Below are 57,671 nucleotides of genomic sequence, written 5' to 3' on the forward strand. Positions count from 1 at the left end.
GCCGCCTATCTGACAGATGAATGGACCGTAAGCGATAAGTTTAAAATGGTCTATGGATTACGATTGAGCGGCTTCGCTGTAATGGGGCCGGGTAATTTCAAAACCTATGATGCTGATGGTAATATCACACAAACTCATGCCTATAGCGCTGGTCAGTCTGTTAAAAATTACCTCAACCTGGAGCCCCGGTTTTCGGCCAGTTATAAACTAAACAGCAACAGCTCCATTAAAGCTGCTTATACCCGGAATACACAGAATATCCACTTGATGTCTAACTCTACGTCGACCTCTCCAACAGATTTATACATAATGAACAGCAATAATGTAAGGCCGGAAATCGCAGATCAGGTCTCTACAGGCTACTTCAGAAATTTCAACGATAATCAATATGAATTCTCTGCAGAAATCTATTATAAATCAATGCAGCATCAAATCGAATACCGGAGTGGGGCAGACTTGCGTGAAAAAGACAATGTAGAAGCGGATTTGCTTTATGGCGATGGCAGAGCTTATGGTGTAGAATTGTTTTTCAAGAAAAGGTCCGGCAAATTCAACGGTTGGATAGGCTACACCTATTCTAAAACCGAAAGACAATTTGATGCGCTGAATGACGGCCGGTGGTTTAATGCCAAACAAGACCGGACACATGATGTTTCTTTGGTCGGCATTTACAAAGCCAGTCCCCGCTGGACATTTTCTACCGTATTTGTGTACAATACAGGGAATGCAGTGACTTATCCGAGCGGTAAATATCAGGTTAATGGCAGAACCGCTTTTTATTATGCGGATAAAAACGGTTACCGTACCCCAGCTTATCACCGCCTTGATGTTTCAGCGACGCTGGAGGGTAAACCGGGTAAAGAATACCAATCCAGCTGGACTTTTGGTATTTATAACCTCTACAATAGACAGAACGCTTTTGCAATCAATTTTAAGGATGATCCGGATAATGCTGCTAAAACACAGGTCGTGAGAACAACCTTGTTTGGAGTTATCCCTTCCGTAACCTGGAACTTTAAATTCTAGTATCATGATGTATTCAAAGAACAACAGAAAAATTAAGCCAGGAACAGGATTCCTGATCGGGATATTATTGCTGGGCATATTTTCAAGCTGCGAGAAAGCAATTGACCTGAACCTGGATAATGCAAAGCCAATCATCGTGATTGATGGTGGCGTAAATGACCTTAATGAAGTTCAGGTAGTCAGGATTTCTACTACCTATTCATTTACCGAAGCAAATAAATTTAACGGGCTTGCCGGAGCAAAAGTTGTACTGACCGGCAGCGATGGTACAACTGTTAATTATACGGAGAAAACTACCGGGATCTATAACAGTCCTAAATTCAAAGGGAAACCTGGGACTACGTATAAGCTAACTGTCAATGTACAGGGGCAAACTTATACCGCAATTTCTACCATGCCGCAAAAAGTAATTTTGAACCTGCTGACTTTTAAAGAGTTTACAGTGGTCGATAAAACGAGGAAATATGTGGCTGTTATTTATGATGATCCGCCTGCTGTAGACAACTGGTACCACTCCATTGTCCGGTTCAAAGGAAAAGTGAAATTCGATGTCGCGACGGACGATCGTTTCAACAACGGCAATAAAGTTAATGATGTGATCTTTTATGATCTCAGCAAGGACATGGTTCCTGGCGATACTGTGGCCGTAGAGTTTCAATGTGTCGATAGAGCAGTCCACAGGTACTTTTTTAGCCTGGGTCAGAATTTATCCGAAACCCAGCCTGTTTCACCAGCTAACCCACCTTCAAACTTTGATAACAACGCCCTGGGTGTCTTCAGTGCTTATACTACAAGCTCGCGCAAAGCACTGTTCAGGTAAAGTAATGGGAGAATAAAGCAGGCCCTTCTATTGGAAGGGCCTGCTTTTATTAACATATCGGCGATATTGGAGAATCATTTAATAACATTAAAAGATCGCTTAGCCAATATCAAGAAGGTTACTTCTTTAATAGCTGAATTTACTTATTGATACCAAAAGCTTCCCAGCCTGAAATCGTTGTCCGGTTACAAGTCATTGCCTGCGTACCGTTTTCGCTTGAAATGTATTTTCCATTATTTCCTCTGAAAGATACTGTTCCATCTGCATTGGTTACCCAGTCAAATTTCTCCCAATCACCAGCCGTAGTACGGCTGCAGGTAATAGCCTGCGTTCCGTTTTCAGAAGAAACATATTTGCCTTTACTTCTTAACGAGATTTTACCACCTCCAGCATCAACTACCGTAAAAGTCTCTACAGGTGATGCCGCAGTGCGGTTACAAATCATTGCTGTAGCGCCATCTTCACCACTTACATAACGGCCATTGATCCCTTTTAGCGTTACTGTACTTCCGATTGGAATAGATCCACCTGGATTGCCCGCTCTGGAAACTACCACCTGGTTAATTGCAGACAGCAGCGAGTTTGCGCCAGTAGCATCTTGCGATAACTCCCAGATCATAATACCACCAGCCTGGTCAAAAGCAAGATTAGTTTTGCTTTTAATGGTAGGGATGCCATTGTATCCGATTCCCGCATAAGAATCTGAATTTGGACTTCCGCCTCTTGATAAAATGGTTTTATAATCTACATACTCATTAGAAGAACGGCCATAAAATGGAACTCCTAAATTAGCTTTGCTTGCAGGAAGACCTCTGCCTACCCAGTAGTTTAAAGACTGAACTGCAAGTGCATAGGTAGAGTGATTAGCTCCGCCTTCGTCATAAGCCATGATGTTTAAGAAATCTACTGCAGCGAATACCGCATTTTGAACACCAGGGCCATTGTAAGAAACTACAGCTGCGGTTAATAATTTTCCTTTGTTGTGCATCGCAGTACTTAACTGCTGCATTAAAGCAGTATAATTATTGCCTGAATTTCCTGCGTCAGGATATTCCCAGTCAATATCAATCCCATCCAGATTATACTGATTCACCAAATTGATTACGTTGTTGGTAAATGTGGTCCTGCCAGATGCGCTTGATGCGAAAGACTCAAATGCACTGTCATCCCCATTATTCCATCCGCCAACTGAGACTAATACTTTTACATTGTTAGCATGTGCTGTAGCAACCAGGCTTTGAAGTTTGGAAGGGTTTTCTAAAGGCTGGAAACCACCTGAAGCGGTAGGAAGAATAAAAGCATAATTGATATGCGTTAACTTGCTGTACTGGATTTGATTAACTTCGCCTGCCCAGGAAGGTACATAGCCAATTACTTTAAAGTTAGCTGCAGAAACGGCATTGACCGATGTGTTATTTGCATTCATCTGGTTGTCAGGAATTGCAGACTCTGCCTCTTGCTTTTTACAGGATGCCATTGCTAATAATAGCAATGCAGGCATTAACATTAATCTTAAATGTTTTTTTGTTTTCATGATAGTTGGTTTAGGTTATTGATTTAACATAAAACTAACATCATAAATTGTATAAAACAAAATATTATTTAATTAAAATTAAATAATTAATATTTAAAGATAATTAGTGATACGCTTTAAATACAGTGAGTTTTGGCTTTTAAGGACGTTTTTTATCCTGAGAATCATCTTTATATGAAAATTAGTGAAAATTTATGATTCGGAATAAAACCAATAAAATATTAAACTAATAAATAGTCAAAAATGCAGCTATGCCTGATAAAAGGTATACTTTTATAGAATGAACCCGGCAGGTTTAAAATAAATATTAAAACTGCATGGCAATATTTATGTTAATCATCAAAGGTTCCTGTTAATCATCAAAGGCTCCATTTAACAAAAAACAACAATAAATAAATAAAATGAAATCAATTATTCCATTATTATCTGCTGCAGTTATGGTGTTTTCATCCTGTAGCCATCAGACGTCAACCTCTTCAGCCAGGAAGATCAAAGAAGATGCGGCAACCAACAAGGCATGGAAAAGACCGGTTGGCAAAAGTATTTATGCTGTGCTGCAAGTTAAAAGTACCATTAAAGTTGGTGACTCCGTGAAACTGAAATTTACTGTTTACAACCCTACAGACAGTGTACAGCAGTTTTGTAAATGGCACACTCCATTTGAACCTTTAATGAGTAAATACCTTGACGTTAAAGAAGCGAATGGTGAAGAAGCAAATTACCAGGGCGCAATGGCTAAAAGAATGATGCCGCCACCTGCCAGCAGTTATCAAAAAGTAAACCCAGGAGACAGTCTTTCAATCGAAGTTGACTTGCTTAAAGGTTATGCGGTTAAAAAACCAGGAAAGTACGCGATTACCTATACCGGAGAAGGAATGAGTGGACTTGCGGTTAAAGACAGTGTTGTTTTTAATTACGTTAAACCATAATAAGTTCAGAAATCTTCCACAGCCTGCCCTGATGAACTGATTTGTATTTTTTGGACTACTACCATAGTCCATCAATTCGACATTAGTCCATCATTGAACACTATTCCATCCATCCAACACTGCAATTTTCTTCGCTGCAACACAATTTTCCCTCCTTCCTGCAGCATTAACTTCGTAAAGAATACATTATAATAGGAAATAAGGTTTATTTGAAATTAAATAAATCCTATCTTATCCTGCCAAATCAGTAAACCATTATAATGCTATGAATATGTATCGAAAATTTCTTGTTTTAAGTTTAAGCAGTTTGCTCACTTTAGCGGCGGCTGATACTTTGTATGCAGCAGACCATTCCCCGGCAATTCACCTTAAAAATGCAGCAACTGCAAAAGAATTAATAGGACGCTGGGACATCACTATGGACGAAAATGGTAAAACTGTTCCGTCCTGGCTAGAAGTTAAACTTTCGGGCAACAGCACACTGACCGGCTATTTCGTTGGTGTTTCGGGAAGTGCGCGTCCAATCGCCAAAGTCACTTTTAAGGATGGTAAATTCAGTTTCACTATTCCACCACAATGGGAAAAAGGAGATCAGGACTTTGTGATAGAAGGAGAACTGACAGGAGATGAAATTCATGGGACTTTGGTCACCAGCGAAGGGAAAAAACACAATTGGAAAGGTGTGAAAGCCCCTTACCTGTACAGAACTGCTCCGGTAGCCTGGGCTAAACCTATTGCTTTGTTTAACGGAAAAGATCTGACCGGATGGAAAGCTTTGGGCGAGAATCAGTGGGTTGTTAAAAATGGGGTATTAACCAGTCCGCACTCAGGTGCTAATCTGATCTCAGACCAGAAATTTACAGACTTTAAATTACATGTAGAATTTAAGTATCAAAAAGGTAGTAACAGTGGCGTGTATTTAAGAGGACGCTACGAAGTGCAGATTGAAGATAGTCCTAAAGATGCACATCCTTCAAGCGTGTTGTTTAGTGGAGTTTATGGTTTCCTGCCACCCAATCAGATTGCTGCTTTAGGGCCAGACCAATGGCAGACCTATGATATCACACTAATCGGACGTATGGTTACTGTGGTCGCGAACGGAAAAACAGTCATCAGTAACCAGGAAATTCCAGGAATTACAGGTGGTGCCCTTGACAGTAAAGAAGGGGAGCCTGGGCCAATTTATTTTCAGGGAGACCATGGGCCGATTGAATTCAGAAAAATTATAATTACCCCAATCAAATAGGAATTATAGTTTCCAATGGGAATTATAGTTTCAGATAGGCTTTACAGCTGTAAATAAGAGTTATAGTTTCGGATTGAAATTATAGTTTCAGATTGGCTTTACAGCTGTAAATAAGAATTATTGCTAAAAAAGAATTATAACGAATGGTTAACGGGGTTTTCACTAATCCCGTTGACCATTTTTAATTGTCTTTTGTAATCAGAAGGATTAACCTTCATCGTCTTTTTGAAGATCTTTGAAAAATGGTGGCGATCAGAAAATCCACATTCATAAGAAATCTCATCCAGCGACTTATTGCTATGGTGCATCAAATGGCAACTTGCCTCTACTCTTAATTTCAGGATATAATGCTGTGTGGTAATCTTCGTACTCATCTTAAACAGCCGGGCAAAGGAATTGATGGCCATATTTGAGGCATCAGCCAGCTGCTCATTCGTTATTTTTCTCCTGAAATTTCCCTCAATGAATTTAATCGACTTTAAGATTCTGTGGTCAATGTTTCCTGAATCCCAGATTTCATCTGGCAAATTCAATAAACAAGCTGCAATTAGCTGTTTAACACGTAAAGATTCTTTCATACTGGTAATCAGGTCGGTCATGCAGGCCTTTTTGATCTCCGTTAACAAATGGCTGATCGATTCGTTAAGTTTGCTTAGATAAATGCTGTTATTGACAAAATCCAAAGGGTAGCCGAGTGAGAAATGAATGAAAAAATGATCCACTTTTCCGTTCGATTTCAGGGTAGTAAGACTGTCAGTCTCTATGAACTTCCGGCCGATAATAGACTCATCCTGAAAGTTGAAATTTCTTTTTAATTGTGATGAAAATGAAGTGTTGGGAGGGATGATCAGTATATTTTCGTTATTCAATGGAATAGTGCCGTCCTTAAATCTGATGGTTGAACCCGCAATGGAATTATGATAAATCCGCCAAAAAGGAACTTTGAGATCATCACATTCCCATTCTTCTAAAATCCAGTAACGGCAGCAAAACAATTTTATGCTTAGCTCTTTAAAGTTTTGATGTACCGCAGAAGGGTCTATTTTAATTTCCTCACTTAACTTCCTTGTCATTCAATGTTTGTTTTATACATAATTTTGAGCAAATCATACAACAGGATTGGAAATAGTTTTCCCAACTTTAGAAACCGAATATAAACAAAATTAAAATTTGACTCGCTTGACGTATCGCCAGGCAGTGTAATTCTGAAAAGTTTTTTCAAAATTCTTTTCAGTCAGCACTGATTTCTGCAGCAGATGGCTGGTCCTTTGAATCATCAAGATTAATTTTAGAGCGTATGAAACCACAACTGCTGAAAATCTCAAAAAGCCCTGCACAATCATTCACTGTGCGCCATGACCTGAAGCCTGGGATGAATAATAAATTTCACTATCATCCTGAGGCAGAACTTATCTATTTTATCAAAGGAAAGGGAGCACAATTTATTGGGGACAGTATCAGTGAATTTAAACCTGGTGATCTGGTTCTTGTCGGTGCAAACCTGCCACATTACTGGCGGTTTGATGAAGATTTTACGACCATTGATCCAGAGAATTACGCTGACTTTAAGGTTGTCCATTTCTCTGAGAAATTTTTGGGAGAATACTTCCTCAATATGCCTGAAAATAAACTGATCAAAGATATCCTGGACAAAGCTAAACGCGGTATCAGGATTGAAGGCGCGAACAAAAAGAAAGTAACCCAGATGTTGGATTACATGCTGGAAACAGAGGGAACTGACCGCATTATTTATATGATCCAGGCATTACAGGAAATCGCTAAATGTGATCAATCCGAGTTTTTGTCTTCGATTGGGTATTCCCCGGCCAAAGAAGAAATGAACAACGACCGCATTCAGGATATTTATGACTATACATTTGCTAATTTCAGGAATAGAATTGAACTGAAGGAAATTGCAGATGTAGCGCGGATCAGCCCTAATTCTTTCTGCAGATATTTTAAATCTTTCACCCAAAAAACATACTCACAATTCCTGACAGAAATTAAAGTAGGGCAGGCTTGTAAGTTATTAATTGATAACAGGTTAAATATAAAGCAGATCTGTTATGAGAGTGGATTCAATAACTTCACCAGTTTTCATAAATGTTTTAAAGGCATTACCGGGAAGAGTCCCTTAAGTTATCAAAGGGAATTTATGACTTCTTAAACCTGAATGCTAAAAAAGTTGAATCATATGCTAAACGGCTGGTTATAATCAAACGTTTTTATAGCTTACTTGCTGTTACAATCAACAGCAAAAGAGAATGAAGCGTTTTTTATTAAAACTGCCAGTTTTATGTTCCATCCTGCTATTCACTGCCCGGACATTTGCACAAACGGCAGGAGATGAGGATAAAGATATGTTCAATAAAGCCCAGGCCAGAGATCAAAAAGCAATTGATAAAGCTGTCAATGGCTGGTGGAAAACTGCGATGACCACTCACGACCAGCGCATTCAGTGGTGGCGTGAGGCAAAATTCGGCATGTTTGTACATTGGGGCGTTTATTCGCAGGCTGCAGGAGAATGGAAAGGAAAAAACGTTGAAGGCTATTCTGAGCATTTAATGCGGAAAGAGAAAGTTTCCAAAGCTGATTACCTGGAACTTGCCAAAACTTTTAATCCGGTGTCTTTTGATGCCACGGCCTGGATTACCGCTGCTAAAAATGCGGGGATGAACTATTTTATCATCACCGCCAAACATCATGATGGTTTTGCGATGTATCCATCGGTTGTATCTGATTTTAACCTGACTGCCCAAACTCCTTTTAAAAGAGACCCATTAGCTGAGCTCGCTGCTGCGGCAAAAAAGCAAGATATGAAGTTTGGCTTCTATTATTCTCATGCTTTCGATTGGGAAGACCCTGATGCACCTGGGAATGACTGGGAATATAAGAACCCAGGGGGTGATCAATTGATAGGCGGGACAAACTGGTATGATCAGCACCCCGGCTGGCTTCCTAAAGCCGTGAAGTATGTGGATGAAAAAGCAATCCCTCAAATTCTGGAACTGATCAAAAAATACCATCCTGATATCTTATGGTTTGATACCCCGCATAAAATGCCATTTTCTGAGAATCTTCGTATCCTGGAAACGATACGAAATGCAGACCCGGATGTCGTTGTTAATGGCAGGCTGGCCAGAAACGGAAATACAAATTTCGGAGACTATCAGAACACAGGAGACAGGCCCGCAGAATTTGCACCTGTTTCTGGCGATTGGGAGGCGATTCCCACAACCAATGAATCTTATGGCTATTCTAAACACGACCATAGCCATAAATCTGTTGAATTTTTTGTGCAGTTACTCGCTAAAGCAGTTTCCCGCGGAGGGAACCTTTTGTTAAATATCGGCCCAGATGGTCATGGTAATTTTGATATAAAAGATCAGGCTATCCTGGACGGAATTGCAACCTGGATAAAGAAAAATGGAGAAAGCATTGCGCAGGCTTCTAAAACTCCTTTACCACTGCAAAGCTGGGGAGTGACCACAATGGGAAAAGACAAAATTTATCTGCATGTTTTCAACTGGCCTTCCAATCACCTTTTATCATTAGGAGGTTTAAGCGGGCAAACAGGGACACCTTACTTCCTCCAGGATAAATCAAAAACAGCGATCCCAATCACACAACCGGGCGCTGAAATTGTCTTTAGTCTGCCAGCTCAAATGCCTGATAGCCTGAATACCGTTATTGTTTTACCCATTAAGAGAACGCCCCGGATTGATCCGGTCAGGCTTATTGCGGCTGCAGGCTTAACAACCAGGCTGCTTGCTTTTGATGCGGATTATAAAGATCCTGATTTCAAGTACGGAGACGGTAAAACAAATAAATATGACATTAGTAACTGGAAGTCAACCCATCAAAAGATAGGCTGGAAATTCCGCACCACGGCTACTGCTAATTTTACCATACGAATCAAATATATAGCTGCGGGAACTATTGGGGGGCAATATACATTGACACTCGCGGATCAGGTATTTACAAAAAACACCGCTGCTGGATCCAATAATCCTGTCAATGAAGAAATAGGAACCATCCGGCTTAATCCGGGAATACATAACCTGCTGCTTACTCCGCTGAAAATCCCTCAAACCGAACTGATGAAATTGCTGGAAGTTCAACTTGTGCCTGTTAACTAAACCAAATATCTAACCAACTATAATATGAAAAAGAGCTGTTCTATACTATTGATTCTGCTTGCCTGTAGTCAGCTGGTTGCTGCACAAGCTCAGGCACAACCCAAAGATGAAAGAATGAAATGGTGGCGTGAAGCCCGGTTCGGTATGTTTATTCACTGGGGTGTTTACGCACAATGGGCAGGAGTTTATCACGGTCATGAACAAGGCAGGGGTGGTGCAGAATGGATTATGAACCGCTCTAAAATTCCTGTAGCTGAATATCAGGCTAAAGCCAGAGAATTTAATCCGCAAAGCTATGATCCGGACTCCTGGGTGAAAATGGCTAAAGACGCAGGTATGAAATATATCGTCATTACAGCTAAACATCATGATGGCTTTGCACTTTTCAAATCTAAAGCCAGCAAATGGAACATTGCTGATGCAACTCCCTATGGTAAAGATTTATTAAAACCACTGGCCGCTGCCTGTAAGAAATATGGCATAAAGCTGGGCTTTTACTATTCACATGCACAAGACTGGAATAATCCGGGCGGTTCAGCAGCGAGAAAGCTGATGAGAGAAGGTTGGGCGAATCCGGACTCTACTCAAATTGATGCCTATACTTTAGCGCATAACGGACATTGGGATCCTGCACAGGAAACGGCAACATTTGATCAGTATATGGATAAAGTTGCTGTACCTCAGGTTAAAGAACTGTTGACCAATTATGGGGATGTCGCCGTGCTATGGTGGGATACACCAACTAATATGACAGACAAAGCTGCTTTAAAATTACAAGAATTGTTAAAATTACAACCGAACATCATTACCAATGACCGCTTAAAGAGACCCAACTTCCCGGGGGATACTAAAACCCCAGAACAGAAAATACCAGACCGTAAAGAATTGGATGGCAAAGACTGGGAAACCTGTATGACGATGAATGGGACCTGGGGGTACAGAACAAAAGATACCAATTGGAAAAGTACGGCCGTATTGATAAAAAATCTGGTGGATATCGCTTCCAAAGGTGGAAACTATCTGCTGAATGTAGGGCCAAAACCTGATGGGACATTTCCTCAGGAAAGTATTCAACGGCTGGATGAAATAGGGAAATGGATGAAAATTAACGGCGAAGCTATTTATGCTACACAGGCAAATCCACTGGAAGAGGTGAATTGGGGAAGAATTACGGCGAAAGAAAATGGAACGGAAACTATTTTATATCTTACGGTACTAGACTGGCCGGCAGGTGGTAAAATAGAAATTACAGGGTTGACTAACCAGATAAAATCGGCAGTTTTACTAGCAAGTGGCCGTTCACTGAAATTTACGGATAATGTAATTATACTTCCTGCTTCGGCACCAGATTCAATTGCATCCGTCATTAAAGTTAAAATTAAAGGAAAAATTGTGCGCAAAGCTCTCAAAAAAGGGAATATGAAATCTGGTGCACTCGACTAAATATAGCACATGAACATAAAATATCTGATCAGTACACTAGTCATTTTAATCATTGCGCAGACTTCCTTCTGCCAATCCAAAAATATATACCATAAAGGATGGGTGGATTTTAATAAAAATGGGAAGATGGATCTTTTCGAAGATCCATCCCAACCTGTTGAAACCAGGGTAAATGACTTATTAAGTCAAATGAACCTGAACGAAAAAACGAATCAGACCGCCACTTTATATGGCTATGGCCGTGTATTAAAAGATGAAATGCCCACCGCTGGATGGAAATCTGAAATCTGGAAAGATGGTATTGCCAATATTGATGAAGAGTTAAACGGCCTGGCTTACAATAAAAAAGCGCAAACTCAATATTCCTTTCCTTTCAGCAAACATGCTTCCGCAATTAACACCGTACAAAAATGGTTTGTGGAAGAAACCCGGTTAGGGATACCCGTAGACTTTACAAATGAGGCCATTCACGGTCTTTGTCATGACCGGGCGACTCCGCTTCCAGCGCCGGTCAATATCGGAAGTACCTGGAACAAGCATTTAGTTTATCAGGCTGGAAGTATGGTTGGCACAGAAGCCAGGGCCTTAGGGTATACTAATGTTTACGCCCCTATTTTAGATGTCGCGCGCGATCAAAGATGGGGCAGGGTAGTAGAATGTTATGGAGAAGATCCATTTTTAATCGCAGAGCTGGGCAAGCAAATGACCCTGGGTATACAAGATCATGGCGCTGCGGCTACCCTGAAACACTATGCAGTTTACAGTGTTCCTAAAGGCGGGCGCGATGGAAATGCAAGAACAGACCCGCATGTCGCCCCGCGCGAAATGCATCAGCTGTTTTTATATCCTTTCAGAAGAGTTATACAGGAAGCTCACCCTATGGGAATTATGAGCAGCTATAATGATTGGGATGGCGTACCGGTTTCAGCGAGCCATTATTTCCTGACAGATTTACTCCGTAAACAATTCGGATTTACCGGTTATGTTGTTTCTGACAGTGAAGCTATTGAGTTTATTTTTAGCAAACACCATGTGGCCGAAAATATGAAGGGAGCCGTAAAACAGGCTATAGAAGCAGGTCTGAATGTATATACCAATTTCAATATGCCAGATAAATACATCTTGCCTCTGCGTGAACTTGTTAACGAAGGAGCCGTTCCTATGGAAACACTAAATCAGCGGGTAGCCGACGTGTTGCGGGTGAAATTTAAACTCGGTTTGTTTGATCAGCCTTACGTAAAAGATCCTGCTGCAGCCGATCGGGTTGTCCATACCAAAGCAGCTGAAGAATTGTCAAGACAAATCAACAGAGAATCCCTGGTTTTGCTAAAAAATGCAAACCATACTTTACCATTGGATAAAAGTAAATTAAAGAACATTTTGGTTACCGGGCCGCTGGCTACTGAGGTCAACTATACTACAAGCAGATACGGCCCATCTAACAACCCTGTAACGACTATATTAGAAGGTATCAAAGCATATGTATCAAATAATATTAAAACCAGCATAAAACCTGAAGTTAACTATGTAAAAGGTTGTGAGGTTATCGATGAAACCTGGCCGGAAAGTGAAATTATTCCAACCGCATTAACTCCCGCAGAACAAGCGTCCATAGCGCAGGCGGTTGCTGCTGCCCGAAATTCAGATGTGGTGATAGCTGTTGTTGGTGAAACAGATGCACAGGTTGGAGAAAGCAAGTCCAGAACAGGTCTTGGATTGCCCGGCAGACAATTGCAGTTGTTACAAGCACTTTATGCAACCGGTAAACCAGTAGTTATGGTGATGGTCAATGGCAGGCCTTTAACGATCAACTGGGAAAACAGGTATTTATCTGCAATCCTTCAGGCCGGATTTTTGGGGCCGTCTGCAGGTAACACCGTTGCAGAGACTTTGTTTGGCGATTATAATCCGGGCGGGAAACTAACCATGACCTATCCTAAATCAATTGGTCAGATCGAATTTAACTTTCCCTTTAAACCAGCTTCACAAGCAGGACAAAGCAGTAAAGAAGATCCAAATGGCTACGGAAAAACCACAGTTCTGGGCGCATTATATCCGTTTGGTTATGGACTGAGTTATACCACTTTTGAATTCTCAGATTTAGTAGTTACCCCAGATCAGCTGACAGCTCAGGGAGATGTACAGGTAAGTGTCAAGGTGAAAAACACAGGCGGGCGTAAAGGAGATCAGGTAGTGCAATTATATCTGAAGGATGAAGAAAGCAGTGTAACTACTTATGAATCTGTATTAAGAGGGTTTGAACGCGTATCACTTCAGCCTGGAGAAACTAAAACTGTTCAGTTTGTGTTGCATCCTGATGATTTGGCTTTACTGGATAAGGATATGAAATGGACGGTAGAACCTGGTAAGTTCCAGGTTATGATCGGAAACTCATCAGAGGATATCAAGCTGAGCAAGGAATTTATCGTGGTTGATTAGTTCCGATCAATAAATGTTTAATTGTTATTCCGCAACAGAAGTACCATAAGTAGTGGCCTGCATTGTAATAATTTGCCAGCGCTCATTGTGCCATCCTGCATAAAACAGAATGCCTTGCTGCCCATCGGCACTGTCTATCATTGCATCAATTTTGATGATGATTTTTCCCGCCGACCAGATTTCATGATCAAAATTAGTAATGCTATACTCAACTGTCCGGACTTTTTTTGTCGTGAAATCAACGGTACCAATATATTCCGTTAACTTTTCGATAGGATCAGTCACATAATCCTTGTACAAGGCCGCCGGATTTTCCTTCATCATGGTCTGCATTTTATTCAATTCTTTGCGGTCTGATGCCGACATAGAACCAGCAGTCTTTGCAGCCTGATTCACAAGGGCTGCTAAATCTGGTTGGTAAATCTGCTTAAAATCTGGCTTTGAAATCAAGTTGGAGAATTTTTCTGCAGGTTGTTTAGCTGCTAAGTCTTCCAATACTTTAGTCACAAATGGTTTCGGATCTGCTAAACATATTCCGCTGTTCTGCCAGCCATTGGCATTTGCTGAAGAAGACCGGGCAAATGCAATTTTGGGAATCTTAGTTAAAGTATTCCACCCTTTAGCACGAAATGCACTTTTTCCACCAGGATTTTTCCCGCCTGCTTTTTCAACATAGCTATAAAAATCATTGTCTATATTAATCAGCAACCATTTTTGATCGCGCCACAATACATCGAATTTCACTGCAATATTTCCAGTAGCTTGTTTCAGCAGTACATATATACTATAATGCGGAGTTTTTACCTGTTCCACTGGAAAATCTTGCTCAGCAAAATAAATCCTCACAAATTTAGCAGTAGCCGCATTGATATTTTTAACTTTTGCCAATTGCAATAACTCCTGCCATGACGCTTTAAGCTGATTAAAAGAGGCATTATCTTCTTCAGATCCCACAGTAACTGCAGTTGGATTACTGGATATTTCCATTTTATTCACCACATCCATTTCTTGTGAATTTGGAAATATAGGTGTTTTGCTGATATCTTCTTTGTTCAGGAATGTGGTTGCAAAAGCTTTACCCAGAGAGTCAGGTGCAAGAATACACGTTTTCTGAGCCCTGGCAGGAATACAATAAAACAGGAAGAGAAAGATGAAATATTTCATGAGAAGAGGTTTGTCGGTTTTCTTGTTTAAATATATGAAACAAAAGTTAACAAACTTCTTCTTGTTGGTTAAGAACTAGTTCTACTAAAGCGGACTGTTAGAAGTTCTTCTCCGTATAAGTCTTAAAATTATCCAGAATTGACTGCCAGCCCGCCTGCTGCATGTCAACCGGATGCGTACTTTCAGGATCAAAAGTTTCAGTGACTTTAGTTTGATCGCCATCGCTGCTAAAAGAGATTTTTACTTTTCTGCCATCTCCCATGGTATATTCGATAAGCTCATGCTCTTTTACATCAGTATATACGCCTTCGAAATCAAAGCTTACACTGCCATCTTTAGCGGCCATAGTAGTTCTGAAACTGCCATCCTTACGCAGATCATTGTCTGCATAAGGGGAATGCCAGTCGGGTGATGCATTAGTCCATTTGGTAATATGTGCAGGTTGGCTCCATGATTCCCATACCTTGGCTACGGGTAAATTAACTGTGGTTTCTACGGTAATAGGGGGGTGATTTGCAGTTTCCATAATCAGGTGTTGATTTATAAATTAATTATTGCTTTTATTTTTTGAGCACCTCGTGCTTAATTGGTCAGTGTTTTGTTTTTTGCACTTTGGTAATAAAAATAAATTATAGTTGCGATAATCGCTGAAATTGTACAGCCAACTACCAAAAAGCCTATTTGATTGAATAAGAACTTCTGATTAAAGAGCATGGAGATCGTTGCTCCGCCATTTAAATTGACGTATTCTATATAAAAGAATAACATACCTAAAGTAACCGTCAAAAAAAAGACAGGCCAGTTGAACAATACAGCAGTTTTGAAGATTTCATTTTTCACTAAAGGCGGTTTGATCTGGTATAAGTACCAAATACAGGAAGAAGTCACGATGCACCAGAAGACCACACTTTGACCGGTATAGAATGTTTTAAGCACTCCCGACTGATAATCGATCACTTGAGAACTAATCAGATAATTGATAGCTCTTTTACAAAGCGTGGAGAAAACCATGAGGATAATTACTGTTTTAAAGATTAAAACCAGCTTCAGTTTATTTCCCTGTGCAATTTTTGAGCGGTATTGCAGGAGTAAAAAGAAAATCAGTAATATGACTAAAAGATAGGCATCAAACCAGCCGAACTCCCTGGAAACGCCAAAATGTGCAAAGGCCAGGTAGAGCACAAGAGATAACCCACCACAAATCCAGGCAATGATTTCTGGTACAGTCTTTTTAGAATAGAAAACAACAATAGAAAGCAGCAAGCCCAAAAGCAGTATTGCAGCCGCCACTGCACCTGCTAGCATAATTATAAAATAGTCTCCTGATAGATACATAGCTTGATCAATTAATAAATGAGCTCCAATTTATTGATTAAATCCGGGATAATTGCTGTCTTGGCCTGCAACAATGAGTAGTATCTGAAATTTTTTATTGTGGCCATTATACTGATCAGGGTTAAACACTGTAATTAACAGGTTGTAAAACAACTGTGTATGCCTGGTTTCATTTTACAAACTTTAACAAAGTGTAACTTTGCTTAACACTACTATGCCAGATCTTTATATAAATTAATAGATCAGCATCATGAAAAAACACTTTTTAAGTCTGGCTGTATTAGCCATGGTTTCCATTACAGTATACGGGCAAGAATTGAGGCGTACTGAACCGATTCTTGCAAATTCTCCAGGTTTTGCACTGAATGAAGGAGTTGAAATCCTTGCAACTACAGGCAGGTACCATATTCTGGATCTCAGAAAGATTGACCTGGTTAAGGGGGTAAATCTGAACAAGGTTAAAATAAAGAGTGCTCCTGGTGATCCTGTTTTCAGAAATAAACTGGCATCGGACGAAAACCTGCATGAGTTTATTTTTGTCAGTAAAGATCCTGCGCAGCAGAAATTGATTCTGCTGCTCCCAAAAAGCATGATTCTGGCTGGAGCATATACAGAAAGGCTTCCGGCTATTGTGCCCAGGATCCCTTCAGGCGATCCAGAAGCTTTTTCCAAAACTAAAATTTATGATAGGAGTGCTCCTGTAGAAACCATTCCGGCAACAAAAGTCAGGGAATAAACTATAAACAGGGGAGGAAAACGTTTTGCTTATTCTCCCCCGTTTTTAGCGCATTTTCTATAATGTGTATAACCCCATTTCTCCACCCCGGAAATTATGTCCTTTTTTTGCTCATTATTCAAAAACCAAAGCGGCAAATTCAAAAAACCGGATTTTTAAAAGTTATTAACAAGGCTGGTCTTCCCCTCAGATTTTACCCTAACTGGTTGATAGTTATTAGTTTTTTGCATGCTACGTCCAGTGGTTAATAACCTGGTCAAGTTGTTAACACGTCTTTAGTTAACAACACCTGTTGGTAACCCACACTTATCAACATTATGGCCAAAAAAAAAGAGCTAAATAATTGCTTTTTAGTCGCTTACTACTGGGTATAAGTTTATGTTTTTTTGTTGGTAATTTTCTTGATCTTCGCAATCCCAAAAAGGAAGTAAGCTTTTTTCAGGGCTGATAACATTACCAATAACAATAAAAAAACTATGCAGAATACTTGTACAACAGTGTGGAATAACTCGCTTCAAACTATTAAAGCTAACATCCCGAATCAAAGCTATAAGACTTGGTTCGAACCGATCTCGGCCTTAAAATTAGAGGGTAACGTTTTAACTGTACAAGTACCAAGTTTGTTCTTCTATGAGTGGTTAGAAGAGCATTACGTTGGCCTTTTACGCAAAACAGTAAAGCAGGAACTAGGAGACGACGGCCGTTTGGAATACAACATTGTTGTAGACAATAAACCATCAAAAAGCAATACGCCGTATATTGCTGCAAGCTCACCAGCAAACACCAATACTATTGCTTCGAAAGCACTGCCAACACCAGCACCGATCAGCAAGGACTTAAGAAATCCTTTTGTGATCCCTGGTTTGAAGAAACTGAATGTTGATCCACAACTGAATTCTAATTACACTTTAGAGAATTACATTGAGGGAGATTGCAACCGTCTGGCACGCTCTGCGGGCTTCGCTGTTGCTGCTAAACCTGGCGCAACATCATTCAATCCATTAATGATTTATGGTGCAGTAGGATTGGGTAAAACGCATTTGGCTCAGGCCATCGGTAACGAGATCAAACGTACTTATCCAGACAAATTGGTAATCTTTGTATCCTGCGAAAAATTCTGTCAGCAATTTGTTGAATCTTTGAAAAATAACACGATCAATGACTTCGTCAACTTCTACCAGGCTATGGATGTGATCATCATGGACGATATTCACAACTTTGCAGGAAAAGAGAAAACACAAGATATCTTCTTCCATATTTTTAATCATTTACATCAATCAGGTAAACAAATCATCATTACCTCAGATAAAGCTCCAAAAGACTTGTCTGGTTTAGAAGAACGTTTACTAAGTCGTTTCAAATGGGGCTTATCAGCAGATTTGCAAATTCCTGATTTAGAGACAAGGATTGCAATTCTGAGAAAGAAAATGGCAAGTGACGGAATCGACTTACCAGCAGAGGTTGTTGAATATGTTGCACACAATATCGATAACAATGTCCGTGAACTGGAAGGCGCAATGGTTTCCTTACTTGCACAGGCAACTTTAAATAAAAAAGAGATCGACCTGGCCCTTGCTAAATCGATGTTGAAAAATTTCATTAAGAATACGTCCAAAGAAATCTCAATGGAATATATCCAGAAATTAGTTTGTGAATATTTTGAAGTTGCGGTCGATCTTGTCAAATCACCAACCCGTAAACGTGAGGTGGTACAAGCCAGACAAATCTCTATGTATTTGTCTAAAAGTCTGACTAAATCTTCTTTGAAGAGTATTGGCGCATTTTATGGAGGCAGAGATCACTCTACCGTAATTTATGCCTGCCAGACTGTAGAAGACCTGATTGACAGCGATAAAAAATTCAAAGGATATGTAACCGATATCCAGAAGAAATTAAAGATGAGTTAATTCGAACCCACAAAAAAACTATGAACTTAAATGCGACTACGATAGCAATTCTACTGGTTGTTATACTTGCGATCCCTTACCTGGTCCATGTGATCAGGAAAGTACAAAACTATAGTATCCCTTTGATCAAAGCATTGAATCCTTTTTACACAAAGGAAATGCACGAAGCAGATCAGCTGAAGTTGAGTTTATCTCCAATCCTTAAAGAAATGGAGACGCAGGATGTGGCTAAATTCATTCAACACTGGACAGCCAAATTTGAAAACGGCGGTTTTTCTGAGCAGGATGTAATAGACCTGAATGCGAGAATTGCAGATGGAAGAGCAGATCAGGTGAATGGCATTCTGGCTTTACACCCCGCAGCCAGAACTCAGTTTCAGGAGATCAATGAACAATTGAGATTGAAGGAAGCTGCAGTTGAAAAAGAAACTGAATCGGAAGTCTTAGTCTAAAAAAAATATCAAATGACAAAGCTTAATTCTGTGATCAGGATTAAGCTTTGTCATTTAATATTTTTGCGATATTCTGGATAGAGTTATCCAGATTTTCGGCGGAATCAAAAAGTGCCTGTTCAAACTCCAAGTAAGTTTCCTTCCTGTCTTCGCTCATTTTGATCACCATAATGATACCCAGGATATTACTCAGATAACCGCGTATCTCATGAGAATTGATAAATGAAATCTCGCTGTTTAACTTATTGAACATCAACTCATCATATTTTTTCTTCATTTTCAGGGAGCGGTACAGGAAAATGAAAGTCAATATAATCATACTCGCTACTACCATACACAGCATAAAGTAGTTTTGTCTCACCTGCAAGTCTTCCTGGGCAACCACATATTTTTTTTTGATCTCATCATATTTCAGGTAATTCAGAATACTACCGGTTTCCATTGTTTTCACGGTATTCACCGCAGCCTGATCTGTTGCTTTTTTATAGTATTGTGCAGCTAATGCAAACTTTTTTTCTTTTGCGTAGGTATCGCCTACAATGTTGAATAATTTACCTCTCATATACCCCAGGCTCTTCAGGTCGGCTGAAGACAAAAGTTTAAGGGCTATTTTTCTGGCCTTTTCTGTTTGATCAAATAGGAGATAAGCACGTGCGAAATGAAGATAGGTATATAGTTTTTCGGGATCGTTTGCATTGTCTACCAGCACCTTGATTTCATCAATTGATCTTTTATCTTTTTTTAACAATAAGATCATGTATTTCAGGCGGTGCACATTGCCGGCATTCACAAATCTGATACGACTTACTTTAGCTGCGTAATAGTTTAAGGAGTCCAGGTTATTTAAATGAAAGTATGCCGTGGCTTTATTTTCATAAACCAAAAGCTGCATCTGTTCTCTTCCTTGTTGAACAGCCAGATGATGTGCGGTGTCTAAAGCCTCGATAGCTTCTTTGTAAAGGCTGCTTTTAATATACAGGTCTGCAATATTGGCGTAGTTCAGGATGAGCTTACTGGTGTCCTGCTGGCTTTGTAATTGCTTCTCTATGATCAGGTAACTTTCCATGGCCCGCATGTAATTCTCCAGGTCAGTATCAATAAAAGCCAGTATTCTCAACAGCTTGATAAACCGTGGACTTTCTTGCGGAGTTTCATCCAGGGCACTGAGGATATAACGCTTCGCCTGGTCAAACTTTAAAAGCCTTTTCGCATATAAAGCTTCTATTTCAAATCTGAATGCTTTTTTATCCGGAAGATCACTTTTTGTAATTACAGCTAATAATATTTCTCTGTTGCTGCTTAGTTTTTCTTCCTTCGCTAACCATATATAAGAGGTGATTAGCTTTTCAATCTGTTTTTCTGCAGCAGACGGAGAAGATTTTACTGCTGTTTGTATTTTATCCTGTAAACTGTTATCAGCATAAAGGGAAATAGAAGAAAGGAAAAATATTAACGTTGAAATGACAGCCGTTTTGAGGATTGTCTTCATTTATACTTATTTAAATTGCTTTACAATAGGCTGATTTAAAAATAGCGAAGGAGAAGCAATCTTCCTTAAGATTTTTTACTTTAATAGTCGAAAATTAACAAGGTTATATTTTTTATTACATATATATGTTGTTTTGTTAACATAAATAGTGTTTTTCTGAAAAATTCAATACTGTAAAAAGCAACCCACCCTTAATCACACAGCAGGTGAACCAAATCATATTTTTAGCTAATTTTCTTCAGAATTCTATGAGTTTAGAAAATTCAGGTTGCATTTTAGCTAGGCATTCAGCACCCATCTGGCTTTGAAGAGAGATAACTATCAAATGATATTTCTTTTTATTGATTCCTGAACTTGATGAATTGATTTATTCAAATTGAGTGGTATAAACATAATGGACAAGTTAATTCTGCAAGTTCTGATGACTATGGTAAGTTTCGGATAGCGTTCTGAAATTTTATGATCCAGATCATATCAATTGTAATTACTTCATAACTAACTTGCTAAGGTATATCGCTTATTTAATGTGATCAGCTGGGTTTTTAACTCAAAGCAATAAAAATTAAGCTTGAATTTAAATTACTAAACTTTGTAAGGAACAGTTTAGGTACAGGTTTTTTATAGCCTATATAGTTTAATCATTGGCTAATAAAGTAAAATGTGGATGTCCGATTATTTCATTATTTTATCCTGACCAAATAAAGCTATATATCAAATGAAGAAAAATCTCCTTTTTTTTGCCGGCCTTCTGTTGACTGTAATTCAAACCTCTGCACAGCAGAATAACCATAAACTTATTTATACTAAACCTGCCACCCAGTTTGAAGAAGCATTGCCATTAGGAAATGGCAGACTGGGAGTTATGGTTTACGGTGGCATACAATCCGAACGCTTTTCTTTAAATGAGGCCACATTGTGGGCAGGCGGTCCTGTTAATCCGGACATGAACCCTCAGGCAAAGACCTATCTTAAGCCTGTAAGAGATGCTTTATTCTCTGAGAACTATAAAAAAGCAGATTCATTGGTACGTTTTATGCAGGGCAAATTCTCGGAATCCTACGCGCCGCTAGGAAACTTATTTTTTGATTTTAAGCAACAAGGAGAGCCTGCAGATTATAAAAGAGAACTTGATATTCAAAATGCAATTAGTAAAGTAAGCTATACGCTCAATGGAACAACTTATACCAGGGAAACTTTTGTTTCTCATCCAGATCAGCTGGTTGTAGTCAGGTTTACCGCCAGTGGAAAAGATAAACTTGATTTCACCTGCCGTTTAAACAGTCTGTTGCAACATAAAGTTTCTTCAAATGGGAAAGTCCTGTCGATGAACGGACATTCACCCGTACATGTTTCTCCACTTAATCACGGGAACGAAGTGATTTGGGATGAAGTGAATGGAATGCGTTTTACTGCGCAGGTCAAAGTGCTTAAAACAGACGGTAAATTTAATGCGAAAGATAGTACGCTGCATATTTCGGGCGCGCGTGAGGCAGTTATTGTGCTTTCCATGGCAACAAGTTATAACGGATTTGATGTCAATCCGGGTACCCGTGGAAAAAATGAGTTGAAAATAGCTGCGGCTTATTTGCAAAAAGCAGCCCCTTATGCAGTCCTTTTAAAAAATCACACCCAGGATTTCAGAAAATATTATGATCGTGTACAACTTACTTTGGGTGATGAAGACCGCGCAGAGTTAAATACTGTGGACCGGTTAAATGCCTTTGCTGCTGGTAAAAATGATAATGCATTAGTTGCTTTATATTATCAATATAGCAGATATCTATTAATAAGTTCATCAAGACCAGGCGGGCAGTCTACTAATTTACAGGGAATCTGGAATGAGAAGGTTCAGCCGCCATGGAGTAGTAATTATACAACTAATATCAATGCGGAAATGAATTACTGGGGAGTAGAAACTGCAAACTTGCCAGAGATGCACCAGCCTTTACTTGATTTTATTGGTCGCCTGGCTAAAAACGGAGCGGTTACTGCCAGGAATTATTACGGGGCAAATGGTTGGGTTTTGCACCATAATAGTGACATCTGGGCGATTACCAATCCAGTTGGCGATTTCGGGAAAGGCTCTCCAGCCTGGGCAAACTGGCCAATGGGCGGTAACTGGATGGCCACCCATCTATGGGAACATTATGCTTTTACACAAGACGCAGTTTATTTGAGAGAACAGGCTTATCCGCTAATGAAAGGCGCAGTACAATTTTGTCTGGACTTTTTAGTCGCAGACAAAAAAGGGCGCTTAGTTACTGCCCCCTCTACTTCGCCGGAAAATAATTATATCACACCATCCGGATACGTTGGCTCGTTGTTATATGGTGGTACGGCCGATCTGGCTATTATCAGAGAGTTATTCAATGATTATGTGAAAGCAAGTGAATTATTAAATGCAGATCCTGATGTGCGTAATCAAGTTAAGACCGCTTTAAATAAGATGTTGCCCTATCAGGTTGGCAAAGCGGGAAATTTGCAGGAATGGTATCATGACTGGAAGGATGAGGATCCCAAACACAGGCATCTTTCTCATCTTTTTGGCGCCTATCCGGGTTATTCAATTACCTCATCTGCAAATCCTGAGCTGTCTGATGCAGTCAGGAAATCTTTGACTGTCCGTACCAATGAGGGGACTGGTTGGGCAATTACCTGGAGGATCAATTTATGGGCAAGAATGCAGAATGGCGAGCGGGCTTATGATGCCTTAAAGAAATTATTGCGTTTTGTCGGTAATGGGGCAGAAGTGAAAATGAATGGTGGTGGTACTTATGCGAATCTATTCTGTGCACATCCGCCATTCCAGATTGATGGAAACTTTGGTGGGGGAGCGGGGATTGCAGAAATGCTGCTGCAAAGTCACCAGGGATATATTGAGCTTTTGCCAGCTATTCCTGTAGAATGGAAAAAAGGCCAGGTTAAGGGCTTAATTGCCAGAGGTGGATATCGTATTGATATGCAATGGGAAAATGGTAAACTCATCTCGGCACAATTAAAAGCTAAAAAATCGGGGGACTGTCAGGTTAAGTACAGAAATAAATCGATCAACTTGTCTGTAGCCGCTGGAAATGCTTATAACCTGAATGAGTTGCTGTAATCAGCAACTCAAATTCAATTTTCCTCAAAAAATAATCCTGTGCTATTCACCTAAGGCAATCGCCGATTGGTGTAATAATAAATAGATTTAATTTTTTATAATTTAACTTTAAGGCATCTCTTAGTAATTAGAGTTAATACGCATTTACTGGATGGTTATAAAAAAAATAAATATTCTGTAAGTAGTTGATTCTGTTTGTGCTGATGAGTGTAAAGTTGAACAATTAATTGATAATAAAGGGTTTATTGCCTGTTAAGAGGGAATAGAGGTTTTTCTGTGGAATTGCAGAGAAGATTATAGGGCAGCGACCGTGAAATTACAATCAGGTTGCACTTTGTGTTACTTTATTTGTCTGTTTTTTGTTCCTGCTGATATATTTTGTTAATGATAATAAGTTATTCAATTAATAATGTATTAATGTATGTTGCTTTACTTTATAAAATATATTAATAGATTCAATTGTTTAATAATATGGCAGGATTAAAGGGACGTGACTTAAAATATAGCTGGAAATCTTTTATAAAATCAAAAGGTGAAGATGATTTTTATACTATATATTCTCATTATCACCATTATCTAAGCTTTATAGGGCATAAAAGATACTTTTCGGCAGATGTGGTGAAAGATTCAATTAATGATGTATTCCTGTACTTATGGGAGAACAGATCGTCTTTGGGAAAAGTAAGTGACTTCCATACTTATATTATTACTTGCTTTTTAAGAAAGTTATATAAAAAAAGACTGATCAGTCCTAATGAATTATACAGTGTCCAGGATGTACAAGATGAACAGTTATCTCCCTCAGTAGAAGAAGAATATATTCAGCATGGTGTGGATGGTACTGTGCAGCGGATCGTTAAAGACCATGTTGGTCAGCTGGCCGTAAAGCAGCGCCGCATGGTTTATCAGAAATATTACCTTGGTTTATCTTATAAGGAAATAGCAGCCAATAACAATGTTTCTATCCATACGGTTTACAATACGATATATAAAGCGATTGATAAAATCAAATCGGCCATCACCAAAGAGCAGGAAGTTTACCTGTTACTCTCCAGAGGAACAATGGTCTTATTTGTTTTATTTTTTCAATTTCAGTAGTGAAAAGGCAAACTTTTATACTCTATTAAGAAAAATAATTAAGCGGATAAAATAGTACCATAACTATGAACCATTATAACAAATTATAAATTATTCTATCTCTCATCTTTAGCTCACCTACCCATGTTAAACGAACTAGGAAAACTCGCTGCCTTTATAGGCAATACACCCCTTATTGAACTCAAAAATAACGAAGCCAATCTCTTTGCAAAGTTAGAATACAATAACTTCTCCGGGTCTTCAAAAGACCGCGCTGCATTTAACATTATTTATAATGGTATTAAATCAGGAAAGATTACGGAACATACGACTATTATTGCGTCCAGTTCCGGTAATCTTGCGATAGCGGTCGCTTCTATCTGCAAAAGACTTAAGCTAAGATTTATCCCGGTAATCGATCCTAATATTAATTCCTCTTATGAGACTTTATTGAACCTGATGTCTCATCAGGTCGTAAAAGTTACCGAAAGAGATCATACCGGAGGGTACTTGCTGACCAGGATCAATGTCGTGAATGAATTACAGGAAAGAACACCGGATTCTTTTATCGCCGATCAGTATAGTGACCCTAATAACTATAAGGGATACTATGGTCTGGGAGAAGAAATACTCTCCTCTTTTGATCGTCTGGACTATATTTTCGTTGCGGTAAGTTCCAGCGGAGCAATTACCGGCATTTCTGATTATATCAAAAGGAGAAGACCAGAAGTGAAAATTGTAGGAGTAGACGTAGAAGGTTCAGTTATTTTCAGTGACAAACCTGTTAAACGTTATATCTCGGGAATAGGCGCAAGTCAGGTGCCTCCGATTATGGAAAACGCAATTATTGATGATGTAGTCATTGTTTCTCAAATGAGTATTATCAGAGGTTGTAATGAACTGCTGAATGAACAGGCAATTTTTGCAGGTGCTTCTTCAGGCGCTGTTTATCTGGCTGCCAAAAACTATTTCAGGTTCAATGATAGCGATACCAAGGCCACTTCTCTGTTAATTTTCCCGGATAAAGGCCATACTTATTTAGATACAATTTATAACCAGGAGTGGGGTACACAACTGGCTGCCAAGTTAAACGAAGAAGTCCTTTCCATCAATTTTTAAGCTGTAAAATAGAAATCATGTTATATCTGAATGCCAATAATATTAAAGAGATCGGTTTTAATTGGGAACAATTAACCTCAGTAATTAAAGACGCAGTAGTGCAGCTGCATGCCAACGACTATTCACAGCCAATTAAACCCTATTTAAGATTCGGAGACCCTAAAAACAGAATTATTGCTATGCCAGCTTACATCGGTGGAGAGAATCCATGGGCAGGTATCAAATGGATTGCAAGTTTCCCTGATAATATTTACAAAGATAAATTAAGAGCAAATTCCGTTACCATTTTGAATGAACATGATTCGGGAATTCCGCGCTGTATTATTAACACGGCGACAATCAGTGCAATCAGAACAGCTGCCGTATCCGGGTTAGTGGTAAAAGAGTTCATGAATAGTCTTAACAGTGACCGTAAATTAATTGTTGGCATCAATGGTTTTGGCCCGATTGGTCAGATGCACCTGCGAATGATCACTTCAATTCTGGACGCTGATATTGATAAGGTACTGATCCATGACCTGAATCCGATTGATGTCAATTATATTGACGATGAAATTGCAGCACAAACATTTATCGTGTCAAGCTGGGAAGAATGTTATCAGGATGCTGATATATTTATTACCTGCACTGTATCTGATGCACCTTATATTAATCTTTCTCCTAAAAAAGGTTCTTTACAGCTTAATGTGTCTCTGAGGGATTATACAGTAGCTATGAAAGACTTTATGGATATCATTATCGTGGATAACTGGGAAGAGGTTTGCAGACAGAACACCGATATTGAAAATATGCACAAGCAAAAAGGACTTTTGGAAAACGATACCTTTTCAATTGCGGAAATCGTGAACAAAAGTATTTTAGATAAAAGAGAGGCAACTGATGTTGTCATGTTCAACCCAATGGGGATGGCCATTTTTGATATTGCAGTAGGAGGGTACTATTACCGGGAAGCATTGCATAAAAACATGGGTTTCGCATTGCCGGACTAATCACCAATCGTTTATGAATTTTATAGTTATAGCCCGCCGTAATGCGGGCTATAACTGCGTAATTTAAATACAAAGCTCTCTAAATGCAAAATCCGACAATTGTTAAAGTTAAAAGTGTCAAGAATAACTCTCTTAAACCGTTATTGCGGTTATTTCATTATGTAAAGCCGTACTGGCTGGAATTTAGTTTGGGACTTTTTCTGCTGATGGTTGCCAGTGTATCTGGCCTGGCGCTGCCAAAATTACTCGGACAATTGATTGATGGCGGAAAACAGGGAATTGAGTCGGGCAAAACTACCTATATTGGCTGGCTGCTGATCGTTATTCTTGTTTTACAGGCTATCTTTTCTTTTTTCAGAGTAGTCTTATTTGTGAATGTTACTGAAAAAACACTGGCTGCATTACGCCAGACTGTATATAGCCACCTGATTAAAATGCCTATGCATGTTTTCCTGCACAAAAGAGTAGGAGAAATGAGCAGCAGAATTTCGGCTGATATTACACTGTTACAGGAAATATTCAATACTACATTAGCTGAACTGGTGAGGCAGTCGGTCATTATTATTGGCGGATTGGTTTTATTGATGCTCACTTCGTTTGAACTGACTATTTTCATGCTGCTGTTATTACCAGTGATGATGATTGTTGGAGAATTATTCGGACAATTCCTGAATAAATATGCAATGCAGGTACAGGATAAAGTTGCACTATCCAATACTGTTGTCGAAGAAACCTTACAGGGGATTTTCAGTGTGAAGGCTTTCGTTAGTGAATTTTTTGAAATTGGCCGCTATCGTGCACATACAAACGAAATGGCCAGATTAGGGATGAAAGGCGGTAAATACAAAGGTTTATTTAATTCTTTTGTGATCATCGGTATGTTTGGAACTCTGGTCGCTGTAATCTGGCGCGGAGTAACTACAGGAGTTGCTTCTGGTGAACTTATTTCATTCTTATTGTATTCTATATTCATTGCTACTTCAATTTCGGGTTTGGCGGAGGTATATACTTCATTGCAGAAAAGCATCGGGGCCACTACCCATCTTTTTGAGTTATTGGAAGAACCGGTGGAGGAACTGACCGATTTCAAGAGTATTGCTCCTGAAAATCAGCTTCATGGAACGATTGCCTTCCGTGATATTCATTTTCATTATCCTACAAGGGAAGATATTAATGTGTTGCAAGGGGTATCTTTTGAGGCCTCAGCGAATCAGAAAGTTGCTATTGTAGGTTCAAGTGGTGCCGGTAAGAGTACGATTGTATCCTTATTACTGAGGTTATATAATCCTTCGAAGGGCGGTGTATTCTTCGATGGAAGGGACAGTGCGGATATTCCTTTATCCGAATTGAGAGCGCAAATTGCAGTTGTTCCGCAAGACGTTTTCCTTTTTGGCGGTACCATTGGAGATAACATTGGCTATGGCAGAAAAGGTGCTTCCCAGGATGAAATTATTGCTGCTGCAGAAAAGGCAAATGCCTGGGAATTTATTCAAAGATTTCCATTAGGACTGGATACTGTTGTAGGGGAACGGGGCATACAGCTTTCCGGCGGACAGCGTCAGCGTATTGCGATTGCGCGTGCAGTACTCAAAGCCCCGCGTATTTTAATACTCGATGAAGCAACATCGGCGCTGGATTCAGAATCCGAAAGACTAGTGCAGGATGCACTGGATAAATTAATGGAAGGACGTACATCTATTGTGATTGCACATCGTCTGGCCACGGTAAGGCAAGCCGATAAGATTATAGTGCTTCACCAGGGGCAAATTGTAGAGGAAGGCACGCACCATGAACTGATTGATGTGAGTGGTGGGCTGTACAGAAACCTGAGTGAAATGCAGTTTACGAACTAAATAAAAGGATGTTATGGAAGTGAAACTTTTCCGCGTTGCTGAAGGGAAAATGAAAAATCAATGTTACTTGATTCATGAGGGCAAAACAGGCGTATTGGTTGATCCGGCATGGGATTACCAGGTAATTAATGATTTTTTGACAGCGCATCAGATTGTATTAAAGGGAGTGCTTTTAACACATTCTCATCAGGATCATGTAGACCTGGCTTCCACTTTTGCAATCAGGCATGAGGTTCCGGTATATATGTCCGCAACCGAAATCAGGGATTATAATTTTAGCTGTCCGAATTTGCAGCCGGTATATCATTTGGAAGAGCTGGTTATAGCTAATTTAACGATTATTCCGGTACTGACACCCGGACATACTTCAGGAAGTACCTGTTATCAAATTGGTCTGCATTGTTTTACCGGTGATACTGTTTTCATTGAAGGTGTAGGGGAGTGCGGGATCGATGATATTGATGCGCTTTATAATTCAGTCCAGTTTTTTAAGAATTATTTTCCCAGAAATACAATGATCTGGCCCGGACATTCTTTTGGGATAACTTCGGGTAAGGAACTGGATTTTCTGATGTCCAACAATCTGTATTTCATGATTGATGAAAAGAATATGTTTGCTGATTTCAGAATGCGAAAAAACAGGCCTGATCCTTTGGCATTTAAATAAAAAAGAGGCTTTATTGAGAATAACATAAACTCCTGACAGTTAGACACTATTTAGGGGTAGTGTGTCTCAATACGGCCTCTTTTTTAGAATCCTGCCGATATTCTGAATCCTGTTGTACTTTGATTCTCTTTTGAAGCACTCACATTATCATAATTAAAAGCTTTAACAAAGTTCAGTCTTAACCCGAATCGCTGCACACCTATATAAACTTCTGTATAATTTTTGATCACGTCGGAAGTCAGGTAATTTACACCGGCAACTTCCTGTAATTTTAATTGCTTAAACAATGGGATCTTACTCAGGAAAAGGCCGCCAAAATTATGTTCAAAATGTCCTTCCAGGAATTCTTTCCCTGTACTGAATTCATAAGGGCTAAGCAGCATGAAGCCATCGGTAAACTGCGTGTAGACTACGATATTACTACCCGCAAAATGCTTGAAATCCATATAATACATTTTGTCTCTGTTGAGGAATTTACCGGCTGCTACACTGTATTTGAAAGTACCAATCATGCCTAACCTCTTGTTGGTATCATAGACACGGGCGCCTGCATAGTCATAGTCTATAGCTGAGTTCAACAGGCCTTTTATTCCTTTACGGTAATCCAGTTGTAGTTTCGGATAGACAGAACCCTGTCTGATCTTGAAATCCGGCCGTTCAATGTAGCTTTGAGCAAAGGTAATATTCAGGGTTAAACCCAGGGTGAGTGCTTTGTTTGTTACAAAAGCGTAATCATTACCATAAGTAGGGTATGGGTTATTTGCGGTGAACTCTTTATCCGGAAAGTTTTTAATTGTTCTGAAAGAGGTGTTCAGCAAAGGAGTTCTGTTGGCATATTCCAGGCTACCAGAAAGATATAATCCATTACTCAGTTCCCTGCCCGAACTGATATTCACAAAATCTTTTTTGTACAACTTTAAGATGTTGTTTTTATCAAATAAGGTACTGATTGTATTAAACAGAGCAGGGATCGCGTCGTAGTTTGTATTAAAATCTGCATAGCTTGTTCCCCCGCGAATTCCAGCGTAAGCATTGCGTTTAGGATCATATCTGTAAGTCAGATTAGCATTTGCTGTTAGTTTCTTATTCTCAAAGCCATAACGTGGAATCAGTTGTGTCACTAAAGATGTACTGTCTTTCAACGTTTTCCTATAGGTTATCTTCGGATTATAGACCCAGCCCTCTACAGTATTATAATTGATATTAAAAAGTGGTCCGCTTATTCCCCAGTGTTCCTTTTCTCTGGTATTTTGATGGTTATAGCCTAAAAACAACGCTTTTAAGGGCTTAAATTTATTCTCTTTTCTATCAATTGAATCCCGGTATTTATCAGAATTCCGAACCAATTTGATACTGTCTTTTTTTACATAATCCCGGCGTTCATCCGGAGTCAGCAACATTGGTCGCACACCTGCCCAATAGGTGGAATCTTTTTTATTAGCGTCGGCATTGACTTTCATAACCCTGTTAGTGAAAAACCTGGGCGGGAAATTGGGTTCAATATTATAATTGTTGAAAACGCCTGTATAGGTGCCCATAAATTTGAAGCCCAGCAGACCGCCTGTGTAATCGTAACGCTGACTGGCCAGCATCCATTTATCTTGATGAACAGGAATAAATTGTTGTTTAATATGCAGGGTGTCAATACCTTCAATAATTGAATTATTAGTGATAGCGAGGTCTGTGCTATGAATGCGCCAGCTGTCGTCAATGATATAAATATATCCATTGAATACCTGATCGTATTTACGGCGGGATATTACCTGTATCTTATTGATCCAGTTGTTTCCTTCTCTAAACGTTCCTATAAATTTATAGCGGTAGAATAGCATAGCGTTATCGGCTATAGGCGATACAAAACCCACGTTGCTCAATTCTTTGATATCAACAGTGTTTTTATAAAAGCTAATCAAAAAATCTGTAGCCTGGTTAAAACTGAACCCATTACTGTTCCCACTCACTTTTGAAGAAATCATTTCTTCATTGATTTTACCTGGCTGCTGAAAGTTGAATTTAGAAACTGACTCAGAAAGATAAAGTATCCCTCTTTTACCTGAGTCCAATCCTATGTTTTAAGATCTTCCTGTACGTTTCTGCCCATAAATTTCTTAGGTGCATTTCTAAGTTTAGTTACGCCTTTGATATAAGTGTCACAAGAAAACGCTTGAACTTCAGTGAGATGCTGCTTCCTTTTTTTTATTGCATTTCTGATAATTTCATAGGCAGGATCTTCTGAATTCGCTTTGATCACCACGTCCTTAAGCTGGTATACTTCAGCGTCCATGATAATCTGAAGGTTCATATCTGCGCTGATGTCTATTTGTTTGATCAGCTGGTTATAACCTACTGCTTTAAAGACTAAAGTGTAATGTCCTTTTTCCAGTTTAAGCTGATATTCCCCGTTGGTATTGGCAGAAGTACCTTTAGTTGTGCCCTGGATATAAATGCTGGTAAAAGGAAGCGTGTTGTTTTGCTTGTCGGAGGTGACGCCCTTAAGAATAAATTGTTGCCCAAAGACCAGGTTTGCTCCAAGCAGGAACACTAAGGAAAATAATAGTTTCTTCATATATATAATAACTTATCACTAAGTTGGGTGTATTATTTTATAATATTATATAACAATAAGTTAAAAGAAGTTAAATTAAACTAAAACAGGCAGGCGTTTTCTATGCCTGCCTGTTTTAGTTTAATAAGTATCGTTAGTGAATTGATTTTGCGATGTAGCAGCACAAACTATTTTGAACTGGTATCCAGCCATGCTCTTCTTAATTCTTTTTGTGCAGCTGTCAATTCTGGAAATTCTTTCAGCACATTGTATTTCTTTTCTTCCCGGACTTCTACAGGCTGGCTTAGGGTAACTTCGTTGGCTTTGCCAGTCGCATCTTTCCTTGAAACTACAATGGTAAGCTGATCACCTACCTTTAAGTTTTCACGTAAATTATTCAGGAACTCGTTAACTTCAGAAGCATCAGGTAAGTTTTTTCCATTGATGCTTACCAGTTCATCACCTTTCTGATAACCCATCCTTTTACCGAAATCATCCATTTTGGTGATATCAGCTACGAAAAAGTTTTTGCCGTTATAACCCACACCCATTTTACCCAGGTCAGCTTTTTTAATAGTAATAACTGGTTCGAAATCTACACCTATCGCGGCGAAAACCTCTTTGTAAGGAAGTTTCGCTGAGCCGGAAACGTAAGTGTTTAAGAACTCACCGATTTCAGGATAGGTCAGTTTGGTAATTGTTGCAAATAACTCATCATCATTAAAGGATTTTGTTTTACCATATGTTTTTGATAAGTCGGCCATCAGGTTTTGTGTGCCGTATTTTCCATTTGACAACTGTCTGAGTTTAATGTCAAGGCACAGGCCTATCAACGCTCCCTTTTCATAAACGTTTCCATACTGACTTTCATAAGTATCTAAAACACCTTTGGACATTTTAGTGAATGCCAATGTATCATTATAACGCATTGCATGATCTAACTTATCATTCTGAACTTTAAGATATTGTTTGAAGTCTATCAATCCATATTTTACTTGCATATGATGTGCAGCGTATTCTGTGAGTCCTTCGTACATCCATAGATGCGCAGACATTTTGGGATGATCGTAATCAAATTCTCCGACTTCATGGCTATGGATACTCAGCGGGGTTACGATATGAAAAAATTCATGAGATCCTGCATTTTTGATATTCTCCGCCAATTTAGCCGCAGTAAAGTATTCTGGAAGGAAATACAGCGAAGAATAAGAATGCTCTAAAGCACCATAACTTCTTATTTTTGTATTGTCTGTTAAAGCAATGATGAAAGCATATTTGTCAACTGGTAATTTTCCGCCAAGGTAGGCCATCTGAGCTTCTAATGTTGGCTTAAGTCCTTTGGCCAGGTCTGCTGAATTCGCCTTATTGTTAGGCGAATAAAGAGATACTAAAATTTCGGCACCTCCTATATTTAATGAAGTTGTATCTGGCTTGTTGTACATCATCGGTGCATCTGCCAGGCTGTAATAATCAGGAACATCATATTTATCAGTAGTTGCATTGATATGATTCGCTTTCAAAGAAGTTGAACCATAAAAGTCTGCTGGTTTAGTGATCGTAATCTCGAAAGGTATACTTTTCTGATCATCAAAATAGCCAAAGAATCCGAAGTTATTAATCACGAATAATTTATCTTTATCTATGTTCGTTCCTGCAGGCTGAAATATTTCTGCTCCTTTAATTTCCGGGCTATCCCAGCTGTCATCTACCAGATAAGTGATTTTTGTTAGCTTCTCTGCATTAGAGATTTTCCAGGAGTTTGAATCTGTCCGGTCCGTTTTTAAAGTATTACCTTTTTGATCAAAGGCTTTCAGTTCTGAAATATAACGTCCATAATCAGCAATTGCATAGGTGCCGGGAACCATTTTGGGAAGGTGGAAGACGGTTTCGCTGCTTTTTAATTTTGGCGTAATCAGCGTTACCTGCAACCTGTCGTCGGTCACATTGTTTAAATTAAGGCTGTACCGGTAGTTAGAGCCACTTTTCTGTGCAAAAGCTGAACCAGCAGTCGCAAAGATTAGAAATTGAATAAAATACCTTTTCATTGATTGTCTTTGTGCTATTTAAGGATGCGGATTAATTGGGCGTTCCTTCCATAAGAGTAAATAAACTGGAATTAGTTACAGCAACGTAGTCATGACACTGTTTTTTATTTTTAATAAAGAGGCATCATAAAGGAATGCCCCTTTATATTTAAGGAGTGGTATGCTATTCAAGATTAGCCATTCAAGAATTAACTATTCGAGATTAACCATTCAAGAATTAACTATTCAAGAATTAACCATTTAAAAATTAACCATTCAAGAACTACCATTTTTTTACAGTGAAGCAGCTCCTGGATTTAGCTGGGCCCTATAGGCAATAACCTGATCGAAAAGTTCTCCTGCGTTGATATCAAGTACCGAAGCAGTCATGTAAATTTGCAAATCCTGATCTTTATCCAAAGCCATTGCACTCAGTTTTTTTCGAATATTAGCAGCATACGGTTCAGGATTATTAATAAGTAGTGTAACCAGTGTATCCCCTCCAACTTTGTGAAGCTGTATGTCAGCGATATCTTTCCAAAAGATTAAACCTGCGGCTTTGCTCACTGCGGTAACCTTAGCGGTGATCCCTTCTGGACTCAGCACAATTAAAGGAGACTTATCTTTTAAAGAGATCAGCGTTTTAATAATGATAATGGCCAGTATTAAACTGCCGATAGAAGAAAAAGCAACACCTTTGGCAATAATTATGTCAGAAATCAGTCCACTGCTATAGAGCAGTATGAGCAGCAAGACAACCAGTATGCCTGATAATATCAATAATAAATTAATTGATTTCTTTCTGTTCCTGTAAAATTCCACTACCATTTCACGTTCAGGTTATTTTCTTCTGCGAATGCTTTACCATTTTCTAATAAAATGGAGTACTTCTTCTCAAATTCAGTGTTGTATTTTTCTTCGATAGCCTTAATCAGCTTATCTTTTTGTTCCTGCGGACCCTTTACATCACATAATTTAGCATAAGCAGTATATTCATTTTTATAAACTGGCAGTACGTATTCATACAATGCAATTGCCTGATCCTGAATTACTTTTCTTTCACCGCTTGCGCTTAGGGCTTTGATGTCCTTCAGACATTTCTCTATATATAGTATTTGATAGTTAACAGAGGTAACAGCTTCATCACCTTTTTTCTTCGAAGAAGGGATATCCGGATATTCAATGGTCTGCCCATTGATTTCTTTCGCCATTGCCGGGGTTGCAAATCTGGATATGAAATTTGTGTTTAACACCGCAATACCAAAAAACTTGTCTGCGGTTTCACTACAGGATTGTAGCAATAAAATAAGGGTGGCGGCAATAGCTAATTTGGCTGCGGAATGTTTAAGAATGTGTATCATTAAATTATTGATTGATTAAATTTATTTTCGCCACTTCAATAATCAAGCCGATCATTACCTTAAATCCAGAATATTCCTGCTGCTCAGACTAAAAATCTGTTGCCTGAGAAAGCATGAATATATATTGTGAATGTTATTCCGCACTGTGACAACGCATTGAGTTATTTTACCAAAACAGGTTGAAATACTTTTGCGAAGCAATTGAAAGTTTCATTGGCTACTTCAACCGCTCTTTTTTCATCGTCGTCATTTTTGCCAGTCTGATCTAAAGCCTGTACAAATTTCCCCCACATGCTGCCAGTTTCTTCACCATAGCCTGAAAAGAAAGATACTCCTTTAGTAACCCCGCCTTTAGCCAGCATTTGTACGATAATTTTACCACCCATAATAGAACCTTCCATTACATATAAGGCCGCCATTGCGTCCAAAGCATTTTTAATTTCAGGGACTTCAATTCCTTTTGCGGCGGTAGCATCTCCACCCAGCTCTATAATGTCTCTTTTGATATAAGCAGAGTTCCTTCTTTGCGGGAAATCTGAAAGTATTTCTGGTGTAATATAAGGCGTTATGGCATTTTCAAGTGCACTAAAATAGTCATTGAAATTTTTAAGAAGGGCTGTGTAATCTTCGTCGCTGCGGATCGCTTTAAGTTTTAAAATAACTTCTTTTTCCAGTTTTTGATGTGCAGGCATGGTAGCCTCTTTGATGATTGAACTGATCATAATGGTCTTTGTATGGCGGCTAAAATAGTGATTTTTATATGGACCGCTTACAATTGAAACTTTAAAAATTCTAAAGTAAAAATTGGAATTGGTATATTATTTGGAGGAGGAAAAAAGACACATAAAATACTTTACCTTGCTCAAGGTGTAATTAACCTCTGATTTTTAATTCAAGATGACCGATAAAAAAAACTTTGATTCTGACTTCTGCGGGAGTTTGCCCTTACACCATATCAACTCTATACAAGATTACGGCTATCTATTGATTGTTGACAAGAATTTGAATATTATACAGTTAAGTGAAAATGTGGCTCAGTTGACGGGTAAAAGAACTGATGAGCTGATCAATAATCCGCTAGCGGATTTTATCCAGCAACAGGATGTTCTTAAAATAGTAGGATTATTACAAAAAGGTCTGGCCAAAAGAGTACCTCTTTATCTTCATTTTCGTGAACAACAGGGAACAAATTTGTTTCTTGCCTTGCTACACGTTGAAGCAGATTATATCATTATTGAACTTGAAAAACAGGAAGAAAGCCTAAACAGAAGTTTCGCTGATGTCTACCAGGAAATAAAATATATCAGTACGGCCATTGATCAGGCTGATAGTGTACAGGAAGTTTGTAATATCGCTATTCATGAACTGCGTAAATTGGCTGGATTTGATGGGATTTTAATGTATCAGTTTGATAGTGACTGGAATGGTACTGTGATAGCGGAAGAAAAAGATGAGCGTTTGGATCGTTATCTTGGACAAACATTTCCTGCTTCTGATGTACCTAAACAGGCCAGAAAAATGTATTTGAAGAATCCTTACCGGTTAATAGCTAACCGGGATTACGAAGCGATCAGGTTATACCCTGTAATCAACCCGGTTACGAATGCATTTATAGATCTTTCTGACTGTAACCTGAGAGGAGTTGCGAAAGTTCATCTGGAATATATGAAGAACATGAAGGTGAAAGCTTCCATGTCAATCCGGGTGATTTACAATGAGACTTTATGGGGTTTGATCTCTTGCCATCACGTAGAACCCAAATATCTGAGCTATGAGTTATGCTCTATATTTGAATGGCTTTCTGAAGTGATTTCAACCAGAATTTCATTGATCATCAACAAACAAGATTATATAAATATTAAACAAATTCAGGAAAAGCGTGTTGCATTAGCTGATCAGATTTATGCCCACGATGATATTGCTGCGGGTCTTCTAAGGGATGATTCCAGCGATATCCTTCAGTTGTTCAATGCGTCGGGAGTTTTCATCAGGGTAAATGGCAGATCAGAAACGAAAGGGAATATTCCGGATAAAACTGATTTATATAATTTAATGCAATGGCTGGAAAGTAGAAATTTAAATACTATATATTCAACGAGCTCATTAGCTGATGTATACGAGGATGCGGCTGAATATTCAACTATAGTTAGTGGCGTACTCTTCATCCCAATTGCTCAGGCCACAGGTGATTTTCTGGTCTGTTTCAGGCCAGAGGCCATCAGAAATATCGAATGGGGAGGAGATCCTAATCAGGCGATCAATTTCACTGCTGATGGTAAAAAGTATCATCCCAGAACTTCATTTGAGTTATGGAAACAAACGGTTGAACAGCAGGCTTTACCCTGGACCAAAAATGAACTGGAGGTTGCAGAATCTTTAAGGAGCTTCCTGTTCGAATTTACCATTAAACAAGCACAACAATAGAAAAGCTAAAAATACAAAGGAAGACCGATATGCGGGATCAGCAAGAGCACAGTTATTCAAGAGAAGAAGCGCAATATATTGTCGCTATAGGCGCCTCTGCGGGCGGTTTGGAGGCTATACATGAGTTTTTTGATAACATGCCTCAAAGTTCAGATTTTGCATTTGTTGTGATTCAGCATCTCTCTTCAGACCATAAAAGTTTATTGGTAGAATTAGTTTCCAAGCATACACAAATGCAGGTTGTTGAGGCGGCCCATAATATGTTGATACAGCAGGGGTTTGTCTACATTATTCCCAATAATAAATTGATGACGGTAAGTAAAGGCCGTTTAAAACTTGCCGATAAATCTAAAATTAAAGCGCCTAATATGGCGGTAGATGTGTTCCTGCATACCCTGGCCAAAGACAAAAAAGAAAAGGCTATCGCTATTATTCTTTCGGGTACCGGAACTGATGGTACTAAAGGGATTCAAAGTATCAAAGAAAATGGAGGAATGGTGCTTGTGCAGGACCCGGCCACGGCTAAGTTCGATGGTATGCCTAATAGTGCGATTTCATTAGGAGAGGCAGATTATATTCTCTCACCTGCTCAAATGTTCCAGGAATTGCTTAATCACGTCAATGAAGATCCATTAACGGTGCTTGATCATAACAATGTAGATGAAAGTATGCTGGATGCCATCTTTAAAATGGTACATGACCAGAGTGGTAATAATTTCGATTTATATAAAACACCCACGATCATCAGGCGGATTGGACGCCGCATGAATGAGAATGGCATCCATACGCTGGAAAGTTACATCCGGTTTTTAAGAGAGAATATCGACGAAGTAAAAATACTTGGCCAGGACTTTTTAATTGGGGTAACTAAGTTTTTCAGAGATACAGATCATTTTGAGTTTCTGAAAAATAAGGTCTTACCAGATATTATCAGTAATAAGAATGAAAGGGAAGTTCTGAAAGTATGGGTTTGTGCCTGTAGTACAGGTCAGGAAGCCTATTCTATTGCTATTTTGATCAATGAATGCCTGGAGAAAGCAGGGAAAACATTAGATGTTAAAATTTTCGCAACTGATATTGATCATAAGGCTATAGAAATAGCTTCCAAAAACCGATATCCGGCAAACATCAAAAAAGAAATACCACCTGCACTGCTTAAAAAGTATTTTATTCAGGAAGGTGAATTTTATAGTGTAAGCCCTGTCATCAGAAAACAACTGGTTTTTGTAAAACATGATGTCATTAAATCACCACCGTTTATTAAAAATGATCTGGTGACTTGCCGGAACATGCTGATTTACATGAACAAGACATTGCAGGAGAAGGTACTTTCTACTTTGCATTTTTCATTAAACAAGGGTGGGTATTTATTTCTGGGTTCTAGTGAAACTGCTCATATTTTAAAAGGAGGAGTTTCCGAAACTACCGACAAGTGGAAGATCTATCAGAAATCCGGCGCGATCAATTACTCTTCATTTAATACCTATAATACTTCTGGAAGGTTACTGAACTCAGAAGATAAAAATGGAAAAAACATTCCTGAACCAGCTCAGACTCCAATAGAGAAACGCTTCAATAAATTTATAATAGATGAGCTTGGTTATGCGGGGATATTTATTGATAAGGGATATATTATTAAAGAAGTAATAGGAAATTACAAGAACTTTTTATCCTTACCAGATCAGAAAATAGAATTAAATATTCTGAAAATGGTGCCTAAAGAAATTGCTGTTGTCTTAAATACCGCGCTAAGAAAGGTATGGAAAGAAAATACGCCGGTATATTTAAATAAGCTTCGGATTAATAGGGAAGAAAAGCCCTCACTGCTTAATATTGCGATTCAACCGCCCGATGAAGCTGGGTATATCATGCTTGCTTTTACAGCGCATCCAGCTGACGTGATTCCTGATAAAGAGGAGACCAATGGTGCTCCACCATCTTCAGTACAGTATGATGAGTATGTATTTGAACTGGAAGCAGAGCTGAATGAGAGCAGAAGCAACCTTCAACTGGCTATGGAAGAAATGGAGACTACTAATGAAGAACTCCAGTCTACCAATGAGGAATTACTTTCTGCGAATGAGGAATTACAGTCAGGAAATGAAGAATTACAATCATTAAACGAAGAGCTTTATACGCTGAATACCGAACACCAGATAAAGATTAAAGAGCTGGTTGAGCTGAATGATGACCTGGATAATTATTTCAGGAGTACAGATATTGGCCAGGTGTTTCTGGACTCAAACCTTTACATCCGTAAATTTAATGCAGCTGCTATTCATATCATTAATATGATTGAAGCAGATATTGGGCGTTCTTTTGTACAGATTTCGACTAACCTGATTGCTGAAAATCTGATTACAGAAGTAAATTCAGTTTTGGCTGGTGGTGCGGTCATCGAAAAAGAGGTGACACTTAAAAATGGCAAAAGAAGTTTGATGCGGATCATGCCTTATATCCGTAAGGATAAAAAGAGGGATGGGGCTGTAATCACTTTTGTAGATATTACACATATTACGGAGTTGAATAATATTATTTCCGGTGTTTTTAATGCGAGTTTAAACGGTATTCTCGCCTTTACAACTGTCCGGAATAAAGAGGGGATTATTGTTGATTTTAGATGTACATCGTTCAATGATTCTGCTTTAAAACTGCTCCAAAAAGATAAGATTGAACTGGAGAATGCACTACTGGTCAAACAGCTTCCTGAATTAATTCAGGGAAGTTTGTTTACTAAATATATAAACCTTGTAGAAAAGGGAAAAAATATAGAAACCGAATTTCAGGACGCAGCTAGCAGATGGTATAAAATTGTTGCTGTAAAAATGTCGGATGGTTTTGTGGCTACCCTGTCTGATATTACAGATCAGAAGGCTGCTGAAGACAGGCTAAAGAAGAATTATAATGAACTTATTATTGCCAGAGAGAGTTTAAAAAGCCTGAATACGGAACTGGAAATTAAGGTTGCGGAACGTACTAAGGAACTTTCTGAAAGTGAAGAAAGGTTTAGCCAGGTTTCAAGAGCAACCAATGATACGATCTGGGATTGGAGCCTTGTTCAGAATACGATGTGGAGGAGCGATAATTTTAACTTCATGTTCGGTTATGAGTCTACTGGAGAGAATAGCAATATCGGGTTCTGGTTTGAGAAAATACATCCTGAAGACAGAAAGGTTGTACAAGATAGTGTTTATGAAGCAATCAATACGAGTAAAAAACAGTGGTCTGCACAATATAGGGTAAGGAAGGACGATGGAACTTATGCCGTCATTCTGGATCGTGGATCAATTATGCACGATGATTTTGATACACCTTACCGGATGGTCGGATCAATGGTCGATGTGACCAAATTAATTGAAACTGAGGCAAAACTGACTTCGAGCGAAGAGAAATTTGAAAAAGTATTTCATTCAAATATGATTGGAATGATGTTTTCAAATATTGATACCGGGTTGATTGCAGATGCGAATGATGTATTTCTGCGGATGATTGGTTATTGTAAGGAGGACTTGTCCGGCGGATTGGACTGGACTAAAATTACACCACCTGAGTATAACCAGGTTACTGAAGAGGCTATTTCCAGATTGAAAACCGAAGGAGTTTGCCCACCTTATGAAAAAGAATACATCTGTAAAGATGGAAGCCGGATTTTTGTGATGATCGGTTCTGCATTGTTAGGTAATGGAGCTGAATCTGTTACTTATATTATTGATATCACTGAGCAAAAAATAGCTGAACAGAAAAGAGCTGAACTACAGCGTCAGGTTAAGGATCAGCAGGAAGAATTTTACAGGATTTTCAAAAATGCGCCTGCATTGATTACGATCCGCAGGGGTAAAGACCTGGTTTATGAATTTACAAACAATAAGTTTAATGAATTTGTAGGAGCGGAAGATTTTATTGGGCAAGCTTCGGCTGTTGCACATCCTAAGTATGTAGGCTCACCTATAGCTGAAATTGAACAGGAAGTTTTGAGAACCGGGGAGACTCATATTGCCAAATCTTTTAATATCAAATATAGGCACCCCGGTTATGGGGTAGCAGAGCATTGGTTTGATTTTACTTTTATTCCTGTTTATACTGCTCATGGTCAGGTTGATGGAATTGCATTCTTTGGTTTTGACGTGACAGATTTGCTTAAAGCGCAACAAACTACCAAAGACCTGATGCACAAAAAAGATGAATTCATGAGTATTGCAAGTCATGAGTTGAAAACTCCGATTACCAGTATCAAAGGGTTCTTGCAGCTTGCCTTGCGATTTGCAGAGAAATCTCAGCAGAATAGTCAAATGCTGACCTTGCTTGGAAAGGCAGAAAAGCAGATAGGTAATTTAACATCTCTGGTCAATGATTTGCTGGATGTAACGAAAATACAGGCAGGGAAAATGCAGTTTAATTATGCGAAATTTAATATTAAAACGGCATTAGAGGAGTGCATTGACGATATCAGGCATACGGAAGATTATGAAATTATCATTAACCACATTGATGATATTCAACTATATGGTGATCAGCACAGAATCGAGCAGGTAGTTAACAACTTCTTATCTAATGCAATTAAATATTCCCCTAAAAGAAGAACTGCGATTGTATACACTGAATTGGTTGGGGAAGATATAAGGTTTACAGTGAAAGATTTTGGAATTGGCATTCCGCAAGAAAATATTGAAAATGTATTTGACAGGTTTTTCAGAGTTGATGCTGCTTCAGCTATGTTTTCGGGCTTAGGATTGGGACTTTACATTTGTGCAGAGATCATTCATAGACATGGTGGACAGATCGGCGTGAACAGTGTTGAGAATGAGGGCTCTGAATTTTGGTTCCAGATACCAGTAAAAGGCGTAGAAAAGCATGATGAATAATCAATGACAGCGCTTGAAAAACATATTATAGCCTATTTTGGCAAGGTTGAGGGAGATGACTTAGCAAAGATTAGTTCGTTATTTAAACGCTCGGCTCTGAGCAAAGGAGATTATTTCATGTCTGCTGGTAAACCTGCCGATAAATTAAGCTTTGTACAAGCTGGCTTGTTAAGGGTTTTCGCAGTCACGCCTGATAAAGAGGTGACGCAATGGATTTGTACCCAAAATTATTTTCTAACGGATCTGGCAGGATTTATTTTTGATGTTCCTGCCCGGTGGAATATTCAGGCGCTGACTGATGTGGTATTGTATACGATCAGCAGAGATGATTATAACCGGATTGGGAAGCTTGTGCCCAAATGGCGTGAGTTAGAAAAATTATTCCTCACCCGGTGTTTTACTACGCTGGAAGACCGGGTTTTTGCGCATCTCTCGATGACGGCAGAGGAACGGTATATTTTGTTTTTCGAACAGCATAAGGAGCTATTTAACCAGGTGCCTTTACAATATATCGCTTCCATGTTAGGGATGACTCCTGAAACATTTAGCAGGATCAGGAAAAAACAACTTTTGTAAACTCTTGATTTTTATCAAGTGGGTTTAGTTTGTTATTGAAGACCTTTGTATCAGTAATTCATAATACGATAAGATAAAGGTCTGATGATAACAACAGAAATTAAAACAGCAATTCTGATTCACGCAAAACCTCAGCAGGTTTGGAAGATATTAATTGATTTTGATAACTATCCGAAATGGAATCCTTTTATCAAATCTCTTCAGGGAGAAGTTAAGGTTGGGAACCAGATTACCGTACAAATCGCACCGCCTGATGCAAGTGGCATGACTTTTAAACCTAAAGTTCTGGCTTTTGAAACGAATAAAGAGTTCAGGTGGATTGGCCGGCTTTTATTCTCCGGGATCTTTGATGGCGAACATCAGTTTGAATTGGTGGATAATGGTGACGGAACAACGACATTTTTACAAAGTGAAAAATTCAAAGGGATATTAGTTCCGTTTTTAAAGGGACAGCTTAATAACAACACCAAAAGAGGGTTTATATTAATGAATGAGAAGATTAAAGAGTTGGCTGAAAATCAATTATAAAGCAAGTTTTAACTGGATTCAAGAGTCTGTATCATTAATCAAAACTAAAAGATCAGTCTTATTTTCATAAGGCTGATCTTTTAGTTTTGATGCCCTTGAAAAAATCGGGCTAGATGCAGAGGAAGGAATCGAACCTTCTGGTGCTGCCATCATTCAGCCCCCTGCTTTTGAGAGTAGCACTTGTACTTCGGTGCAAAGATAAGCACCGTATTAAGTATTTATAGAGGTGGGGGATGATTTAACAAAAGCTTAATGTTGACACCTTATCATGTGCATCTGAAGCCATAAGCTAGCTATAGCTCTTATAGTTAAGGCTGGTTTCTTATAAAAGAATCAAGTTACCAATGGCAAAGATGGAAACGTCAACGAAGAAACTATTATCCCGATTGAAAAGGCATCTTCCACACCATTTATTGATAACATAGTGTTTAATTTCTGTTCATATGAATTGCTGAATTTTAGCCTGCTTTTATTATTCAGAAGCTAATCATTATGGAACAACAGCAGGTACAGGATACAGTGGAGCGCATATTTGACTTATATGAAACCCTTGGTGGCGAGGAATATGGTGAAAGTGTGAGTATGACGATGCATATGATGCAATGCGCGCAACTCGCACAACAAACAGGTGAAGCCGATGAAGTTATCATTGCAGCTTTTTTGCATGATATTGGCCATTTTCTGGAGGGTGATGAAAAAATGGATATTTATGGAACTCAGCATCATGATGAGCTGGGAGGTAAATTCCTGTTGGATCTGGGTTTTCCTCAACAAATGGCCGATTTAGTATCTAGTCATGTAGCTGCCAAGAAATATCTTGTTTATGCCGAACCTGCTTATTACCAGGAGCTGTCAGAAGTCAGCAAGATCACGCTGGAATTTCAGGGAGGAAAAATGACTGCTGAAGAGGCTGCTGAATATGAAAAAGATCCACTTTTGCCGCTGTATGTTAAGCTGCGGAAATGGGATGATTTGGGAAAGGATGCGCATAAACCAGTGCTGGCTGAGGAAATCCAGTTGATGAAAGAAATGATACATAATTATTTGATGAATTTATAATCTTAGTTATTTCTGCATAAATTTAGGGTAGAGCAGGACAGTTAATAACAGTTAGCTGATTTTAAAGCAGTATTATCGCTTAATTATTCTAACCAGATATATAAATTTATGCAGATCATCTTTGGAGTTATATTCCATTTTATCGGGGGCTTTGCCTCTGGTAGCTTTTACATCCCCTATAAAAAAGTTAAAGGCTGGGCCTGGGAGAGCTATTGGATAGTGGGCGGGATCTTTTCCTGGTTGATTGTGCCACCTCTGGCAGCGTATTTAACTATTCCTGATTTTGCTGAAATTATCAAACACACCAGCACTGCAATTATAGGTTTAACTTATTTCTTTGGCATATTATGGGGAATAGGGGGGCTTACTTTTGGTCTCGGTGTACGGTATCTTGGGGTCTCTTTAGGCAGCTCTATTATCTTGGGGATGAGTTCTGTATTTGGTGCATTGATGCCTTCAGTATATTATGATTTTTATCCCAAGGCTGGCAAAGATACTTTTACCGAAATTATATCGAGTCCCTGGGGCCAGCTGGTCCTTGTAGGACTGACGGTTTGTATCGTAGGTATTATCATCTGCGGGAAAGCGGGGATGATGAAAGAAAAAGATCTTACCGCACAAAAACAAACCAAAGAAAGTGCAGAATTCAAAATAGGATTAGGTTTAACTGTTGCAGTGATTTCAGGAATACTGAGTTCATGTTTCGCCTTCGGTATTGATGCAGGAAAAGATATGGCCCATGAGGCTAACCATTTATGGAAGGCGCTCCATCCTGATCAGGGTGAATTCCTTTTTCAAAATAATGTAACGTATATCGTGATTTTATGGGGAGGATTAACCACTAATTTTATTTGGTGTATGCTGCTGAATGCCAAGAATAAAACCTTCAAAGATTATACAAATAAAGAAACGCCATTGCTGAAGAACTATGTTTTTTCTGCACTGGCTGGGATCACCTGGTTTCTGCAATTCTTTTTTTACGGAATGGGCGAAAGTAAATTAGGCAATGGTGCCAGTTCCTGGATTCTGCATATGGCCTTTATTATCCTGGTCGCCAATGTTTGGGGATTAGTATTAAATGAATGGAAGGCCGTATCGCGGAAAACATTCAGAACTGTCCTGGTTGGTATTGTATTTATTATCGCTTCTATCCTGATTGTGGGATATGGAAATTCAATTAAATAGTCATAAAAAAAATCTAAACAGTAAAAAATATTCTATACTATGTTCGAAGAAAGAGACCGTTTTAAACACGTAAGTTATTTATGGGATGAAACAGAAGCTGCGAAGTTAGCAGGGGATGAGGTGGCCTTATTACTTTACCGTTCAAATTTATTAGGTGCAGATTTACGTCTCACAAACTATGGTGGCGGCAATACTTCCTGCAAAGCAGATGCAATTGATCCGCTAACTGGTCAAACAACCGAGATCATGTGGATTAAAGGTTCAGGTGGAGATATTGGTACCTTAAAGCGTAATGGTTTGGCTGCGTTATATGTAGACCGGCTGAGAGCTTTAAAAAATATCTATAAAGGTTTAGATCAGGAAGATGAAATGGTAGCGCTTTTTAACCATTGTATTTATGATTTAAACTCTAAAGCACCTTCAATAGATACCCCTTTGCATGGATTTCTCCCTTTTAAACATATTGATCATTTGCATCCGGATGCTGCAATCGCAATTGCAGCAGCTAAAGATGGAAAGCAGCTTACACACCATTTGTTTAAAGGCAAAATTGGCTGGGTAGACTGGCAGAAGCCAGGGTTTGACCTGGGCTTGCAATTAAAACAATGTCTGGATGAAAATCCGGAAATCAGGGGGGTTATGCTCGGGTCTCATGGGTTATTTACCTGGGGAGATACCGCTTATGAAAGTTACCTGAACACGCTGGAAGTCATAGAGATTTGTGCGGATTATCTGGAAGCTAATTATGAGAAAAAGGGCCCAATATTCGGAGGGCAGAAAATTGCTTCACCTGAACAATCGGTAAGGGAAAAGCAAGCGGCAATTTTATCGCCCATTTTACGCGGATTCTGTTCTGCTGAGCGTCATATGATCGGACATTTTACAGATGATGTAAGAGTCCTTGAATTTATTAACTCGAATGATCTGGCAAGACTTGCTCCATTAGGGACAAGCTGCCCGGATCACTTTTTACGGACCAAAATCAGTCCGCTCGTTTTAACCCTCGATGCAGAAGCAGACCTTTCGGACACTGAAGGACTTAAAGCATTGCTTGCTCCGGTTTTTGTAGCTTACCGGGAAATGTATGCTGAGTATTATCAAACCTGTAAACATGAAAATAGTCCGGCGATGCGTGATGCCAATCCGGTTATTATCCTTTATCCGGGAATTGGACTGTTCTCTTTCTCCAAAGATAAACAGACCGCACGTGTGGCAGCAGAGTTTTACATCAATGCGATTAACGTGATGAAGGGAGCGGAAGCAATTTCCTCTTATACCTCATTGCCACGTCAGGAGGCATTTAATATTGAATACTGGCTGCTTGAAGAAGCGAAGCTGCAAAGAATGCCAAAGCCAAAAGCCTTATCGGGTAAAATTGCACTGGTTACTGGTAGCGCAGGAGGAATTGGTAAGGCGATCGCCAGAAAGTTTGTAGAAGAGGGAGCTGTCGTGATTATCAATGACAATGACAGCGACCGTTTAGCACAGGCGGCTCAGGAATTTAGTCATTTATACGGGAAAGACGCCTATACCACTGCATTGCTGGATGTGACTAAAAATGAAGCTATTCAACAAGCATTTGATACAGCAGCGCTGGCTTTTGGTGGAGTAGATATCGTGGTCAACTGTGCTGGATTATCAATTTCCAAACCGATTGAAGAGCATACCGAGAAAGATTGGGATTTGTTATATGATGTACTGGTTAAGGGGCAGTTTAAAATTACACAAACAGCAGTAATAATGATGCGCAAACAGGCAATTGGTGGAGATATCTTAAATATTGTCAGCAAAAATGCGTTAGTTTCAGGGCCTAATAATGCGGGATATGGATCAGCTAAGGCTGCACAACTTCACCTGAGCAGATTAAATGCTGCCGAATTAGGAAAAGATCAGATCAGAGTGAATGTCGTGAATCCGGATGCGGTCATTTCAGACAGTAAAATATGGGAAGGAGACTGGGCTGCAGGCCGGGCAAAAGCATACGGTGTCAAAGTAGAAGAGTTGCCTGCTTTTTACGCGAAAAGAACGTTGCTGGATAAGATTATCCTTCCAGAAGATATTGCAAATGCCTGTTTAGTTTTTGTAGGTGGACTTTTAAATAAATCTACCGGGAATGTATTAAATGTAGATGGTGGCGTGGCTATGGCTTTCGTCAGATAAATTGAAGAAAATGGAAATAGAAAAATATCAGATAGATGCGCATAACCAGGAGCTGGAAACTGAACATCAACGCAGATTCGATTTTGCGGCGGCAGAAAATCCGCAGATTGAAAATATAATTTCTAAGTTGATTCAATTCCAGATTGGGATTCCAAGCTGGGCACTGGGGACTGGTGGAACACGTTTTGGCCGCTTCTCTGGTGGAGGAGAACCGCGCAGTCTGGAAGAGAAAATAGAGGATATCGGGCTGATCCATCGGCTAAATCAATCAAGTGGAGCAGTTTCATTGCATATTCCATGGGATAAAACAGATGATTACGAAGGAGTTAAAACGTTGGCTAATCATCATGGGCTTCGTTTTGATGCGATGAACTCTAATACCTTTCAAGATCAGCCGGGGCAGGCGCACAGTTATAAATTCGGTTCATTGCAGCACGTGAATAAATCAGTACGCAAACAAGCCATTGCACACAATATTGAAGTGATCCGTCAAGGGGTGGCCTTTGGGTCGGATGCGTTAACGGTCTGGCTCGCCGATGGATCTTGTTTTCCTGGCCAGTTGAATTTCAGAAAAGCTTTTCAGAATACCCTTGAAAGTCTGGAAGAAATTTATGCGGCCTTACCAGAAAAATGGAAATTATTTGTGGAGTATAAGGCTTTTGAACCCAACTTTTATTCGACTACCGTTGGGGATTGGGGACAGTCTTTGTTATTCGCCAATAAATTAGGGCCTAAGGCTTATACGCTGGTCGACTTGGGACACCATTTGCCGAATGCGAATATTGAACAGATTGTTTCTCTTTTACTGATGGAAGGCAAGCTGGGCGGTTTTCATTTCAATGATTCGAAGTATGGAGATGATGATTTAACTGCCGGGAGTATGAAACCTTACCAGCTATTTCTTATTTTTAATGAACTGATAGAAGGTATGGATGCAAAAGGAATAGACCATGCAACAGGCTTAGGCTGGATGATTGATGCTTCGCACAATGTGAAAGATCCTTTAGAAGATTTACTGCAATCTGTAGAAGCAATTATGCTGGCTTATACGCAGGCTTTGTTAGTAGATAAAGAAGCATTGTCTATTGCGCAGCAGGAAAACGATACGGTGAAGTGCCAGGAAATTCTGCAGCATGCTTTCCGTACAGATGCGAGAGCGATTGTGCAGGAAGCAAGGTTAAGAAGCGGGGGCGCTGCTCAGCCTTTAGCATTATACCGCACCTTGAAAGTCAGAGAAAAGCTGATTGCAGCCAGGGGCGCGAAAACCATAGCTACAGGTTTATAATGAGTACAATTCCGGTTATTGTCGTTTTTGATGTTGGAAAGACTAATAAAAAGATTTTCCTCTTTGATGAAGATTATAAAATAGTTTTTGAACGTTCGGCCCGTTTTATAGAAATGTATGATGAGGATGGTGATCCTTGTGAAAATCTGGAGAGTTTAAGACTTTCTGTTTTTGATTCTTTGCGCGAAATATTAAAGCGCAAGGAATTTGAGATTAAGGCGATTAACTTTTCTACTTATGGAGCCAGCTTTGTATATATTGATGCCTATGGAAAACCGCTGGCGCCATTGTATAATTATCTGAAAGCTTATCCTAAAGAATTAGAAGCCGGTTTTTATGAGGCTTATGGTGGTCAGGAAACTGTTTCTGCAGCTACTGCATCCCCTGTTTTAGGAAGTCTGAATTCAGGAATGCAGTTGTACCGCATTAAAAAAGAGAAGCCCGAATTGTATCAGCAAATCAGGTATGCCCTGCATCTTCCTCAATACCTGAGTTACCTGGTTTCTGGTATTGAATATTCAGACCTGACAAGTATTGGCTGTCATACACTACTTTGGGATTTTAAGCGGAATGACTATCATGACTGGGTTAAGAAGGAGGGGCTGGATCAGAAACTGGCGCCCGTTGTTCCGGCTGATCAAGTATTTCCTTCAGAATTTCCAGGTAACCAGTATCAAGTAGGAATTGGTTTGCATGACAGTTCTGCGGCATTAATTCCCTATCTGATTAATTTTCATGAACCATTTGTATTGATCTCTACCGGAACCTGGTGTATTACGATGAATCCATTCAATGATTCCGTACTTACGCCAACAGAGCTGGCACAGGATTGTCTTTGTTATTTGCAATATAAAGGGAAACCTGTCAAAGCATCCCGGATTTTTGCAGGTTATGAGCATGAACAGCAAGTGAAACGGATTGCTGCTCATTTTAAGCAAAATATTGGCCGTTACCGGCATATGAAATATGAGGCAAACATTACTGATGAGTTGCTGAAGGGGATGAAAGAAAGAAAAGAGCTGGAACTTCCGTTAGGCAAAGAGTCTGCTTTTTCTACACGTGATCTTTCTTCTTTCCCAGCTGATACAGTTGCTTACCACCAGTTTATTCTGGATCTTGCTTTGCAGCAAAGGGCATCCTCCAGCTTAGTGATGGATGCAAAAAACGTAAGAAGGATTTTTGTAGATGGCGGTTTTAGCAAGAATACAATTTATATGAATATGTTAGCGCTATTGTTTCCTGATGTCGAAGTTTTCGCTGCCTCCATGGCACAGGCTACCGCTATAGGGACAGCCCTGGCGATACATCAATGCTGGAATAGAAAACCGATTCCGAATGATTTAATTGAATTAAAATATTATACAACGCATACGAACTAAGAATTATGAAGTTTTGTCAGAAAATAAGTATTAGCTCTTCCCTGTTTTTGATTTTTGGTTTTAATGCACTTGCTTTTGGAAGTGCCAAATCAGTTGCAGATAGTTTTGTGGCTCCTCTTAGTAATGAAATTGTATCGCCCGGTGGCTTACAGTGTGAACATTTAGTAAATCCGATTGGTATTGATGCGCCAAAACCAAGGCTTTCCTGGCTGCTTTCTGATACGCGTCAGGGAGCCAGGCAAACTGCTTACCGGGTTACGTTCGGGACAGATTCATCGGCTTTACTTCAACAAAAAAAGGTTTTATGGAACACTGGAAAGGTTAATTCTTCTGCCGCATTACTGCTTTATAACGGAGATGTGTTAAAACCATTTACCAAATATTTCTGGCAGGTAGAAGTTTGGGATAAAGATGGAAAACCAGGAGTCGCCAAAATTGCCAGTTTTGAAACTGGAATGGTAAAAATGTCCAATTGGAAAGGTACCTGGATCAGCGACCGGAATGAGGTAAATATATTACCTGCGCCATATTTCAGAAAAGTATTTGAAAGTCCGAAAAAGATAAAATCTGCCAGAGCTTATATTGCTGCAGCAGGTTTATATGAACTTTATCTGAACGGTGAAAAAGTTGGTAATCACCGTCTTGATCCGATGTATACCCGCTTTGACAGAAGAAATTTATATGTGAGTTATGATGTAACAGCTAATTTGAAGGCTGGTAAAAATACAATTGGCGTTTTGCTTGGAAATGGTTGGTATAATCACCAGTCTTTAGCAGTATGGAACTTTGATAAAGCACCCTGGAGGGCAAGGCCAACGTTTTGCCTGGATCTGCGGATTACTTATCAGGATGGCTCTGAGGAAACCGTAACTTCTGATGGCAGTTGGAAAACACATAGCGGGCCACTGGTTTTTAACAGCATTTATACTGCTGAACATTATGACGCACGTTTGGAACAACCAGGATGGAACAAGGTGGATTTTGATGCCAGTAAATGGGCAGATGTGACTTTGCGTGCAGCACCTTCTAAAAATATTGTTAGCCAGGCGATGCACCCGATCCGCAGTATTGAAACTATTCCGGCAGTATCGGTGAAGAAATTTAACGATACGACTTATGTTTTTGATCTGGGCAGAAATATCGCCGGGGTCAGCAAGATTAAAGTAAAAGGTGAAAGCGGAACAGTAATACAGATTAAACATGGGGAAAGACTGTATCCGGACGGCCGTCTTGATCTTTCTAATATTGATGTTTATCACCGCCCGGCAGATAAAAAAGATCCCTTTCAAACAGATATTTTGATCTTGAATGGAAAAGGCTACGAAGAGTTTATGGCCAGATTTAACTATAAAGGATTTCAATATGTAGAGGTGGTGAGCAGTAAGCCCGTAGAATTGAAAAAGGAAAGTATTACGGGCTATTTTATGCACAGTGATGTTCCGGTAGCTGGCCAGATTAGTTCTTCTAATCCTTTGATTGATAAGTTATGGTGGGCAACAAATAATTCGTACCTGTCAAATTTATATGGTTACCCTACAGATTGTCCGCAGCGGGAAAAGAATGGCTGGACCGGGGATGGGCATTTTGCTGTCGAAACGGGTTTGTATAATTTTGACGGGATCACTGTTTATGAAAAATGGCTTGCTGATCATCGGGATGAGCAGCAGCCTAATGGAGTATTACCTGATATCATTCCTACTGGTGGCTGGGGTTATGGTACTGCAAACGGAACGGACTGGACGAGTACAATCGCTATAATTCCATGGGATATTTACCAGTTTTACGGAGATTCTAAATTATTAGCGGCTTGTTATGACAATATAAAGAGCTATGTAAATTATGTTACTCAGATCAGTCCTTCCGGATTAACGAGTTATGGAAGAGGGGACTGGGTTCCAGTAAAGTCTTCATCTCCTTTAGAATATACCTCTTCAGTTTACTATTATGTAGATGCTACTATTCTGGCTAAAACGGCAAAGTTGTTTGGCAAAACTGACGATGCTCAGCTTTACAGTGCACTGGCAGATAAAATTAAGAAAGCAATCAATGACAAATATCTGAATCAATCGACCGGGATTTATGGTAGTGGTTTGCAAACCGAATTAAGTGTTGCATTACAATGGGGAATAGTTCCTGCGGCACTTCAGGATAAAGTGGCATCCAACCTGGCAAAAAGAGTGGCTGCAGATGGGATGCATCTGGATGTTGGTGTATTAGGAGCAAAAGCAATTTTGAATGCATTAAGTGATCATGGTCAGGCAGAAACTGCTTATAAACTGGCGGCTCAGGATACTTATCCTTCCTGGGGTTGGTGGATTGTAAATGGAGCAACGACACTTTATGAGAATTGGAATATTAAAGCGGAACGTGATATTTCTTTGAACCATATGATGTTTGGAGAAATCGGTGGTTGGTTTTTCAAAGGATTGGGAGGAATTAAAGTTGATGAGAAACAGCCTGGATTCAAAAATGTAATCCTGGCGCCAAATTTTGTTACGGGGTTAACGCATTTTGAAGCGAGTCATGATGGACCGTATGGGAAAATCATTTCTTCGTGGAAAAGAAAAGGGGAGGCGGTTATTTATAACGTGACCATTCCTGCAAATAGCAGTTCAACGATTTCTTTTCCAATATCAGGAAATCAGGCTGTTTATTATAATGGTAAAAAGATCAGCCAGGTTTATGAAACCGGATCTGGTAAATATCAGTTCGAAATCCGGTAACTGAATCCGGTAATGCAAGTTCTGAATCCGGTAATGCAGGTTCTGAATCTGGTAATGCAAGTTCTGAATCCGGTAACGCAAGTTCTGAATCCGCTAACGCAAGTTCTAAATCCGGTAACACAAGTTCTAAATCCGCTAACGCAAGTTCTGAATCCGGTTTACTGAATTCAGAATTCATCTCTTAATTTCAAAAATCAGTAAAATGGGAAGTCATTAAATTGTCTTCCCCTTTTTAATTAAAACCTTTTAAATGTAAATAAAAGCCTATTTACAGGATAGAGCAGGTTGCCGATCAGCAGGGGTTGATTTACTTTAGAACAACCAAATATAAAACACATATGACAATGGAGAGAAATTTACAAAAGTTCTTTTCTGCGCTGATTTGTGTACTGTTGTTTACACTTTACAATAGTACAAATGTCTTTTCTCAGCAGAAAACTGTGACCGGTAAGGTCACAGATCAAAGTGATGGCAGCCCGTTGCCCGGAGTAACGATCAAAGTCTTGGGTTCAACTGCCGGAACTACCACCAATTCAAATGGAGAATATGCTTTAAAAGCTGCGGAGAATGCGATACTTGTTTTTAGCTATATAGGTTATACAGAAGCCAGGCTAACTTTTACTGGTAATCCTAACTTAAATGCAAAGCTTGTTTCTAATAATCAGAAGTTAGATGAAGTAGTGGTTATTGGCTATGGAACAACGACTAAAAAAGATGCTACTGGGGCTGTAGCTACAGTTTCGGCAGCACAAATTAAAGATTTGCCTGTAAGTTCTGTGGATCAGAAGTTGAAAGGGCAGATTCCCGGAGTTCAGATCAGTACAACTACAGGAACTCCAGGGGGCGGTACGTCTATTAAAATCAGGGGATCCGGTTCTATCGGCGCCGGAGATAATCCTTTATTTGTAGTGGATGGTTATCCGATTTCAAACACTTCCGGGCAGGTTTCTAATCCTTTGAATGTAATTAATCCGAATGATATTGAATCAATTACCGTATTGAAAGATGCATCCTCGACTGCTATTTATGGGTCAAGGGGCTCTAACGGAGTAATTGTGATTACAACTAAACAAGGTGTAAAAGGCACTCCGGTAGTCAATATAAGTGCTTATACGGGGATTCAGCAGGTTCCTCAGAAAGGGAGGCCGCAAATGCTGAACGGAACTGAGTTTGCTCAATTCAGAAAAGATATAATTGTGGATGATTTTGCTTCCAGAGGTTTGGTCGCTACTGATGCAGATATTCCAGAAGCTTTCCGTAATCCTTCACAATACGGTGCTGGTACAAACTGGTATAATGAAATTATCCATGATGCACCGATGAGCAATCTGGATGCAAGTATTAGCGGAGGTTCTGAAAATACAAAGTATAACTTTTCTCTTGGTTATCTGAATCAGGAGGGTACAATACGTTATACTGGATTTCAACGCTATGCGATCCGCATGAATACGGAAAGTAAAATCGGTAAGAAATTAAAAATAGGACTTAACCTGGCACCAACGAATAGTGTGCGTGATCTGAATAATTTTGAAAATGAGTTTGTAGATGTCTTAAGCAGAAGTTTGTGGTTAAGTCCACTGGTTCCTTTAACAGATGCAAATGGTAACCGGACGCCCTATGTGAGTTCTCCGGGTATGTATGCTGGCCCTAATCCATTGAACAGTTTGGAGTATGGAGGCACGAGATCGAAGGATTTCAGGGGGCTTGGAACTGCTTTCGCTGAATATCAGATTCTGGATGGTTTAAAGTTGAGGTATAGTTTTAATGTAGATTATACGAACAGCTCTTCCTTTGTTTTTAATCCTTCGTTTGTTGGTGGTGTAAATTCACCTCCGCCATCGGTGCCAAATTCTACGACCAATAAGTCAACAAGTTTTAACTGGTTATCTGAGGCGGTACTGACTTACGATAAGTCATTCGGTAAGGATCATCGCCTGAATGTGGTGGTTGGTTATAGTGCACAAAAAGAGCGTGCAGAAAGCCTGTATTTATTCGCGGATAACTATCCGGATGATAAAATACAGACGATCAATGCGGCTTCTATTATCAGCGGGTTTAATGCTGATGTGCAAAAATGGTCTATCATTTCATATCTGGCGCGTGCTAATTATTCTTATAAAGATAAGTACCTGTTTACCGCTACAGTGCGTACGGATGGTTCATCACGTTTTGGCAGCAACAAAAGATATGGAACATTCCCTTCGGCTGCTTTTGCATGGAGAGCTTCGGAAGAGGAATTCCTGAAGAAATCAACGTGGATCAGCGATTTGAAATTGAGAGCAACTTATGGACTATCTGGTAATTATAACATTGGAAATTATACCTATATCACGAATATAGGTTCATCGAACTATGTGTTTGGTGGTCAGCTTTCCAGCGGCCGTGTTCCTACTTCTTTAAATAATCCAAACCTGACCTGGGAAGAGTCTTCACAACTGGATGCCGGTATTGATCTGGGGATTTTAAAGAACCGATTATCATTTAATATAGATTACTATAAAAGGATAACTAAAGGGATGTTATATAACAGTGAGATTCCTTTGTCGTCTGGTTATTCAAATGCGATTATTAACTCTGGTAAGATTCAGAATCAAGGATTTGAATTTGGGTTAACGTCTAAAAATCTGGAAGGTACATTTACCTGGAATACCAGTGCTAACATCGCATTTAACAGGAATAAGGTATTAGCCTTAAATGAAAATAACGACCCGATTTACAGCGGCAGAAGTGGGGAAGGTTCTTATCAGCATATTACGCAAGTAGGGCATCCTGTAGGTGAATTTTACGGATATATCCTGGAGGGCATTTATAAAGATCAGGCAGATTTGAACAACTCGCCTAAGCATGTAACTTCTGTAGTGGGGTCTGTAAAATATAAAGATGTAGATGGCAATGGGATCATTGAGCCTGTAAAAGATTTTGCAGTAATCGGCTCACCTCAACCCAATTTTACCTGGGGTTTGACCAATACATTTGGTTACAAAGGATTTGACTTGAATATATTGCTTGTTGGCTCTCAGGGTGGACAGATCTTAAAAACCGCGAATCAGTATTTGCTGAATATTGACGGTATTTTCAATGTAGACAGAAAAGTGCTGAACAGATACCGTTCACCAGAAAATCCGGGTGATGGAGTTACACCAACTACGAATGGATCAAGGGTGATTTATCGCGATGTGAATTCTTCGTGGGTAGAAAGTGCGAGTTATATGCGTATCCAGAATATAACTTTCGGTTATCGTTTTGGCGAAAGATTGCTGCGCGCATCTAAAGTGATTAAAGCAGCAAGAATTTATTCCAGCATTCAGAACCTGGCAACTTTCACCAAGTATAGTGGTGCGAATCCAGAAGTGAGCCGGAACACGATTTCAGGAAATGCGGTGAGCAGTGCATTGGTTCCTGGAGAGGATTTTACGAATTATCCGCTACCAAGAACTTTCACACTAGGACTGAACTTAACATTTTAATCTTTTGTCAATCATGAGAAATTATAAAAAATATAGCATAGCCGGGGTACTGCTGATCAGTTTATCGGTATCAGGTTGTAAAAAGGCTTTTCTGGACCAAACTCCGGAAGCTTCTTTACCGGGCGTTAATTTTTACAAAACGGAGGCAGATTTTAAACAGGCTGTTAGTGGAGCTTACTCTTCTGTAAGTGATATGGGAAGAGTAAATTACTGGCTATTTGGTGAAATGAGATCTGATAATACAACTTATCAATATAATCCAGCAGATAGAGGTTCTGAACAGCGCGAGTTCATGGACGAGTTTCTGATTGGGGCGACGGCCGAACCTTTGCAGGGCTATTGGCAGCAAAATTATACAGGCATTTTACGTTGCAATGAAATCCTGGCCAGAATAGATGGGGTAACCATGTCTGCTGATCTAAAAAATCAGTTTACAGGAGAGGCTTTGTTTTTAAGAGCTTTCCATTATTTCAATTTAGTGAGACAGTTTGGTGGAGTACCATTAAGGTTGGTTCCAAGTCAGTCTCCGGACGATGCGCGTTCTAAAGGGAGAGCTTCCGTAGAAGAGGTATATACGCAAATCGTTACAGATCTGACTGCTGCGGCTACTAAATTGCCTGTTAAATATA

Annotated in this window: 41 protein-coding genes (2 of these 41 cut by a window edge); 29 read left to right on the forward strand and 12 right to left on the reverse strand. The window is 39.4% G+C overall.

Going from position 1 to position 57,671, the window contains the following annotated elements:
- Positions 1–1,026, forward strand: partial view of a TonB-dependent receptor gene (locus ABIB30_RS20945; RefSeq protein ID WP_354304998.1) — the 3' portion only. The gene continues 1,302 nt to the left of window position 1, outside the view; the window shows 1,026 of its 2,328 coding nt (coding positions 1,303–2,328); its start codon lies beyond the left edge, outside the window; the stop codon is at positions 1,024–1,026.
- Between the two features lie 4 nt (positions 1,027–1,030).
- Positions 1,031–1,846, forward strand: coding sequence for a DUF4249 family protein (locus tag ABIB30_RS20950; RefSeq protein WP_354304999.1), 816 nt, complete (start codon positions 1,031–1,033; stop codon positions 1,844–1,846).
- A gap of 139 nt (positions 1,847–1,985) precedes the next feature.
- Here the strand turns inward: ABIB30_RS20950 and ABIB30_RS20955 are convergent, their stop codons facing one another.
- The gene (locus ABIB30_RS20955) at positions 1,986–3,380 is read right to left on the reverse strand and encodes a glycosyl hydrolase family 18 protein (RefSeq protein ID WP_354305000.1); all 1,395 of its coding nucleotides are present in this window, start codon (positions 3,378–3,380) and stop codon (positions 1,986–1,988) included.
- 401 nt (positions 3,381–3,781) lie between these two features.
- Here ABIB30_RS20955 and ABIB30_RS20960 point away from each other — a divergent pair, with 401 nt between their 5' ends.
- The gene (locus tag ABIB30_RS20960; RefSeq protein ID WP_354305001.1) at positions 3,782–4,309 is read left to right on the forward strand and encodes a protease; all 528 of its coding nucleotides are present in this window, start codon (positions 3,782–3,784) and stop codon (positions 4,307–4,309) included.
- Between the two features lie 265 nt (positions 4,310–4,574).
- Positions 4,575–5,555 carry a 3-keto-disaccharide hydrolase gene (locus ABIB30_RS20965; RefSeq protein WP_354305002.1) on the forward strand — a complete coding sequence of 327 codons (981 nt, stop codon included), beginning with the start codon at positions 4,575–4,577 and terminating at the stop codon, positions 5,553–5,555.
- 134 nt (positions 5,556–5,689) lie between these two features.
- On the opposite strand, the gene ABIB30_RS20970 is transcribed toward ABIB30_RS20965, so the two are convergent.
- Positions 5,690–6,628, reverse strand: coding sequence for a helix-turn-helix domain-containing protein (locus ABIB30_RS20970; RefSeq protein ID WP_354305003.1), 939 nt, complete (start codon positions 6,626–6,628; stop codon positions 5,690–5,692).
- Between the two features lie 224 nt (positions 6,629–6,852).
- Between ABIB30_RS20970 and ABIB30_RS20975 the strand changes: the two genes are divergently transcribed.
- From ABIB30_RS20975 to ABIB30_RS20990, 4 genes are all read left to right on the forward strand, one after another.
- A complete protein-coding gene (locus tag ABIB30_RS20975; RefSeq protein ID WP_354305004.1) occupies positions 6,853–7,722 on the forward strand; it encodes an AraC family transcriptional regulator in 870 nt (289 codons plus the stop codon).
- 97 nt (positions 7,723–7,819) lie between these two features.
- Positions 7,820–9,694, forward strand: a complete 1,875-nt coding sequence (locus tag ABIB30_RS20980) for an alpha-L-fucosidase (protein WP_354305005.1) — start codon at positions 7,820–7,822, stop codon at positions 9,692–9,694.
- A 24-nt stretch (positions 9,695–9,718) separates the two neighbouring features.
- Positions 9,719–11,137, forward strand: a complete 1,419-nt coding sequence (locus ABIB30_RS20985) for an alpha-L-fucosidase (protein ID WP_354305006.1) — start codon at positions 9,719–9,721, stop codon at positions 11,135–11,137.
- Positions 11,138–11,146: 9 nt separating this feature from the next.
- Positions 11,147–13,576, forward strand: a complete 2,430-nt coding sequence (locus ABIB30_RS20990; RefSeq protein ID WP_354305007.1) for a glycoside hydrolase family 3 N-terminal domain-containing protein — start codon at positions 11,147–11,149, stop codon at positions 13,574–13,576.
- Positions 13,577–13,600: 24 nt separating this feature from the next.
- Here the strand turns inward: ABIB30_RS20990 and ABIB30_RS20995 are convergent, their stop codons facing one another.
- The 3 genes from ABIB30_RS20995 to ABIB30_RS21005 form a co-directional block, all read right to left on the reverse strand.
- Entirely contained in the window at positions 13,601–14,740 is a 1,140-nt protein-coding gene (locus ABIB30_RS20995) for a hypothetical protein (protein ID WP_354305008.1), read from the reverse strand.
- Between the two features lie 97 nt (positions 14,741–14,837).
- The gene (locus tag ABIB30_RS21000; RefSeq protein ID WP_354305009.1) at positions 14,838–15,266 is read right to left on the reverse strand and encodes an SRPBCC family protein; all 429 of its coding nucleotides are present in this window, start codon (positions 15,264–15,266) and stop codon (positions 14,838–14,840) included.
- Between the two features lie 56 nt (positions 15,267–15,322).
- Positions 15,323–16,045 carry a hypothetical protein gene (locus ABIB30_RS21005; protein ID WP_354305010.1) on the reverse strand — a complete coding sequence of 241 codons (723 nt, stop codon included), beginning with the start codon at positions 16,043–16,045 and terminating at the stop codon, positions 15,323–15,325.
- 280 nt (positions 16,046–16,325) lie between these two features.
- Between ABIB30_RS21005 and ABIB30_RS21010 the strand changes: the two genes are divergently transcribed.
- The 3 genes from ABIB30_RS21010 to ABIB30_RS21020 all read left to right on the forward strand — a co-directional run bounded on the left by ABIB30_RS21010 (position 16,326) and on the right by ABIB30_RS21020 (position 19,170).
- Positions 16,326–16,811 carry a hypothetical protein gene (locus ABIB30_RS21010; RefSeq protein WP_354305011.1) on the forward strand — a complete coding sequence of 162 codons (486 nt, stop codon included), beginning with the start codon at positions 16,326–16,328 and terminating at the stop codon, positions 16,809–16,811.
- A gap of 476 nt (positions 16,812–17,287) precedes the next feature.
- On the forward strand, positions 17,288–18,718 hold the full coding sequence (gene dnaA / locus ABIB30_RS21015) for a chromosomal replication initiator protein DnaA (RefSeq protein ID WP_354305012.1): 1,431 nt from the start codon (positions 17,288–17,290) through the stop codon (positions 18,716–18,718).
- A 20-nt stretch (positions 18,719–18,738) separates the two neighbouring features.
- On the forward strand, positions 18,739–19,170 hold the full coding sequence (locus ABIB30_RS21020) for a hypothetical protein (RefSeq protein WP_354305013.1): 432 nt from the start codon (positions 18,739–18,741) through the stop codon (positions 19,168–19,170).
- A 40-nt stretch (positions 19,171–19,210) separates the two neighbouring features.
- Here the strand turns inward: ABIB30_RS21020 and ABIB30_RS21025 are convergent, their stop codons facing one another.
- The gene (locus ABIB30_RS21025) at positions 19,211–20,659 is read right to left on the reverse strand and encodes a tetratricopeptide repeat protein (RefSeq protein ID WP_354305014.1); all 1,449 of its coding nucleotides are present in this window, start codon (positions 20,657–20,659) and stop codon (positions 19,211–19,213) included.
- A gap of 715 nt (positions 20,660–21,374) precedes the next feature.
- Here ABIB30_RS21025 and ABIB30_RS21030 point away from each other — a divergent pair.
- The 6 genes from ABIB30_RS21030 to ABIB30_RS21055 all read left to right on the forward strand — a co-directional run bounded on the left by ABIB30_RS21030 (position 21,375) and on the right by ABIB30_RS21055 (position 29,464).
- Positions 21,375–23,759, forward strand: coding sequence for a glycoside hydrolase family 95 protein (locus ABIB30_RS21030; RefSeq protein WP_354305015.1), 2,385 nt, complete (start codon positions 21,375–21,377; stop codon positions 23,757–23,759).
- A 471-nt stretch (positions 23,760–24,230) separates the two neighbouring features.
- Positions 24,231–24,857 carry an RNA polymerase sigma factor gene (locus tag ABIB30_RS21035; RefSeq protein ID WP_354305016.1) on the forward strand — a complete coding sequence of 209 codons (627 nt, stop codon included), beginning with the start codon at positions 24,231–24,233 and terminating at the stop codon, positions 24,855–24,857.
- A gap of 123 nt (positions 24,858–24,980) precedes the next feature.
- Positions 24,981–25,955, forward strand: a complete 975-nt coding sequence (gene sbnA / locus ABIB30_RS21040; protein ID WP_354305017.1) for a 2,3-diaminopropionate biosynthesis protein SbnA — start codon at positions 24,981–24,983, stop codon at positions 25,953–25,955.
- A 17-nt stretch (positions 25,956–25,972) separates the two neighbouring features.
- On the forward strand, positions 25,973–26,944 hold the full coding sequence (locus ABIB30_RS21045; protein ID WP_354305018.1) for a hypothetical protein: 972 nt from the start codon (positions 25,973–25,975) through the stop codon (positions 26,942–26,944).
- A gap of 83 nt (positions 26,945–27,027) precedes the next feature.
- On the forward strand, positions 27,028–28,797 hold the full coding sequence (locus ABIB30_RS21050) for an ABC transporter ATP-binding protein (RefSeq protein WP_354305019.1): 1,770 nt from the start codon (positions 27,028–27,030) through the stop codon (positions 28,795–28,797).
- Positions 28,798–28,810: 13 nt separating this feature from the next.
- Positions 28,811–29,464 carry an MBL fold metallo-hydrolase gene (locus ABIB30_RS21055; protein WP_354305020.1) on the forward strand — a complete coding sequence of 218 codons (654 nt, stop codon included), beginning with the start codon at positions 28,811–28,813 and terminating at the stop codon, positions 29,462–29,464.
- An 83-nt stretch (positions 29,465–29,547) separates the two neighbouring features.
- Here ABIB30_RS21055 and ABIB30_RS21060 read toward each other — a convergent pair whose 3' ends face one another.
- The 6 genes from ABIB30_RS21060 to ABIB30_RS21085 form a co-directional block, all read right to left on the reverse strand.
- Entirely contained in the window at positions 29,548–31,527 is a 1,980-nt protein-coding gene (locus tag ABIB30_RS21060) for a DUF5686 family protein (RefSeq protein WP_354305021.1), read from the reverse strand.
- A 2-nt stretch (positions 31,528–31,529) separates the two neighbouring features.
- Positions 31,530–32,030: a carboxypeptidase-like regulatory domain-containing protein gene (locus tag ABIB30_RS21065; RefSeq protein ID WP_354305022.1), complete on the reverse strand. Its 501-nt coding sequence runs from the start codon at positions 32,028–32,030 to the stop codon at positions 31,530–31,532.
- A 167-nt stretch (positions 32,031–32,197) separates the two neighbouring features.
- Complete coding sequence (locus ABIB30_RS21070) at positions 32,198–34,054, reverse strand: M61 family metallopeptidase (RefSeq protein ID WP_354305023.1); 1,857 nt, start codon at positions 34,052–34,054, stop codon at positions 32,198–32,200.
- 273 nt (positions 34,055–34,327) lie between these two features.
- Entirely contained in the window at positions 34,328–34,861 is a 534-nt protein-coding gene (locus ABIB30_RS21075; protein WP_354305024.1) for an STM3941 family protein, read from the reverse strand.
- On the reverse strand, positions 34,855–35,394 hold the full coding sequence (locus ABIB30_RS21080) for a hypothetical protein (RefSeq protein ID WP_354305025.1): 540 nt from the start codon (positions 35,392–35,394) through the stop codon (positions 34,855–34,857). Before ABIB30_RS21080 ends, ABIB30_RS21075 begins: the two co-directional genes overlap by 7 nt.
- Before the next feature lie 161 nt (positions 35,395–35,555).
- A complete protein-coding gene (locus tag ABIB30_RS21085) occupies positions 35,556–36,116 on the reverse strand; it encodes a biliverdin-producing heme oxygenase (RefSeq protein WP_354305026.1) in 561 nt (186 codons plus the stop codon).
- A gap of 175 nt (positions 36,117–36,291) precedes the next feature.
- On the opposite strand from ABIB30_RS21085, the gene ABIB30_RS21090 reads away from it, so the two are divergent.
- The 12 genes from ABIB30_RS21090 to ABIB30_RS21145 all read left to right on the forward strand — a co-directional run.
- A complete protein-coding gene (locus ABIB30_RS21090) occupies positions 36,292–37,818 on the forward strand; it encodes a GAF domain-containing protein (RefSeq protein WP_354305027.1) in 1,527 nt (508 codons plus the stop codon).
- Positions 37,819–37,847: 29 nt separating this feature from the next.
- Positions 37,848–42,680 (forward strand): chemotaxis protein CheB, encoded by a 4,833-nt coding sequence (locus ABIB30_RS21095; RefSeq protein WP_354305028.1) that lies wholly within the window; start codon positions 37,848–37,850, stop codon positions 42,678–42,680.
- 3 nt (positions 42,681–42,683) lie between these two features.
- On the forward strand, positions 42,684–43,256 hold the full coding sequence (locus ABIB30_RS21100; protein ID WP_354305029.1) for a Crp/Fnr family transcriptional regulator: 573 nt from the start codon (positions 42,684–42,686) through the stop codon (positions 43,254–43,256).
- 84 nt (positions 43,257–43,340) lie between these two features.
- Positions 43,341–43,784 carry an SRPBCC family protein gene (locus ABIB30_RS21105; protein WP_354305030.1) on the forward strand — a complete coding sequence of 148 codons (444 nt, stop codon included), beginning with the start codon at positions 43,341–43,343 and terminating at the stop codon, positions 43,782–43,784.
- Positions 43,785–44,276: 492 nt separating this feature from the next.
- Entirely contained in the window at positions 44,277–44,843 is a 567-nt protein-coding gene (locus ABIB30_RS21110) for an HD domain-containing protein (protein ID WP_354305031.1), read from the forward strand.
- Positions 44,844–44,951: 108 nt separating this feature from the next.
- A complete protein-coding gene (rhaT, locus tag ABIB30_RS21115; protein ID WP_354305032.1) occupies positions 44,952–46,028 on the forward strand; it encodes an L-rhamnose/proton symporter RhaT in 1,077 nt (358 codons plus the stop codon).
- 39 nt (positions 46,029–46,067) lie between these two features.
- Positions 46,068–48,188, forward strand: coding sequence for a bifunctional aldolase/short-chain dehydrogenase (locus ABIB30_RS21120; protein ID WP_354305033.1), 2,121 nt, complete (start codon positions 46,068–46,070; stop codon positions 48,186–48,188).
- Positions 48,189–48,198: 10 nt separating this feature from the next.
- Entirely contained in the window at positions 48,199–49,473 is a 1,275-nt protein-coding gene (locus ABIB30_RS21125; protein WP_354305034.1) for a sugar isomerase, read from the forward strand.
- Positions 49,473–50,852, forward strand: a complete 1,380-nt coding sequence (locus ABIB30_RS21130; RefSeq protein ID WP_354305035.1) for an FGGY-family carbohydrate kinase — start codon at positions 49,473–49,475, stop codon at positions 50,850–50,852. Before ABIB30_RS21125 ends, ABIB30_RS21130 begins: the two co-directional genes overlap by 1 nt.
- A gap of 5 nt (positions 50,853–50,857) precedes the next feature.
- Positions 50,858–53,575: an alpha-L-rhamnosidase gene (locus ABIB30_RS21135; RefSeq protein WP_354305036.1), complete on the forward strand. Its 2,718-nt coding sequence runs from the start codon at positions 50,858–50,860 to the stop codon at positions 53,573–53,575.
- 344 nt (positions 53,576–53,919) lie between these two features.
- On the forward strand, positions 53,920–57,042 hold the full coding sequence (locus ABIB30_RS21140; protein ID WP_354305037.1) for a SusC/RagA family TonB-linked outer membrane protein: 3,123 nt from the start codon (positions 53,920–53,922) through the stop codon (positions 57,040–57,042).
- Positions 57,043–57,055: 13 nt separating this feature from the next.
- Positions 57,056–57,671: the beginning of a RagB/SusD family nutrient uptake outer membrane protein gene (locus ABIB30_RS21145; protein WP_354305038.1), read on the forward strand. It continues 899 nt past the right edge of the window; 616 of the gene's 1,515 nt are visible here — the first part of the coding sequence; its start codon is at positions 57,056–57,058; its stop codon lies beyond the right edge, outside the window.

It is taken from the genome of Pedobacter sp. UYP1 (assembly GCF_040547305.1).
Classification (GTDB): domain Bacteria; phylum Bacteroidota; class Bacteroidia; order Sphingobacteriales; family Sphingobacteriaceae; genus Pedobacter.

Bases quoted from the DNA above. Each gene is read 5' to 3' on its own strand.
- ABIB30_RS20950 (WP_354304999.1), top strand. From the start codon at position 1,031: ATGATGTATTCAAAGAACAACAGAAAAATTAAGCCAGGAACAGGATTC.
- ABIB30_RS21085 (WP_354305026.1), bottom strand. From the start codon at position 36,116: ATGATCAGTTCAATCATCAAAGAGGCTACCATGCCTGCACATCAAAAA.
- ABIB30_RS21075 (WP_354305024.1), bottom strand. From the start codon at position 34,861: ATGGTAGTGGAATTTTACAGGAACAGAAAGAAATCAATTAATTTATTA.
- rhaT (WP_354305032.1), top strand. From the start codon at position 44,952: ATGCAGATCATCTTTGGAGTTATATTCCATTTTATCGGGGGCTTTGCC.
- ABIB30_RS21005 (WP_354305010.1), bottom strand. From the start codon at position 16,045: ATGCTAGCAGGTGCAGTGGCGGCTGCAATACTGCTTTTGGGCTTGCTG.
- ABIB30_RS21020 (WP_354305013.1), top strand. From the start codon at position 18,739: ATGAACTTAAATGCGACTACGATAGCAATTCTACTGGTTGTTATACTT.
- ABIB30_RS21090 (WP_354305027.1), top strand. From the start codon at position 36,292: ATGACCGATAAAAAAAACTTTGATTCTGACTTCTGCGGGAGTTTGCCC.
- ABIB30_RS20990 (WP_354305007.1), top strand. From the start codon at position 11,147: ATGAACATAAAATATCTGATCAGTACACTAGTCATTTTAATCATTGCG.
- ABIB30_RS20970 (WP_354305003.1), bottom strand. From the start codon at position 6,628: ATGACAAGGAAGTTAAGTGAGGAAATTAAAATAGACCCTTCTGCGGTA.
- ABIB30_RS21125 (WP_354305034.1), top strand. From the start codon at position 48,199: ATGGAAATAGAAAAATATCAGATAGATGCGCATAACCAGGAGCTGGAA.
- dnaA (WP_354305012.1), top strand. From the start codon at position 17,288: ATGCAGAATACTTGTACAACAGTGTGGAATAACTCGCTTCAAACTATT.
- ABIB30_RS20985 (WP_354305006.1), top strand. From the start codon at position 9,719: ATGAAAAAGAGCTGTTCTATACTATTGATTCTGCTTGCCTGTAGTCAG.
- ABIB30_RS20980 (WP_354305005.1), top strand. From the start codon at position 7,820: ATGAAGCGTTTTTTATTAAAACTGCCAGTTTTATGTTCCATCCTGCTA.
- ABIB30_RS21050 (WP_354305019.1), top strand. From the start codon at position 27,028: ATGCAAAATCCGACAATTGTTAAAGTTAAAAGTGTCAAGAATAACTCT.
- ABIB30_RS21095 (WP_354305028.1), top strand. From the start codon at position 37,848: ATGCGGGATCAGCAAGAGCACAGTTATTCAAGAGAAGAAGCGCAATAT.
- ABIB30_RS20960 (WP_354305001.1), top strand. From the start codon at position 3,782: ATGAAATCAATTATTCCATTATTATCTGCTGCAGTTATGGTGTTTTCA.
- ABIB30_RS21135 (WP_354305036.1), top strand. From the start codon at position 50,858: ATGAAGTTTTGTCAGAAAATAAGTATTAGCTCTTCCCTGTTTTTGATT.
- ABIB30_RS21000 (WP_354305009.1), bottom strand. From the start codon at position 15,266: ATGGAAACTGCAAATCACCCCCCTATTACCGTAGAAACCACAGTTAAT.
- ABIB30_RS21065 (WP_354305022.1), bottom strand. From the start codon at position 32,030: ATGAAGAAACTATTATTTTCCTTAGTGTTCCTGCTTGGAGCAAACCTG.
- ABIB30_RS21140 (WP_354305037.1), top strand. From the start codon at position 53,920: ATGGAGAGAAATTTACAAAAGTTCTTTTCTGCGCTGATTTGTGTACTG.
- ABIB30_RS21045 (WP_354305018.1), top strand. From the start codon at position 25,973: ATGTTATATCTGAATGCCAATAATATTAAAGAGATCGGTTTTAATTGG.
- ABIB30_RS21025 (WP_354305014.1), bottom strand. From the start codon at position 20,659: ATGAAGACAATCCTCAAAACGGCTGTCATTTCAACGTTAATATTTTTC.
- ABIB30_RS21120 (WP_354305033.1), top strand. From the start codon at position 46,068: ATGTTCGAAGAAAGAGACCGTTTTAAACACGTAAGTTATTTATGGGAT.
- ABIB30_RS20975 (WP_354305004.1), top strand. From the start codon at position 6,853: ATGAAACCACAACTGCTGAAAATCTCAAAAAGCCCTGCACAATCATTC.
- sbnA (WP_354305017.1), top strand. From the start codon at position 24,981: ATGTTAAACGAACTAGGAAAACTCGCTGCCTTTATAGGCAATACACCC.
- ABIB30_RS21035 (WP_354305016.1), top strand. From the start codon at position 24,231: ATGGCAGGATTAAAGGGACGTGACTTAAAATATAGCTGGAAATCTTTT.
- ABIB30_RS21055 (WP_354305020.1), top strand. From the start codon at position 28,811: ATGGAAGTGAAACTTTTCCGCGTTGCTGAAGGGAAAATGAAAAATCAA.
- ABIB30_RS21030 (WP_354305015.1), top strand. From the start codon at position 21,375: ATGAAGAAAAATCTCCTTTTTTTTGCCGGCCTTCTGTTGACTGTAATT.
- ABIB30_RS21110 (WP_354305031.1), top strand. From the start codon at position 44,277: ATGGAACAACAGCAGGTACAGGATACAGTGGAGCGCATATTTGACTTA.
- ABIB30_RS20995 (WP_354305008.1), bottom strand. From the start codon at position 14,740: ATGAAATATTTCATCTTTCTCTTCCTGTTTTATTGTATTCCTGCCAGG.
- ABIB30_RS21130 (WP_354305035.1), top strand. From the start codon at position 49,473: ATGAGTACAATTCCGGTTATTGTCGTTTTTGATGTTGGAAAGACTAAT.
- ABIB30_RS21010 (WP_354305011.1), top strand. From the start codon at position 16,326: ATGAAAAAACACTTTTTAAGTCTGGCTGTATTAGCCATGGTTTCCATT.
- ABIB30_RS20955 (WP_354305000.1), bottom strand. From the start codon at position 3,380: ATGAAAACAAAAAAACATTTAAGATTAATGTTAATGCCTGCATTGCTA.
- ABIB30_RS21070 (WP_354305023.1), bottom strand. From the start codon at position 34,054: ATGAAAAGGTATTTTATTCAATTTCTAATCTTTGCGACTGCTGGTTCA.
- ABIB30_RS20965 (WP_354305002.1), top strand. From the start codon at position 4,575: ATGAATATGTATCGAAAATTTCTTGTTTTAAGTTTAAGCAGTTTGCTC.
- ABIB30_RS21100 (WP_354305029.1), top strand. From the start codon at position 42,684: ATGACAGCGCTTGAAAAACATATTATAGCCTATTTTGGCAAGGTTGAG.
- ABIB30_RS21080 (WP_354305025.1), bottom strand. From the start codon at position 35,394: ATGATACACATTCTTAAACATTCCGCAGCCAAATTAGCTATTGCCGCC.
- ABIB30_RS21105 (WP_354305030.1), top strand. From the start codon at position 43,341: ATGATAACAACAGAAATTAAAACAGCAATTCTGATTCACGCAAAACCT.